Origin of the sequence: Streptococcus sp. FSL W7-1342 (assembly GCF_037966635.1) — a bacterium.
Classification (GTDB): domain Bacteria; phylum Bacillota; class Bacilli; order Lactobacillales; family Streptococcaceae; genus Streptococcus; species Streptococcus salivarius_D.
Map to the genome: position 1 here is coordinate 2,132,794 of NZ_CP150200.1, position 57,671 is coordinate 2,190,464.

A 57,671-nucleotide genomic window follows, 5' to 3' on the forward strand; every position below is an offset into this window, starting at 1 on the left:
CAACTACTGATGTCATATTATTTTGATAACGGACAGCTCCACCTTTACGAGGCTGTCCCCACCTTTCTTGAAAAACTTCACGGTGGGAATTTCACCCACAAGTTTCGCGTTACAGTTTATTATAGCAGAAAAAAGGCTATTTGTTCAACGTTGAAAGCGTTTCTTACAAAATATTCTGACAGTTATAGCTAAGATTGCAACTCATTATTTACAATCTCTTTTTTATCCTTACATCTTATATAGAACTACCAGCTATTTTATGACCAAATAATTCTACTAGCTATTTAACCTGCTTCATATAATGATTTAACTGCCTTTGATTCTTTAAAATAATTGTCTTGTCAGAATAATTTTTAACAACTGTATGATATTGCTCGACATATTTTTTGGAACGTCCGTCTAATAAAATCCATTTCACAAATGCAAAATCAAATTTTTCATTACAGTCTTCTGCCATGCTAGGACGTGTCTTTCCCCTATATGTTAAATAGCGCCTAAATGCCCGATAGAGACAATTAACTCTGTTAAAGTTGAAAAAGACAATACAGTCAGCTTCCCTCATCCGTTCTTCATAAAGACAGGCCGAGTAATTCCCTTCAATAATCCAATCACGTTGTAGCATAAATGTTGATATATCGTCAGTCATTTCATCAACTGTTCGCTCTTGCCAATTTGATGTAAAATGAATTTTATCTAAATGAAGAACCTCACAATTGTAGTGTTGACCTAAAAAGTTTGCCAAAGTAGACTTTCCAGAGCCGCTATAGCCAATGATTGCAATTTTCAACACAGGTCTCCTTTTTCAATTCTGTTTCCTGACTAATATCATAACACAAAGCATATATCTTAGAAGGAATTATCATTTGGAACAACTCTCGTTTGGACAAACAAGCACGTAAAGTTCTGTTTAAAGTGAGTTCTTTCTTAGAAAAATAAAAAAAAAGACCTACAATCAAGTCTCTTTTCGATATTAAACTGCCCCCTACAGGGCTCGAACCTGTGACCCATGGATTAAGAGTCCACTGCTCTACCAACTGAGCTAAGGAGGCTGGATGCTGTATTGGTACCGATGATCCACGGTTTGTATTGAACCCGCGACGTAAAAAAGCAGGTGGGCGACTCGCTACTAACTTCAGTTGCTTCTGGGTGAGCCAGCCTGCACACTGTTAATAGACCTCTGTCTCCCGATAATACAAAAATTAGTCGGTCAACACTTATATGTGGATTCGTATACCACAGCAATTTCTATGTTTTTATAATACCACTTTTGAAAATTATTGCAAGAGGAAAAAACAATTTTTTTGCAATCGTTTTCGTTGATTCCTCTCGTATTACCTAGATAACTTATCAATCCGTTCTTTATTAGCTCCAAGAGCTCTTTCATATTTCCCGGTTTCATTGGGTTGGAAATAATTTACACCTCTTAATTTATCTGGAAGGTATTGTTGCTTGACCCACTTTTCAGGATAAGCATGGGGATACTTGTAATCTTGTGCATTGCCCAGTTCCTTGCTTCCAGCATAGTGTCCATCTCTCAAATGACGAGGAATAGGTAAATTCCCTGATTTTCTAAGGTCTGCCAAGGCAGCATCCATAGCCATATAAGCCGAATTCGACTTAGGAGATAAAGCTAAGTCAACAACTACATTGGCAATCAAAATACGCGCCTCTGGGAAACCTACTTTCTGTGCAGCTTCCAAAGCTGTAACCGTGTGAACTTGCGCATCAGGATTAGCTAAACCAATATCCTCGTACGCAATCACAGTCAAGCGCCGTGCTAGACTAGGGAGATCTCCTGCTTCAACCAAACGTGCTGCATAGTGAAGACTGGCATTAACATCAGAGCCTCGAATAGATTTTTGCAAAGCAGAAAGCACATCATAGTGTCCATCACCGTCTTTATCCATGGTGATATAGCTACGTTGTAAACTATTTTCCACTGTATCTAAAGTAATATGGCGAAGCCCATCTTCTGAAGCTGGTGTCGACATGACAGCTAAATCTAAGGAATTATAAGCCGAACGTAAATCACCATTAGTAGCCGTAGCAATAAAATCTAGAGCATCCTCATCTAACTGGACATCAAAGTCAAAGCCACGCTCCTTGTCCTCTAGAACACCTAGGATAGCTTCCTTAATATCCTCGTTAGAGAGTGGTTCCAACTCAAATATTTGTACACGACTACGGATGGCTGGTGTGACAGAAAAAAACGGATTCTCCGTTGTAGCCCCAATCATGATAATATTGCCATTCTCTAAGAGTGGCAATAAAAAGTCTTGTTTAGCTTTATCCAAACGATGAATCTCGTCTAGAAGCATAACTAAGCCACCTGAAAATTTAGCCTCTTCCGCAATTTCCTGCAGGCGTTTCTTGCTATCAACAGTAGCATTAAAGGTTCTAAAAGCAAATTTTGTTGTTCCTGCAATAGCACTAGCTATTGAGGTCTTCCCGATTCCTGGTGGTCCGTAGAGAATCATTGACGACAGCATATTCGCTTCTACCATACGGCGAATAATTTTACCTTCACCAACCAAATGCTTCTGACCAATCACCTCTGAAATTGTACGTGGACGCATGCGTAGAGCAAGATTATCTGGCATCTTCTCTCCTTTTTCAACTGATTTTTTCTTATTATAATAAGCATATACTATTTTGTTATAAAAAGAAATTATAAATAGTTCTTGTCAAACCTAAATTCTTATGATAGAATGTTTTGGTATGTGGTGCTAGCACATCCGTAATAAATTCTACCTAGGAGGAAAACACGAAATGGCTAAAGTATGTTACTTTACAGGACGTAAAACTGTTTCTGGAAACAACCGTTCACACGCTATGAACAAAACTAAACGTGCCGTTAAACCTAACCTTCAAAAAGTTACTATCCTTGTTGATGGTAAACCTAAAAAAGTTTGGGCTTCAGCTCGTGCGCTTAAATCTGGTAAAGTTGAACGCGTTTAATCTTATTGGATATTAAGAGAGATGACTTCAGTCGTCTCTTTTTTTGTTCATCGTCTTTCCCTTTTGGCTATACTTATGTTATAATAAAGAACTAACAGATAATTCTTATAGAAAGAAGGTGTCAGTATGGGATTTACAGATGAAACTGTTCGTTTCAACCTAGACGACGGTAGCAAAGATGAAATCAGTAATACTTTGACAAATGTCTACCGTTCGTTGGCTGAGAAAGGTTATAATCCTATCAACCAAATTGTCGGTTATGTTCTGAGCGGTGACCCTGCTTATGTTCCGCGTTATAATGACGCCCGTAACCAGATTCGTAAATACGAACGTGATGAAATCGTTGAAGAACTCGTTCGCTATTATCTTAAAGGAAATGGAATTGACCTCTAATGCGAGTAATGGGACTTGATGTTGGCTCAAAAACAGTAGGTGTTGCGATTAGTGATCCCCTCGGTTTTACAGCCCAAGGCGTTGAAATTATCAAAATTGACGAGGAGGCTGAAGAGTTTGGTTTCGACCGACTAGGCGAGCTCGTTAAAGAATATAAGGTAGAAAAATTTGTTGTTGGTCTTCCTAAAAATATGAATAACACTGAAGGACCACGTGTTGAGGCAAGCAAAGCCTATGGTGACAAAATCAAGGAAATCTTTGGAATTCCTGTAGATTACCAAGACGAACGCTTGACAACTGTTCAAGCCGAGCGTATGTTGGTTGAACAAGCAGATGTCAGCCGTGGTAAACGTAAAAAAGTTATTGATAAATTAGCTGCCCAACTTATTCTACAAAACTACCTCGATCGAATGTTTTAAGAAAGTGTAATAGAGACCTAATAGTCAAGTGACAATCTAGTAAATTGCCAAGCAATATACTAGATTTCCTCACTATTCAGTGCTCTCTACAAAAAGGAGAACAATATGTCACACAATCACGACCACAACCATGATCATGAAGTCATCACTTTAGTAGACGAACAAGGAAATGAAACACTTTTTGAAATCTTGTTGACTATTGATGGACGCGAAGAATTTGGTAAAAACTATGTTCTTTTGGTACCAGCTGGTGCTGAAGAAGATGCTAATGGAGAAATTGAAATCCAAGCATACTCATTCACTGAAAATGAAGACGGTACTGAAGGCGACCTTCAACCAATCCCTGAAGATTCAGATGCTGAATGGGATATGATTGAAGAAGTTTTCAATAGCTTCATCGATGAAAACTAAAAAATAATCAATGCCATAGGCAAAGAAATGACTTGTTAAAAAGAGATTGGGATATTGTATCTCAGTCTCTTTTTTAGATATTTTTTTCTTAAATGTAAGAAATTAGAGGAAAATTGACTAAATGGTATTATCTGATATACTTTAAATAAGACAATTAGGGGATAAGACCCTTTTATTTATAACTATCCAAATGTCAACAAAGGAGTTTAATTGTGAGTCCATACAACGAAGACAATACTTTAGATTCAAGTGGCTACCAAGGTTATCATCGAAGCCACCATCAATCTCATATACAAGATAATCAATCCGAAAAGATTGAAGTGGCAATTCAGGGACATACAGAAGAATCCAATTCGTCTCAAATAGAGAAAAAAACTAAGATTTCACTTCCATGGAAGCATAAAGGCCATATCCTGATTCTCAGTTTGATTTTGAGTATTTTTAGTATATCAGTTCCCTGCTTTACAGACTTTGCCAATAATATACAGTCTCAAAACCTTTACATTGCAAAAATGTTTGCCAATGGTAGCTTACCCTACTCTGACTTTTTTGCGACAGGCGGCTTCTTTTATTACTTACTAGTTTCTCTGGCTTTCCGTTTAGGATCAACTCTTTGGCTGATTCCTATTCAATTCCTTAGCTACTATCTTTCTGGAAGTTACCTTTACAAGACTGTCATGCACATGACAAACAAGAAGGAAATTGCCACTCTAATTAGTATTATTTTCTATGTCACTAATGGAACACTTGGTTTTGGTGGGCTCTACCCTATCCAATTTGCTATGCCTTTTGTCCTAGGTGCTATCTTCTTCTTAACTCGTTACTTTGCGGGTCACAGTCGTGATGAAGCCTTTATTCTTTACGGCTTCGCTGGCACTGCGGGAGCTCTTTTTGAAGCTCGAACTCTTATTTTCTGGATATTGTCACTTGTGACAATCTTCGTTTACAACCTTGTCAACAAACACTTTGCTCGTGGTTTTTATCAAGTTCTTTGTATTATTTTTGGTAACATTCTAGTATTGTATCTATGTCTTTACTTTATCCTGAATTTACAAATTACATCGGACTATATTAACCAAGTTTTGGTTTACAACTTTACACAACTTGCTGTAGAAAAAAATGACTTTCTACTTACGTTAGCTTACCAAAGTTTTGCTGTCATCGGCTCTGGATTACTTATTGGTGCACTGACTACAAGCAACCACCTTCTTGGCGATGCTAAAGATAAGAGCATCAAGTGGGTACTACTCCTTAGTTTTATCTTTACAGTGGTTTACAGCTTGTTCTCTCAAAGTTTTGGGCTTTACAGTATTCTCAACATCGTACCTTATGGTCTAGTCTTGACAGCACTTTCTTTAGATGATGCTATTAAAAAGAGAGCAGAGCGAACTTCTCACCGACGTCGTAATGGTAACCAGATTCACACACTTAAAGTTTTTGGTATATTCCTTAGTCGTAATTACTTCTTACCTATTGCAGTCTTTGCATTTGCTTTCGCGATGCCAATCATTATGTTCCTATTTAATTTAGGAAATAATACTGAACGTAGTACTGTTGCAAATTACCTCGCTAAAAATACCAAAAAAGATGAAACTATCTACGTTTACGATTCATCAGCAAAAATTTATTTGGAAAGCAGTCGTAAAGCAGCCTCACAATTTGTTCTTCCAGAACTTAACACAGCTAAATCTAGTCATCAGAAAGCTCTATCAGATACTATTATCCAAGATTCAGCACAATATATCGTTGTCCAACAAGATACACAACTACCTTCTGATGTTAAATCTACACTTTCAAAAAACTATAAAAAAGCCCCTGTAAAAGGCGTTGAACGATACACTGTTTACGTCCTAAAATAGGTCGAAAAATCAATATATAGTGGTTAAGATAAAAATATACCACAATATATTGATTTTTTTTTGCCTAGTGCTATAATTAGTAACGAGGTGATTTTTAGATGATTACATTAGAAAAAGAAAAGGTTACAATCAACCCTGATATCAAAGTCATCAAACGTGATGGTCGTATGGTTGTCTTTGATTCAAGTAAAATATATGAGGCTATCCTAAAAGCAAGTGAGGCTATTACACCTATCACACCCTTGATTGAAGCAAAGTTGGAGGGAATTGCCAACCGTATTGTTGCTGAAATCAATGACCGCTTCACTCAAAATATCAAAATATATGAAATCCAAAGCATAGTAGAGCACGAGTTACTCGAAGCTAACGAATATGCTATCGCTCAAGAATATATCAACTATCGTACCAAGCGTGATTTTGAGCGCTCTCAAGCCACTGACATTAATTTCACCATTAATAAACTTGTCAATAAAGACCAGGCTGTTGTTCACGAAAATGCTAATAAGGACAGTGACCTTTACAATACACAACGTGATTTAACCGCAGGAATTGTCGGAAAATCTATTGGACTTAAAATGCTTCCTTCACATGTGGCGAATGCTCATCAAAAGGGGGATATCCACTTCCACGATTTAGACTACAGTCCTTACACACCTATGACTAACTGTTGCTTGATTGACTTCAAAGGCATGTTGGCAAATGGTTTTAAGATTGGTAATGCTGAAGTTGAAAGTCCTAAATCCATTCAAACTGCAACAGCACAAATTTCACAAATCATCGCAAATGTTGCCTCTAGTCAATACGGTGGCTGTACTGCAGACCGTATCGATGAGTTTTTAGCTCCTTACGCAGAACTTAACTACAAAAAACACTTAGCTGATGCTAAAGAGTGGGTAGCTGAAGAAAAACGTGAAGACTATGCACGCGCCAAAACGCGTAAAGATATCTACGATGCTATGCAATCTCTTGAATACGAGATTAATACGCTTTTCACTTCGAATGGACAAACTCCCTTTACCTCTCTCGGTTTCGGTTTAGGGACAAACTGGTTTGAGCGTGAAATCCAAAAGGCTATCCTACAAGTTCGTATTTTAGGACTTGGCTCCGAACACCGTACTGCCATTTTCCCTAAACTCATTTTTACCTTAAAACGTGGACTTAACTTAGAGCCTAGCTCACCTAACTACGATATTAAGCAACTAGCTCTTGAATGTGCAACAAAGCGTATGTATCCAGATGTCCTATCATATGACAAAATCGTTGAATTGACGGGTTCCTTTAAAGCTCCTATGGGATGTCGTTCCTTCCTACAAGGGTGGAAGGATGAAAATGGTGTCGAAGTTAATTCTGGACGAATGAATCTGGGTGTTGTAACCCTTAATCTTCCTCGAATTGCCCTAGAATCTAAGGGAGACCAAGATAAATTTTGGGAAATTTTTGAAGAAAGAATGGGAATTGCCAAAGATGCACTCGTCTACCGAGTTGAACGTGTCAAAGAAGCGACACCTGCTAATGCCCCCATCCTTTATCAGTATGGTGCCTTTGGTCAACGTCTAGGTAAATTCGACAATGTAGATCAACTATTCAAACATCGTCGTGCAACTGTATCACTTGGTTATATTGGGCTTTATGAAGTAGCATCCGTTTTTTATGGTAGTGACTGGGAGACTAATCCAGAAGCCAAAGCGTTCACGTTAGATATCGTTAAAGCTATGAAAAATGCTTGTGAAAGTTGGTCTGACGAATATGATTATCATTTCTCTGTTTATTCAACACCATCAGAGAGTTTGACGGATCGTTTCTGTCGTTTGGATACTGAAAAGTTCGGTGTCGTGACTGATATCACAGATAAAGAGTATTACACCAACTCTTTCCACTACGATGTTCGTAAAAATCCAACACCATTTGAAAAATTAGAATTCGAAAAAGCTTACCCAGAAGCTGGTGCAACTGGTGGATTCATCCATTACTGCGAATATCCAGTCCTCCAGCAAAATCCAAAGGCACTCGAAGCTGTCTGGGACTTTGCTTATGACCGTGTCGGTTACCTCGGAACGAATACTCCAATCGATAAATGCTACAAGTGTGACTTTGAAGGGGACTTCACCCCAACAGAACGTGGATTCATGTGCCCTAACTGTGGCAACACAGATCCTAAAACAGTTGATGTTGTTAAACGTACTTGCGGCTATCTAGGAAATCCACAGGCACGCCCAATGGTTAAAGGACGCCACAAAGAAATCTCTGCTCGAGTCAAACACATGAACGGTTCAACCATAAAATATGAAGGTAAACACCTTTAATAAGACCTAGAATACATTATAATAAACTAGAAGCAGCTGGATGATATCTTCCAACTGCTTTGCTTATTTCATTTTTAGAAAGGAATATAATGGGAAAATATCAATTAGATTATAAAGGTATGCAACAAGTGGAACGTTACCACGAAAAAAATGCAACCGTCAAAAACGATAAAAAAGCACGTGTCCAAGCCCTTTTGAAAAAAGCTGGAAAGAAGAAATAATATGATCTTACGCCGACCGAGCCAAACAGATAAAGAAGCTATCTTAGAGATGATGGCTGAATTTGAAAGGGAGCAATCTGCTCATGATGGTGGATTTTGGAATCCCGACAATTTTGTTTATGAAGAGTGGCTAGAAGAAAATCTTCAAGCGGAAGCGGGACTCAATATTCCTGAAAATTGGGTTCCTGCTATCCAGCTAGTTAGTTTTGACGAAGCAGGTCATGCTCTTGGCTTTCTCAACCTTCGTCTCCGATTAAATGACTACTTACTAGAAAAAGGGGGCCATATTGGCTACTCAATCCGTCCCTCTGAAAGGGGCAAAGGCTATGCAAAAGAAGCTCTTCATCAAGGTCTGCAAGTGGCTAAAGAAAAGAATATTCATCGTGCTCTGGTCACTTGTAGTATCAAGAATCCTGCTAGTCGAGCTGTTATATTAGCCAACGGTGGCCAGTTGGAGGACATTCGCCATGAAACTGAGCGCTATTGGATAGATTTGGAGTAGAATCATGACATGGAATACACCAAAACCACAGGAATGGAAGTCTGAAGAACTTAGCCAAGGACGTATTATTGACTACAAAGCTTTTAATTTCGTTGATGGTGAAGGCGTGCGTAACTCCCTTTACGTCTCTGGTTGCATGTTTCATTGCGAGGGATGCTATAACGCTGCCACCTGGTCCTTTAAGGCAGGAATTCCCTATACTAAAGAACTTGAAGAACAAATCATGAGGGATCTAGCTCAACCTTACGTACAAGGTCTCACGCTACTTGGTGGTGAACCCTTCCTAAACACAGGAATTCTCATTCCCCTAGTCAAACGCATTCGTAAGGAACTCCCGGAAAAAGATATCTGGTCTTGGACTGGTTATACTTGGGAGGAGTTGATGCTTGAAACTCCTGATAAACTAGAACTTCTTCAACTCGTTGACATTCTCGTTGACGGCCGCTTTGACATCACTAAAAAGAACCTTATGCTCCAGTTTCGAGGATCATCTAATCAACGTATTATTGATGTCAAAAAATCTCTTAATCAAGGAGAAGTCGTTATTTGGGACAAGCTAAATGACGGTCAAACCAACTATGAACAAGTCGATCGTAAAGATATGCTATAAAAAAAGTCTGAGCTTATAACTCAGACTTTTTTATGCAATTTTAACAAAAACTAGCTCATTATTAGAGGATAAATCCTCACGATAATTAAACTCATCAAAAGACAATTTTCGTAAATCATTAATCGTTTGACAATTCTCCTCCATAACAGCTGTCAAAAAAGCCCCTCTTGCCTTTTTGGAAATCGTAGAGTGAGTCTTAAGAACCCCATTGCGGTCTTCCATAAAACTAACCGTGAATAACTGCTTACGAAGAGTTGGACTAAAAACATCCTCGAATTCACTCGAAAGCAAAGAAACAACTGGAACTTGACTCTCCTCTAAAAATTGGTCATATTCGGCACGCCAATAGTTTTTTAAGGACTGACCATTAACCTTTATCTTCGTATGGAAGTCATGACGATGTTCTTGAATAGGGTAAAAAGCGGGAATGATTCCATAAAAAGAAGATGTGATAAACACTTGTTGACCTAAGAAATCTTTTTCACATGTGGATAAGTCACTACGTTTGATGTGACGATACATCAGACCATTAAAAAGCTCGACAGCCGGATAGCTCTTCGCTTCTCCCGACAAAATCGCAGCCCAGCGCTGCTTTTCTTTCTCAGCCTGCTCAGGCTTTATTTTATAAGCTGTGGATAATTCATCTGTGGACAATTTTGACATTTCAGTTAGGATAGCCGCACTCTTTTCGGATAATTTTTGAGACGAAACTTCCTTACTGGCCTTCATTTCTTTTGCGGTTGGAATTAAAAATCTAATCATACTGATATTGTAAAGTCAAGCAAGCATTTCGTCAAGAATTCTCTCCAACAAAAAAGAAGCTAACGTTCGTCAACTTCCTTTTTTGTTAGTCATCTAAATCAACAAAACGACCTAGAATATGTACATTTTCTGCGATGGAGACAAAGGCTTTAGGATCTGCCTTTCTCATATAATGCTTGAAGTCAGTATACTCTTCACGCGTAATAATCGCCAGTAATACTGCTTTCTTTTCGTGATTATAAGTCCCTTCCGCATCATTAATCATCGTTACTCCACGATGGAGTTTCTTCTGAATCATCCTTACAACTGGGTCGGGATTACTTGTGACAATCATAGCCTGCATTTTCTTTTGTTTTGTGAAAATCGCATCTGTTACTCGACTAGAAACAAAAATAGTCACCATTGAATAAAGAGCATATTTCCAACCAAAAAGAATGCCCGCAAAAACCATGATAATCCCATTGACAATCAAGGAGATATTACCAACATCACGGCCTGTTTTCTTACGAATAGTGAGGCTAACGATATCCGTCCCTCCACTAGAGATACGTGATTTTAAACCGAAACCAATCCCCGTTCCCATGACCAAACCACCAAAGATAGCATTGATCAAAGGATCCTCTGTCAAGATTACATGTGGCATCACCTGAATAAAAAGGGAGCTCATCGTTACTGTAATGAAGGTAAAGATAGTAAATTTATGGCCAATCTTATACCAAGCCAGAATCAAGAGAGGGATATTAATTGCATAGAAAGTCAATGATACTGGTATCTCAAAACCTAAAGTTCTAACACTCAATGCCGATAAAACCTGTGCCAAACCTGTTGCTCCACTGGAGTAAACATGTCCAGGTTGAAAAAAGAAATTAACGGCGATTGACGATAAGAGCCCATAAAGTAAAGAAGCTGAGACTTTTTCAGTATATTTTTCACGGGAAATACTACGTGCAGCCTGCAAAACGCCCATTTTCTTCGCAGACTTTTTCGCTACAAATTTAACATGTTTATGAAGAGGTGCTTTATTCATTTTCTAAATCTACATGAAGGGCAAGTTCTTCCAACTGTTTATCAGCCACAAGACTTGGAGCCTGAGTCATAGGATCTGATGCCTTATTATTTTTAGGGAAGGCAATCACTTCACGGATATTATCTTTACCTGCAAGAAGCATAACAAAACGGTCAAGACCGATAGCCAAACCACCATGTGGTGGGAAACCATAGTCCATAGCTTCAAGAAGGAATCCAAATTGCTCATAGGCTGATTCTTCAGAGAAACCAAGGGCTTTCAACATACGTTCCTGTAGGTCTTTATGATTAATACGTAGACTACCTCCACCAAGCTCATAACCATTCAAGACAATATCATAAGCTACAGCACGTACCTTGGAAAGATCTCCTTCAAGCTCTGCTGCAGAATCTTCTGTTGGCAAAGTAAATGGGTGGTGAGCAGACATATAGCGTCCTTCTTCTTCAGACCACTCAAACATTGGCCAATCGACAACCCAAAGGAAGTTGAACTTAGTGTTGTCAATCATGTCAAGTTCTTTAGCAATTTGATTACGCAAAGCACCAAGTGTGTTATTAGCGATTTCAAGTGTATCTGCTACAAAAAGAACTAGATCATTCTCTTCGAGGTGTAAAGCATTTGTCAACTTATCCTCAATACTTGTCAAGAATTTAGCAACTGGACCTGCTAGAGCTCCATCAGTCATCTTAACCCAAGCAAGACCTTTAGCACCAAATTGTTTGGCAAACTCTGTCAACTTATCAATACTTTTACGTGAGTATTTATCTGCATTTCCTTTGACAACAATTGCCTTAACAGCTGGCGCCTCAGCAAACACTTTGAAGTCTACACCCTTGACAACCTCTGTCAAGTCTTGTAAAAGCATGTCAAAGCGTGTATCTGGCTTGTCAGAACCATAGTTATTCATGGCATCATCATAAGACATGCGTGGGAATGGTAGTGTAACTTCAATTCCTTTAGTTTCTTTCATAACCTTAGCAATCAATCCTTCTGTAATATCTTGGATTTCTTGCTCATTAAGGAATGATGTTTCCAAGTCAACTTGTGTAAACTCAGGTTGACGGTCTCCACGCAAATCTTCATCACGGAAACACTTAACAATTTGATAGTAACGGTCAAAACCAGCATTCATCAATAATTGTTTAGTGATTTGAGGACTTTGCGGAAGAGCATAAAAGTGACCTTGGCTAACACGGCTTGGAACCAAGTAATCACGAGCACCTTCTGGTGTAGATTTTGTCAACATTGGTGTTTCAACATCGATAAATTCCAAGTCATCAAGATAATTTCGGATGGCGTGAGTTACCTTTGCACGGAGCTTAAAGTTTTCCAACATCTCTGGACGACGAAGATCCAAGTAGCGGTAACGCATACGTGTATCATCACTAGCCTCAACACCATCTTTAATTTCAAATGGCGTTGTTTTGGCAGTATTAAGGACTTTAAGATTTTCAACTTTAAGTTCGACAGCACCTGTAGGCAAGTTATCATTAGCTTGTTCACGCGCTTCAACAGTTCCTGTTACTTCAATAACAAATTCACTACGCAAGCTTTCAGCTGTTTCAACAACATTAGCATCCGCATTTTCAGGTTTAACCACCAACTGCATCAAACCTTCACGGTCACGAAGATCGATGAAAATCAAACCTCCGAGGTTACGACGGCGAGATACCCAACCTTTCAAAGTAATAGTAGTTCCGATGTGTTCACTACGAACACGTCCGGCATACATAGAACGTTCCATAAATACACTTCTTTCGTTAATTTTTTAGTCTTAACTATTATAGCAAAAAGCCCATCAAAACCCCACCCATTTCAGGTTAGAATTTTAATAGACTTTCTTTTTTATAAAACTATTTGCCAAATTGTTTCAACAAATCACTAGTATCCACGTAATCTTCAGCAAACTCTTCAAAATCTTCAAAACGATAATCAGCTGTTTCTAAGTCAAGTAAACTATCCCAACGGAATCCGTAAACATCTTCAATGATAACACTAAGTTCATCAGTTTCCTCGTCTACCTGCCATCCCAAATAACGTTCCTGTGTTTCAAAACTCAAGACCACATCTTGACAATCTTGACGCCAAACCTGACCAAGTAATTGCTGGCACATCGCATGATCACTTGCAGGCTCATCATTGAACCAAGTAATGTCATGTTTATCAAGAAAGGTAATCAACTGCCAAAACTGTTGTTGGAAACGAATGGGCATACTACGATCAAAAGCCAAACTGAACTTTTCACTCCGTTTGAGCATATCAACTATACTAACCATATGCCCCCTACTTTTCTAACTGTTTGAGGACTGCTGCAAAATTGTTAGTTAGCTCTTCGAAACTTACAGTAACTTCCTCACGAGTAGCGTTATTTTTGACATTGACCTGACCCGACTCCACTTCACTCTCACCTAAGGTGATAACCGTCTTGGCCTTGAAGGTATCTGCTGACTTAAATTGCGCCTTAATCTTACGTCCAAGGTAATCACGTTCAGCCTTAAATCCTTGATAGCGGATAGCTTGAACTAACTCAAGAGCTTTGCCATTAGCACCTGAACCAAGTACTGCAATGTAAACATCCAGATTTTCTTCCACCGGAAGCTCAATACCTTGTTTATCAAGAACCAAAAGCAAGCGTTCTAAACCAAGTCCAAAACCAAAACCAGCTGTTTCTGGACCACCGAAGTATTCAACCAAACTATCGTAACGACCACCCGCACAAATTGTCAATTCAGACTTATCAACAGTGGTAATAAATTCAAAAATCGTGTGATTATAGTAATCAAGACCACGTACCATATTAGTATCAATCACGTAAGGAATGTTAAGACTATCAAGCATGGTACGTACTTCGTCAAAGTGCGCTTGACTTTCTTCATCTAAATAATCAAGGATAGAGGGAGCATTTTCAACGGCAACCTTATCTTCTTTTTCTTTTGAATCGAGTACTCGCAAAGGATTTTCATCCAAACGACGTTGACTATCTTTTGACAAACTTTCACGCATTGGTGTCAAATAGTCAATCAAGGCCTGACGATAAGCCAGACGACTCTCAGTATTTCCAAGGCTATTCAAATGAAGGGTAACATCCTTAATGCCTAGCGTATTAAAGAGTTGGTAGGCCATAGCAATGGTTTCAACATCTGTTGCTGGATTTTTTGATCCAAAGCACTCTACACCTAGTTGGTGGAACTCACGCAAGCGTCCTGCTTGAGGACGTTCATAACGGAACATTGATCCAATATAATAAACTTTAACAGGTTTTTGGACCTCTGGCGCAAAGAGTTTGTTTTCTACATAAGAGCGTACAACCGGTGCTGTTCCTTCTGGACGAAGTGTAATATGACGGTCTCCCTTATCATGAAAATCATACATTTCCTTAGTAACGATGTCAGTTGTATCACCTACTGAACGTGAAATGACCTCGTAATGTTCAAACATAGGTGTACGAATTTCACCATAATTGTATTTCTTAAATGTTTCACGTGCAACATTTTCCACGTACTGCCATTTGGCGCTATCAACAGGTAAAATATCCTGCGTTCCCTTAGGTTTTTGAAGTTTCATAATGATGATACAGGCCTCAAATAGACCTGCCCTCCTTTTCCGTTATTACAGATATAATCACTCTATTCTATCATAATTTACATAGCTTTTGGGAAATGGTGGAGGATTTTTCAACGTAAGAAATAAACAGACCTCTCGGTCTGCCACAATCATTAATCTTCCTTATAAAGAATGAAGGTCACAATGAAAGATACCACAACAGAAATTACAAGACCTGCAATAGCTGTGTAAAAATATTTAAGTGTGTCTTCACCGATATACGCTGCAATCGTCAAGAGACCTGGGGAACCACCCGCAAAATTTCTCGCACCTAAAATACCAAGGAAGAAGCCACCTACTCCCCCTGCAACAATAGATCCTATAAGGGCTGCTTTATTTTGCAAAGTTACCCCATAAAGAGCCGGTTCCGTAATCCCACAAATCGCAGTAATTCCAGCCGATGAAGCCAGAGCTTTCTTATTGGTATCCTTAGTTTTTAAAGCAATAGCAAGAGCTGCTCCACCCTGAGCCACATTTGAAGCCAAAGCACCTGGCTGTGCAATCGTATCATACCCAATAGTCATACGGTTATTGATTCCAATGGATACTAAGCCATAGTGAGTTCCTGTTGTAACCATTAACGGGAAGGTTGCCCCTACAATTGTTGGAACAACCCATGGGCCAAAGTTTTCCAACCACTTAAAGAAATCCCCCAACCAGTTACCTATGACAGCACCAATTGGACCTAAAATCAAAAGTGTTACGATTGCAGTAATTAATGTCGTAATCATAGGAACCAAGAAAAACTTTACAGCCTTTGGTGAAATTTTAATCGCAAAGCGCTCCACGTAACTCATAAACCAAACTGCCAAAATAACAGGGATAACCGTTGATGAGTAAGAAGTTAATGTAAGAGGAATACTAAAGAAAGAGACGCCATGACCTGATTCCTTGGCAGTTGTCACAATCTGAGTAAAAGTTGGGTGTAATAAAATAGCACCAATCAACATCCCCAATTGAGCATTCGTCTTAAACTGTCGAGCTGCTGAGGCACCTAAAAATACAGGTAAGAAATAAAATCCAGCATCGCCAATAAAATTAAGAACTTGATAGTTAACATCATCTACAGCTACTACCTTAAAGACAACCAAAAGGGACAAAACGGCCTTGATCATCCCTGCTGCTGTAATTACTGGTAAGATTGGGGTGAAAATCCCAGAAATAAGAGCTAAAAAGCTTTGAAGAGGAGTTCTATCTTGTTTTTCCGATGATTCCTTAGATACTTCATCTAGATCCAATAAACCTTCTAAAGCGCGGTATACATTTGGTACATCACTCCCAACAACAACTTGATACTGGCCACCACTCTTAGCCAAACTCACCACACCATCGATAGCTTGAACAGCCTCATCATCAGCTTTAGAATCATCTGCTAAGGTAAAACGTAAACGTGTCGCACAATGGGTTAGATTCTGAACGTTCTCCTTTCCTCCTACAGCTTCTAAAATTTTCTGCCCTATTTCTTTATAATTCATAACACTTCCTTTCTATATTCATAAAAAGAGAGAACAAGCTGAGCCTGTTCTCTGTATTTTTTCTATTATGACCAAACTTTGTCAGTAATTGTTTTAATCAATTGCAATTTATTCCACTCGTCTTGCTCAGTCAAGATATTACCTTCTTCAGTTGAGGCAAAACCACATTGAGTTGAGATACCAAGGTTCTTAAGTGGTACAAGTTCAGCCGCTTCATGGATACGAGCAATGACAGCATCTACATCTTCCAAAGCTGGATCCTTAGAAGTAATCACACCAAGTACCAATTCAACATGATCACGGTTATTCCAAATCGTTGGAAGTGGTGCGAAGCTACCTGAACGCGCATCATCGTATTCCAAGAAGAAGATATCATAGTTCAATTGACCAAGATATTTAGCGACTGAATCATAGCCACCTTCAAAAAGATAAGTTGACTTAAAGTTCCCACGACAAATGTGAGTAGCCAAAGTCAAATCTTCTGGAAGACCTTCCAAAGCTTTATTGATAGTGTATACATCATCCTCAGCAATTTTTGCCAACTCAGCTGTTTTCTCAGGATTATTTTTTTCATTCTCAAACTGTTGAATCAAATAACCCCAAGTCGTATCATCCAATTGTACATAACGTGCACCCAAATCGTAGAAATGTTGGATGGTATCATGGTAAGCTTTAGCCAAATCATCAAGGAAATCTGTCCATGAATCATAGTAATCAGCATAAAGATCACTACGGTGGTCACGGTTAATGATGAGTGATGGACTTGGAATAGTTACTTTTGGAGTAATTCCTTCAGGAGTCACTGATTTAAGATATTCAAAGTCACGATAGAAAGGATGATTAGGATTTTCAGCAATTTTACCATTGATACGAACGTTAGTTGTACGTGTCTTAGCTCCATGGAATTTATATGAATCCTCTTGTTGGTAAGCTTCAAAACCAGTTAGGTTCCATAGGAAGTCAAGGTGCCACCAAGAACGACCAAATTCACCATCAGAAACGACTTGAAGACCATTTTCTACCTCATGATGAACCAATTCCTTAACCAATTCATCTTGTACTTTCAACAATTCATCTTGCGAAATCTCACCATTGGCAAATTTTTCACGTGCTTCTTTTAAAGCTTGTGGACGAAGGTAAGAACCAACATGATCAAAATGATAATGAACTTTACTCATAGTTATTTACTCCTTTTTATTCTTTCATTTAATGTAATAATAAGCCTATTCTAGCACTTGCTGTTATAGCTGTGAAATATGTATTTACTATCACATTATATAGTTTTTAAATATATATTTTCTTGAGAAGTTTTTTGTCAAGTAACTTTACTTTACAAAAAAGATATGTTATTCTGTTATAGTTGATTTAAAATCAAGAACATAAATATTAATTCGGAGGAAATAAAGAAATGGCAGTACCTGCACGTCACACTTCAAAAGCGAAGAAAAACAAACGTCGTACACACTACAAATTGACTGCTCCATCAGTACAATTTGACGAAACAACTGGAGATTACTCACGTTCACACCGTGTATCACTTAAAGGATACTACAAAGGACGTAAAATCGCTAAAGCTAACGCAGCTAAATAATAGAAGGGAGATACCATGCGCGTAAATATTACACTTGAACACAAAGAATCTGGTGAACGCTTGTACCTTACTTCAAAAAACAAACGTAACACTCCAGACCGTCTTCAATTGAAAAAATACTCACCAAAATTGCGTAAACACGTAATCTTTACTGAGGTAAAATAATAGAATTAAAAACCATGAAAATAAGATTTTCATGGTTTTTCTATTACTCAAAGAGGATTTCCTATGACAAAAATAGAAACATTTAGATGGCGTATGTGGCATGTTTATCTCCTTATTTTTATAACCATTCTACTTACAGGTACATTCGTTCGCTATGGTTATAGACTTCAAGCCGCTTATTCCTTAGACGATAGACTTTACGACTTTACTAACAAAAAAGTTACTGTAACATCCTTTCAAAACGTCAAAATTGGAAACTTTAACGTTTTAGGTGTTAAGTTTGGAAATGAAAAAGCACTGGAGAGAAGTCAATTAGCCGTCGGTCGCACCTATCTAGCCTTCCAAGAATCTAGGTATAAAGCATCTAAACACAAGAAGGACCCTAAAAATTATGATATTATCCACTATTATCAGCTTGGTAAAGATACTGGAAAAGGACACACTATTGATGTACTAGACCTTGCTAAAAAACTAGGATACGATGATCCCGGTTCCATGGATAATACCATGTACTCCGATGGTAGGGATGAGTTTGTGAAATTTTCATCCTATGACAACGAAAAAGTATTCTATGTCAATTTACGCACCCATAAGGCAACTAAAACCAAACCAGCAAAAGTCAGTCAATACTACGGATTTGATAAACCTTATCGCTATCTCCTTTCAAAGGATAATTTTTCTGTAGGTCATAAAGATGATCCCCTCACTATCAACTCCATGCCCCTTATCTGGACCAAAGAAAGAAATTTTGCTGATTACAAAGATCAAGACGATAACGAATACAGTGACCAATCGCTCAAAAAAAGATTTAGCCTAATTATCGTAACAACTGATTCACTTAATTTGGATGATGCCATTAAACTCCAAAAAGAGTTAACACCAGATAAGGAGGATATCTATTGGTATTTTACAAGTACTGATACAACGACTGGACACCTCGAGGAAGTTAAAAGTCAAAAAGATTACAACCTACTAGTTAAGGAGAGTCATAACTAATATGGTAAAAAATAGCTCCAAATACCTTAAAATTACTATGCCCTTGATTTTATTATTGACCATGATTGCTATCTTTTTCTATTACAATGCTCAAGAAAATATTAAAGGGTTTTATAAAACTCGTGGATTTCAAGGAAAGGTACAAATAACTGGTATCGGATGGGCAGATAAAATTACTTATCGTATGAATAAAGAAGATGAGGTTAAACATTACCTGATTTTCCATATTGATTATCAAGAGACCATTAATAACAAAAAAAGAACATGTAAAGACTCAACTTCCTCTCCATATTCAAGATTTACTCTATCCTTACATTGCCAGCCCAACAGAAAGCGACTCAGATTTTAATCGCCAAAATAGTGAATATAAGATTTTACCTGATGAAAGAGAATATGGGGACGACTTTGTTAAAAAGTCTATTAAAATCAACCCTAGAAATCAAAAATTTATCAATGATATCTCTAAAGCTTTAAGTACCGAGAAAGATTTAAAAAATATTATTGTTCAGATAGAACCTGTACCATACACCATACACGACGCTCTATACTTATGAGAGGGGACATTCTAAAGCGCTAGGTGGCTATTATGATTTTTCACTTAAAGATGCTCTACGAAACAATCAACTTACTGTTCAATTGAGTTTTCCTTCTGGTTCCACGACTAAAGAAATTGACTTACATTCTCAATTAGAACAGGTACTTAAAAACTCTGAACTACCAGATGGATGGTATATCTTAAATCAAAATAACGACTTTCCAAAAGAGGTACATATTGATGACAATCAAATTAGAATTAACTGAAGAAAGAACTCAGAGAGAATTATCTGAGGAAGAATGGGCTTTCCCTATTTGGAGATGGGCAGCTTTCTCACTATTTGACACCCTAATCCTAGTTAGTCCCTTGACAAGAGAATTTATTTATCCAGGGGGGAGTGATTCTCGTTTTTACCTAGGTAAATCATTGGGTAACTTGATGCTAGATGATACACAACGCTTCATCTTTATTATTATCATTCTAACTCTGTTGCTACCTGCTTTTGCCTTAATCATAGAAAGCCTATTATTTTCAAAAGGATATCCTCTACTTTCAATAATATGTAGCTGTCTAATTTTTGTTAGTGCAACAGTCCTATTTGTCTATAGTCTCAGTATTGTCCCAGATTTTTGGAGCTTTACAATTTATTGTTATATGCTTTACCTTCTCTTCAACATAGGTAACTCCCTCAGAAAAATCAATAGAATCATCAATCTTAGGCAGAATAACACCAAAGCATAACAGCCTCTATCTACATAATACTCCCCTTTTAGTATAGGAATGACACAAATGAAACAAAAAAATCTTGTCTACTCTAAAGTTGACCACCTAGCTAAAAGCTTAGATATTAATTTTAAAAATCATTTTAGGAATACTCTAGACTCCTGTCCCAGAAATAAATTTCACTCCTTTGGTAGCAAATAAACAATGTAATTCATAGTAAAAAAGATCAACAATAATATGTTGATCTTTTATTTTTACTCTAAATCTTTCAGAATGTCTGTAAACCTATGCGTAAACATAGCTGTCATTCCCCATATATTTTCTGTCAAGTTTCTGTAAAAAGGAATATGACGTTCACTATACCCAAAATTGTATTTTTCTCTGTTTTTTACCAGGAAAAATGGGAAATCTTTCGCATCACTCAAGGTAGAAGTCACTTTATAATAAATCGGATTCTCTGTCAACAACGTGTCAACATAAACTGTAAATAATCGTTTCACCTCTTCATTTGGATGAATATCCTCCCAATTTTCTATATTTATCTTTCCAACAAAGCAATGGATGGTTCTCCCCTGATGAATCAGATAATCAATCTCTCCCCAAATGTCAATTCGATCAGGAGTTAAGTTTAGTTCCTCACAAGTTTCTCGTATAGCAGCTTCTTGAAAAGTCTCACCGTCTTCAACACGACCACCAGGAAAAGAGACCTCACCTGGTTGAGAAATATGCTCACTTCGTACTTGGTAAAGGATTTGATACTTATCAGTTTTTACATCATATATCAAGGGTAAAAGCACTGCATAGCGTCCTTTCTCCCCTAGTGGCTTCGGCTCGTAATGAGCTAGTTTATCTTTAATAGTCATAAGAACTCCTTGACTTCATATTATCATAAAAAAGAAGTTATCCCTATTATATAAAATTTTTATATATAAAATATTGACATATCCTTCTAAAAGAGATACACTCAATGTGTAAAATAATTATATATAATTTTTATACATATCCTAAAAGCAAAGGAGCACACTATGTATTTTCCAACATCGTCAATCCTGATAGAGTTCCTAATACTAGCTATTATCGATAGAGAAGACTCTTATGGCTATGAAATTAGTCAAACCATTAAGCTTGTGGCTAATATCAAGGAGTCAACACTTTATCCTATTCTAAAAAAGCTTGAAAAAGCAGGTTATATGACCACCTATAGCCAAGCATATCAAGGGCGTAAACGTAAATATTACAGTATTACCCAAGAGGGAAAAAATCATCTTCAATTTCTTAATGAAGAATGGTTAACCTATAAAGAAACCCTCGATGGTATTGTAGAAGGGAGATTAAGACATGACAAGGACTGAATATATAGCCAAATTAACAAAATATCTACGAAAATTACCACAAAAGGACTATGAAGAGGCCCTCGAATATTTCATGGAATATTTTGAAGAGGCTGGACCTGAAAATGAAGCTCAGGTTATTGCAGAATTGGGTACACCTAAGGAAGCAGCACATGAAGTCATTAGTCGTCTTCTAGACGAAAAGATTATTGAGGATAAGAGTAGCTTACGTAATAAAACAACTATCCTCTGGATTGCGATTCTAGCTGTTTTAGCTAGCCCAGTCGCCTTACCAATTCTACTATTCTTTCTAGCTATGCTATTGACACTTCTTTTGATTATTTTTGCAGTTATAGTGACTGCCTTAGCTCTTACTTTTGCCTTACTCATTAGTGGTGTTTACACTTTCTTTACAAGCTTCTCTCTCTTAAATATTTCACTAGCTTCAACACTATTTGGAGGAGGCCTAGGTCTATTGATGTTTGGAGGAGCACTCTTACTGCTTTTGATTTCATTTGAAATCTGTAAACTTATTGTAAAGCTAATTACCCTATTGATTAAATGGCTCATCAAGAAAGGAAGAAAATCATGAAAACTTGGAAAAAGATTGTCCTCGGAGTGTCTCTTATCTCTCTATTTTTAGGAGGAGGATTAGTAGCTTGGGGTTATAGCCAAGGTGGCTTAACAGATTTACAAAATAAAACTATAAGTGAGCAAGATTATGTCAAGAAAGAAGTTGAGGACTTCAATAAAATTGATATTAAAAGTAGTAGCTACAATGTGCTTATAAAAAATGGTGACGTTGACAAAGCAACGCTTTCTTACTACCAAAAAACAAAAAATCCAATTGACACATCTGTAAAGGATGGTCAATTGACTATCAATGATAACAACTCTGAATTAGATTCAACTTCTAACAAACATATTAACTTTTTTGGATTAAAAGATTTAGTAAGGCTTTCTACTCTCAACGAGGAAGTCAGAAATAAAACCATTGTCATTACACTCCCTAAAAAACAAACGATTGATTTTTTAAAGGTTGATTTAGCAACTGGAAATCTAGATTTAAGTAATAGCACTATCAAACAAGCAGACATCAATCTAAATGTCGGGGACCTAACTTTTACTAAAATGATTGTCAGCAACCTAAAAGCTAATCTTGATGTTGGTAGTGTTGATAGTGATCATACACTTTTTACTAACTCAGATTTATCTATTGCAATGGGAGATTACTCTGGAGATAACCTGATTTTCAATGGTCACAATAAACTTGATGTTACATCCGGTGATATTGAAATAGCTCTTAAAGATTACACGCTCAATGTTCAAGCCGATAGTCATTCAGGAGAGGTGGACATCACAAATAACCTTAAGATCTCAAAGGATAACACACTAACCATTACCTCAGACCTCGGTGATATAACTGTTGAATAACATAAAAAGCCAGCTCACATTAGAGCTGGCCTTTAGTTTATTCATTTTCAGACTTTGGTCTATAAATAATAATACCTACAACTACAAAAATAAGTAAGAAAATGAATAACATACGTACTTGATTTGAGATTTGTCCTGTCATTGAAATAGTTTGACGAAGACCTGATACGGAGTAGGACATTGGTAAGAATGGTTGGACGACCTTAAAGAACTTAGGACTAAGTTCAATTGGATAAGTCCCTGCACTAGAACCTAGCTGCAAAAGGAGCATAATCATAGAAGCAAATGCACCATATCTATCATCCCAACCCACAAGGGCTGTAACGAGCGCCATTAAAGTCCATGCTGCAAGGAGAATCATACCAAATGTAGCTAATGGATGATTTGGTTCAACTCCCACAAATCGAATGGCAATATAAAGGGCAATTGCAGCCATAGTCGTAATGATACCATTGATAAAGAACTTATTCTTAGCCCAATCAAAACGGCTCGTAAAGTTTCTTCCTGTCAAGCTCTTAGCAAAGATAACATTAGTTGAAAGAGCGACAACCATAAGAGAAACAGAAATCATATATGGAGCCATCCCCACACCATTAGTGTCAACCTTATCCTTATCAGTTTTCTTCTCTTTAAGCGGAGCACTAACTATTTTGGCATTGTCTGAGTTTACAGAAACAAGAGATAATTGCTGATTAGCCTTGTTTAATGAATCAGATAATGTAGAAAGGTTGGTTGACAGACTTGTCAATCCACTTGTTAAGGTATTTCCGCCCGTTGCTAATTGTTGAGCTCCTGTATTGAGAGCACTTGTACCACTCTGAAGAGTAGCAAAACCAGTCATTAAACTACTACTGTTAGCATCTAGAGTTTGAGCACCACTGGCAATCGTTGACACTGCACCAGTATAAGTTGACAAACCAGTTGAAAGTGCACTTGCACCTGTTGCTAGAGTATTTTGAGCGGTTGATACACCTGAAGCCACTTGAGTTGCTCCTGGTGATAATTGATTGACAAGTACTGAATTGACATTAGCAATATTAGCTTGCATTGATGATACCGTTGATGAAGCTACAGGGAGAAGAGCATTCGCCGAACTTGCAATGCCTGAAATAGACGTTTGTAGAGAAGCCAAACTACTTGAATCTCCGCTACTAGTTGTTGTCGTACCTGTCAAGCTAGATAAAGCAGTTGACATACTTGACACATCAGATGCAATAGTTGAAGCATAACTACTAGCTGTAGAGCCTGCATTACTAATTGCCGATGTAATCTCTGCTTGTTGATCTGCGGTCAAGCTTTGATAAGCAGCTGTTCCTTGTACCGCAGCCAAATCATTTGCTTTATCAGTTGCACTAGCTGTAGCTATAGAGCTAGCTGCAGAAGAAATATTTGAAAGATAAGTCGCTATTGAACTTGTATCTACTGATGTTGTTGATGTTCCACTTGGTAATGATGTGTTACTTATCGCTGTATTAAGATTTTGAATTGCTGTATTTAAATCAGTTAAATTAGTTGATAGGGTTGACAACTGTGCTTGCTGTTCTTCAGATAAACTTGTTGCTGTAGCCATTTGACTGAGCGCTGTTGACAACGAATCTGCACCTGTAACTAAGGTATTCATGGCCTCTGCTCCTGATACAAATTGACCTGCAGCAGAATTAACAGCCTCAGAGTTCGCATTTAACTGTGACAAAGCGCCTGACAAAGTTGACACACCTGAAGTATAGGCAGACGCGCCTGAACTCAAGGTATCAACACCTGTAGCCAATGTTTGTGTAGATCCAGCAAGAGTTCCTAAGCCATTTGATAAGGTCTGACTCCCTGACTGAAGTGCGCCTGCACCTGCATATAATTGCCTAGCCCCATTCGCTGCAGTTCCCATACCACCCTGAAGTTGAGACATACTCCTAAAGACAGCTCCAACATAAGTTGATGTAATATTTTTAGAAACAGTATCCTTCAACTTAGACATGGCAGAATCGCTCATTTTTGAAGAAACGAAGCTATGTCCTGCTGTTGTTTGATAAGAAATTTCCAGTTTCTTAGGATCATTTGTCAAAAGACTTGCTGCATTACTTGAGAGGTTTTCTGGAAAAGTGATTACCATATAGTAATCACCATCCTCAATTCCTTTTTGGGCTTCATTTTCAGTCACAAAGTGATAGTCTAGATTTTTGTTTTTAGACATATTGTCTACCATATCATGACCAATATTCAGAATCTTATTCTGGAAACTAGCACTCTTATCTTTGTTCACTACTGCCACTGGTAAGTGTTTGACATTACCATAAGGATTCCACATAGAAGACAAAAAGATTAGATTATATAAAGCAGGTATCAATGAGACACCAATAATTGTTATCCAGAGCTTTGGACTTTTAAGAAGAGCCTTTAATTCTGCTAACATATTTCTCCTTTTTAGACATTGTGTTTATTTTTATGATATAATCAATTATAAACTCATTTACCTGAAAATCAATGTTAAACAATCGATTTTTGGACACATAGTCTAAAAGTGTATAAAAGGAGATTTGTATGTCAAAAGATCAAAGACGCGCGCAAACAAAAAAAGCTCTTTTAGATGCTTTAGTAATATGTCTTGAAGACCAAGATTTCAATGATATTACTACCATTCGTCTGGTTCAAACAGCTGGGATTAGCCGTTCGAGTTTTTATACCCACTACAAAGATAAGTATGAAATGATTGATAGTTATCAGAAAGAGCTTTTCCACAAGCTAGAGTATATCTTCGATAAATATGAAGGAAAGAAAGAGGGAGCCTTTCTCGAAATCTTTGAATTTCTCACTCGTGAAAAGCTCCTATCAGCTCTATTGTCTACCAATGGATCAAAAGAAATTCAAGATTTTCTGATACATAAACTTCAGCGTATGATAGCTGAGGACTTCATTGATCCCACTGCTGAAGAAAGAGCTCTTAAAGGATTCGAGAAAGACTATGCCAGTATTTATTTTGCACATGCTATTTTTGGTGCTTGTCAAGCCTGGATAAATAAAGGTAAAAAAGAATCACCTCAAGAAATGACAGACTTTCTTCTACGATTTATTCCACAATAAAATCACTTCAAAAGCATAAAAAAGCTGCAAACCATTTCAATAGTTAAAGCAGCTTTTTTCTTTTACAATAAAATCCTTAAAATAAGGAAATGATAAGTGAAAGCAAGGTCAAAATTGCGGGTCCGCCTTGCGTTAAAATAATTTTCTTATTGGCAGTTATAGCACCATAAATAGCAGCAAAGAAAACATTGAGTACAAAAACAGTTACAAGTAACTGACTATTTGTAAAAATCCCATATAAGAGGAATATAGCAATCAAACCATTGTAAATCCCTTGATTTTTAAATAAGTTTGTAATAGAATCACGTTGAAGTTCTTCTTTGCTCATATTGAAAACACGACTAGTCGTGTCTGAATGTGTCGCAAAAGTTTCCAAATACATGATATAGAGATGCTCCAAAGCAACAATCCCAGCTAAAATTAGTGTAATAATAGACATAGTAGCCTCCTTCTTAAATAACTTTGACAGTATATCAAAAGTGAACCTTTAAAACAACATGCATGCTTCATACAATTTGAAATATGGTAAAATAAAGAATGAAAGAGAGGTTCTTATGACAAAGACAGAAGTAATCCAACGTCTCCAAAAAGATCTGGGAATTCCTAGATTTCAGGCTTATATAGAGGATAAAGATTACTCCGAAGAGGAGTACGACCAACTAAAAAAAGATTTTGAAGCCTATTTCACCAACTACGTTTCAAATGTTTCAGCAGATTTTGAAGGCGGATTGGATAATAAATAATTTATACCTCAAAATCATCTATTATCATATTACGCCCCCTAGTCACTTGTATTAGACTAGGGACTTTTTTTATTAGAAAACAAACTTGTAACTAAACAAATAACTGAACAAACTCAAAAATCAATGATTTAAGATAAACAAAAAAGCCCATAACAACGGGCTTTTTGCAAAATGAATTTTAAAATTAAAGCATTTTGTTGTAGAATTCAACGACAAGTGCTTCGTTGATTTCTGGGTTGATTTCATCACGTTCTGGAAGACGTGTCAATGAACCTTCAAGTTTTTCAGCATCGAATGATACAAATGCTGGACGTCCGATAGTAGCTTCTACTGCTTCAAGGATAGCAGGAACTTTAGCTGATTTTTCACGAACTGAGATTACTTGACCAACTTCAACGCGGTATGATGGGATATCAACACGTTTACCGTCAACAAGGATGTGACCGTGGTTTACGAATTGACGTGCTTGACGACGAGTAGTTGCAAGACCGAGACGGTAAACAACGTTGTCAAGACGACGTTCCAAAAGAACCATAAAGTTGAAACCAAGTGTTCCACCTTTAACTTTAGTAGCTTGTACGAACAAGTTACGGAATTGTTTTTCACCCAAACCGTATGAGAAACGAAGTTTTTGTTTCTCAGCCAATTGCAAACCGTACTCTGAAAGTTTTGAACGGTTGTTTGGACCGTGTTGACCTGGTACGTAGTTACGACGTGCCAATTCTTTACCTGTGCCTGTAAGTGAGAAACCAAGGCGACGTGATTGTTTCCATGATGGACCTGTATAACGTGACATTAATAATGTCCTCCTATAAAAAATATTTTTAGGAAATAACGTTTTAGATAAACCTGATTCGTTCAGAAAGACTTCGCCCAAACAGCAAAGGTTACTTTTCTAGCCGACTTCCTGTTGACGAGCTTCATTTTATCCTGCTATTATTTCACATACTTTAACATTTTACCACGAAAAAAAGCCCAAGTAAAGGCTTTTTCTTATTTATTTTCGATTTCAGCTTGTTCCTCAGGACTCAAATAACGAATGAGAGTCTTCTCAGTCAAAATATCTGAATAAGTGTAAGATTCAACATAACTATTATTAATAGCTCCTGCTTGAGAACTGAAGTCTTGATATTCAACAATAAACAATGATGGATAAACTTCTGTCAATCGACCAATTTTATTCTTTTCACGTTTACGTCCATTCTCTAGGGTTAATTCTACTAGCTGACCTTCATGTGACTTAATAGCTTCCTTGATGTTTTTCATCTTCGCAACATCTGCAAATGCATCACTCATATGTATATATATCTCCTTAAATCTGAAAATTATGATTCCTCAAACTGAGCAATCGATGAAAATTTATTGTATTCTTTTTGGAATAGTAACTTGACTGTTCCACGCGCACCAGCACGGTTTTTTTCTAGGATAACTTCGATTGTATTATCTTCAATCGCATTCTCTGGTTCTTCACCTTCTTTTCGGTAGTAATCATCACGATATAAGAAGGCTACAATATCGGCATCCTGCTCGATAGATCCTGACTCACGAATATCAGACAAGACTGGACGTTTATCCTGACGTTGTTCAACCCCACGAGATAACTGACTCAAGGCAATTACAGGAACTTTAAGCTCCTTGGCCAGAATTTTTAACTGTCTTGAAATATCTGAAACCTCTTGTTGGCGATTTTCTGGTCGCGTCCCTGTAATCAACTGCAAATAGTCGATCACAATAAGACCGAGACCACCCTCTACTTCTTGTGACAATTTACGAGACCGTGCACGAATCTCAGTAATCTTTATACCAGGGGTATCATCTATATAAATAGGTGCCTCAGCCAATGCCCCTTGAGCAATCATCACATTATTCCAATCTTGCTCTGTCAATTGACCTGTACGTAAAGCATGGGAATCAATCATCCCTTCAGCTGCCAACATACGATCAACCAAGCTTTCTGCACCCATCTCTAGAGAAAAGACTGCAACAGCTTTATTTTGCTTGGTACCAACATTCTGAGCAATATTCAGTACAAAGGCTGTTTTACCAACTGCGGGACGAGCTGCTAAAATAATTAATTGATCAGGGTGTAAACCTGTTGTAATCTTGTCAAGGTCACGGAAACCTGTCGGCAACCCAGTAACATCTGATGTTTGCTGTGAACGCATCTCCAAAGTATTAAAATTGACATCAAGAACTTCAGATATTTTGCGGAAACCACTACGATTGCTATGCTCTGAAACATCAACTAGGGCCTTCTCAGCATTCGCAATAATTTCATCAGATTCAGTAGCGCCCTCATATGCTTGGTTGACAGTCTCTGTCAATCTATTTATAATACGGCGAAGCATGGCTTTCTCAGCCACAATCTTAGCATAATACTCAGCATTTGCGGATGTTGGGACACTATTGACCAAATCTACAAGATAAGAAATACCCCCTATATTTTGGAGGTCATCTTGGTCATCTAGAATGGTGCGTACTGTCGTGGCATCAATGGCATCATTTCGATCCGACAGCGTTACCATTGCTTTAAAAATGACACGATGGGAATACTTGTAAAAGTCGTCTGCTTCGATAAATTCTCGAACTGTAATCAACTTTTCCGGGTTAATGAAAATAGCCCCTAGAACAGACTGTTCCGCTACTAAATCATGAGGTTGCACTCGTAATTCTTGAGCTTCTGCCACAATTATTCCCTCCTTTACAAGATTTACTTATAGTGTCAACGAATTACTCAGCACTATTTTTGATGTTAAGTTTAATTTGTGCACTCACTTCTTTATGAAGCTTTACAGGAACCTCAATTAGACCAATCGCACGAATAGGATGTTCAAGTTCAATATGGCGTTTATCAACTTTGATACCAAATTGTTTTTGAAGTCCTTCTGCAATCTTTTTGGCTGTAATTGAACCAAAAGTACGTCCGTCTGGTCCGACCTTCTCAGTAAATTGAAGACGATTTTCTTCTTTTTCAAGTTGCTCTTTAACTTGCTTCGCTTCAGCCAACAACTCTGCTGCATGTTTTTCTTCAGATTTTTGCTTACCTTTCAACTCACCGATAGCTTGGTTTGTCGCTTCCTTGGCAAGATTCTTTTTAATCAAGAAGTTTTGAGCGTAACCTGATGGTACTTCTTTAATTTCGCCTTTTTTACCTTTACCTTTAACGTCTTGTAAGAAAATAACTTTCATTTTAGTCCTCCTTGGGAGCCAATTCTCCCATAATAGTTTCAATCAATTTATTTTTTGCTTGAGCAACACTACAGTCTCGCAATTGGCAGGCCGCTAAGTTGAAATGGCCTCCACCACCCATTTTCTCCATAATACGTTGTACATTAATCGTTTTATGGCTTCGAGCAGATATATTCACAGTAGAATCACTGGTCCTAGCGACAACAAAAGTTGCTTCGATACCTGCCATGGCAAGCATCGTATCTGCTGCCTTAGAAATCACAACATTATTATAACATTTAGGATTATCACCTGAGGCAACAATGATATCATCTGTAATACGTTCACCTGCTAGAATTAGCTCATTGATACGTCGATACTCTTCAAAATCAGTAGCAGAGATCGTTTGGATTTCTCCACTATCACTTCCTAAACTACGCAGATAAGAGGCGACATCAAAGGTTCGACTAGTCACACGAGTTGAGAAATTTTTAGTATCCAACATGATACCTGCCATAAGGATAGAGGCTTGGATTTTACTCAAACGTTCTGGGGCACCTTGGAATTGCAACAACTCCGTAACCAATTCACAGGCTGAGCTCGCCCCACTTTCAATAAAGGTCAAAACAGCATTTTCAGGAAAATCATCATCTCGACGGTGATGGTCTACAACAATAACTTCATTAAATCGATCATAAAAATCCTTAGATAAGGTTAAATTGATTTTAGAATGGTCAACCATAATTAACAACGAATGTTGGTTGACTAACTCTTCGGCCTCTGAAAGTGTAATAAGAGGTGACTGACCATCTTCTTTTAGCCGTTCGACTGCACGCTCAATATCTGCATTCATAGCCGTATCATCGTAAACAGCATAGCTTTTTCGAACAATTTGACTGGCAAAATGAGCCATACCGACAGTTGCCCCTAGAGCATCCATATCGAGATTCTTATGTCCGACAACAAACACTTTTTCGACTGTTTTCAACTTATCAGAGATTGCAGTCATCATGGCCCTTGTTCTTGTACGAGAACGTTTTACTGTTGAAACAGAACCTCCTCCAAAATAAAGAAGTTCCTTGTGATCATCGTTTTCCTTGACAACAGCTTGATCTCCACCGCGAACTAGTGCGATATTTAAATTCTGCAAGGCAACCTGACCGATTTGATCATGCTTAAGCGTACCAAATGAAATTCCCATGCTCAAAGTCAGTGGTAAACCACGCTCCTGAGCCTGCTGACGGAAGTCATCCAAGACAGAAAACTTTTGATCCATGAATTCTGTCAAAACACTGTAGTTGGTGAAGAAGTAAAAACGATCACCTTCAATACGTCGATAATGAATATGCTTGGCCTTAGCAAACTCAGAAATAAACCCTGCCACAAATGTGTTGATTTTTGAAACATCGGCATCAGGTAAACTTCCTGTCACATCGTCGTAGTTATCAACTGAAATAATCCCGATAACAGGACGAGTCATATTTGGATCAGCATTTTCATCTTGATCATAAACATTGTCAATAAAATATGTCAACTTATTGTCAAAATCCACAAAAGCGGCATATTTATTATCACCAACGGTTATCACATTCGAAGGTGACCCCTTTCGTTTCTGGGAAATAAAATCCGCAATCAACTGCTTATTGAAATTTCCATTTTCATCCGAAAGTACTAGCTTCGCATAGGGGTTGAACCATTCAATATGATCGTTCTCATCAAAAGTAATAACCCCAACAGGCATCTTTCCGAGAAGGGTCTTCAAAGAATCTTCAACATCCTGATTCAGTTCATCTAATTGCTCTATTTCTAAGGACTCATATGTTGTCTTTTGGTAATGCAATAAGGCAACAACTACTACCATAATAATAAAAAGCGCAAAAATGAGTGCAGACTCCGATTTTAGTACGCGAACAAAAATAGTAGCAATTCCAAAAAGAATTAGCCCAATCATTACAAGATGAATCGTTGCAAAGTGAAATCTTTTCATATAAAACCTCTTAATCTAACAATTATAACATAAAAAAGCCTTAATTAAAAGGCTTTTAAACGTGTTAGCACCGTTAGTCTACTTTCCTGCGGGCCTTATTATTACCTTCAAGATAAACCATCAAAATTGAGATATCTGCTGGGTTGACCCCTGAAATACGACTCGCTTGACCAATGGTCTCAGGATTGATTTTCTTAAATTTTTGACGAGCTTCGGTAGCAATGGAATCAATAGCATCCCAATCAATATTTTTTGGAATCCTCTTTTCTTCCATACGTTTCATCTTAGCTACTTGATCCAAAGCTTTATTAATATAACCTTCATACTTGATTTCGGTCTCAAGCAACTCTACTATCTTCGCGTCCAAATCTTCTGCAGCTGGACCTACAAACTGAGTAGCTGTGGCGTAATCAATCTCTGGTCTACGCATAAACTCTTTAGCTGTCATGGCATCTGTCAATGGCTTAAAGCCTAGAGCTTGAATTTTTTCATTCGTCTCTTTAATAGGTTTTAATTTTTCTTTTGACAGACGTGTCAACTCGCTGTCAAACTGATTTTTCTTAATTTCAAAGATACGCCAACGTTCATCGTCAACCAAACCAACTTCTCGACCAATAGGTGTCAAGCGCATGTCAGCATTATCATGACGTAATATGAGACGATACTCTGCGCGTGATGTCAATAAACGATATGGCTCCAAGGTTCCTTTTGTGACAAGATCGTCAATCATTACACCAATATAGGCATCACTACGTTTGAGAATAAGTTCTGGTTTACCTTGAACTTTAAGAGCCGCATTGATACCAGCAACTAGACCTTGACCTGCTGCCTCCTCGTATCCAGAAGTTCCGTTGGTCTGTCCTGCTGTAAAGAGACCTGAAATCAACTTCGTTTCAAGTGTTGCACGTAGTTGATGAGGGAGCACGATATCATATTCAATCGCATAACCAGTTCGCATCATCTCTGCCTTTTCGAGACCTTTAATTGAGTGAATCAACTCTTTTTGAACATCTTCTGGCAGACTAGTTGACAGGCCTTGCACATAGACTTCCTCAGTCTCTCTTCCTTCAGGTTCAAGGAAAAGTTGATGGCGATTCTTATCGGCAAATCGGACAATTTTATCTTCGATTGATGGACAATAACGAGGTCCTACACCCTTGACAATACCTGAAAACATTGGGGCACGGTGTAAATTGTTATTGATAATATCGTGGCTCTCTTGATTCGTATAAGTTAGCCAACAAGGAATTTGATCCTGAAGATAATCTTCATCCTTCGACAAGAATGAAAAATGATTCGGCTTTTCGTCACCTGGTTGAATTTCAGTTTCTTCATAATTAATTGATGATGCCTTGACACGAGGAGGGGTACCTGTTTTAAATCTTCCTATTTCAAGGCCAAGATCCCTCAAGTTATCTGCCAATGTAACAGATGCAAGACTGTTATTAGGACCTGAAGAATATTTGAGCTCACCTAGGATAATTTCACCACGCAAAGCTGTTCCTGTTGTGACAACAACCGCTTTAGCTCCATATTTTTGATTTGTGGCTGTTCTTACACCAACTACCTTACCATCTTCAACAAGAATTTCATCAACCATGGACTGACGGAGAGTCAGGTTTTCCTGACGCTCAACTGTATGCTTCATTGTCATAGCATACAAGGCTTTATCGGCTTGTGCACGTAAAGCTCTGACAGCAGGTCCCTTACCGGTATTCAACATTTTCATCTGAATATAAGTTTTATCAATATTTTTACCCATCTCTCCACCAAGGGCATCAATCTCACGGACAACAATCCCCTTGGCAGATCCCCCAATAGAAGGATTACATGGCATAAAAGCCAACATCTCTAGGTTAATAGTCGCTAATAAAACCTTACATCCCATGCGGGCTGCAGCTAAGCTAGCTTCCACACCAGCGTGACCAGCACCGATTACAATGATATCGTATTCTTCTATAAAGTTATAATTCATTCTATTTCTCCTATTTCTCAAGATGGATGTGTCGTAATTTTCCGTCCCAGTCTGGTAGGGCTGATTTTAAAAAGGCCGGTTTCAGGTCAACAGTATGTAAATCATCTAAAGCAATCCAACGACAAGGTAATTGCTTTGTATCTTCCTGCATGACCAAAGGTGCCTCCTCAAGTAAGTCTACTAAGTAGTGGAACTCGATGTTGTGATAGTGAACACCAGTTTGTTCGAAACGATTTTCAACCACGAAAGCTAGCGGACCTGCTTTAGATGTAACACCAAGTTCCTCTTTGACTTCCCGAACTACAGCATCTCCTGTAGTTTCATTGACCTGAATAGCACCTCCGATTGTGTAACAGCCGTCCTCATCTTCAATGACAAACAAGCGATTATCTTTTACAATCAAAGCAGTCGCTCTCACACCAAAAACAGTAGAATCTATTTTCGTCCGAAAATCCTTTTGCCTCATTTTACTTCCTTTCGAAACCACACAAAAATAGTCAAAACTCTGAGAAGTGCAGAACAAAAAGCCTGCAACATCCATGAGCTTTGACCATCATGACTATTGTTAAAGTTATTTTATCAAATCAAATCGTTTTGTCAATGCAAATCACTGTTTGAGCAAGGTCTGCACACTGACAATAATCATCTGTATACCTATGGAGAATAGTAAAAGTCCCATCATTTTCGTTATAATTTTCATCAAATTTTCTCCCAAGAAGCCTGCAATTTGTTTTGCACTTCTTAACAGGAGATAAGTGATGACACATAGTAGAGCAAAAGCAACTACGGTTATCAGTTGATTCTGCAAACCTCCATTAGCCAGACTTAAAGCAGTTGTAATTGTACCTGGTCCCGCAAAAAGTGGCATTGCAAGAGGAGAAATAGCAATAGACATTGGATCTGAATTTACTGCTTGCTGCTCCATTCCTTTATAGCTGGGTGAATGATTACCATTAATCATATGATAACCGATAACAGCCACTAATATTCCGCCAGCAATTCTGAAAGAAATAATTGTAATTCCAAATACTTTAAAAATGAAATCTCCTGAAAAGATAAAAACAGTTACAATAACAAAGGCAATCAAAAGACTCCTAAAAGCAATTTTTCGTGAAATTTTTTGACTATCATCTGCTACTAAAGCCATGTAAGCAGGAAGATTTGAAATTGGGTTCATTATAGCGAAAAATGCCATAAATGCATAAAAAAATTGAGAACTCATCGTTTTTACTTAACTCCAGTTAGATATACTGACAAACTTTTCCGTCTTTATACGCTTGGTCAATAATACCGCCGCCCAAGCATTCCTGACCATCATAGAAAACAACGGCTTGACCTGGTGTAATAGCACGCTGAGGTTCAGCAAAAACAACCTCTGCTTTATCACCCTTAACCTTTACAGTAACTTTACTATCAGGTTGACGATAACGGAATTTTGCTGTGCATTCCATTTCAAATTCTTCTGGCATATCTCGAGTAAAGTGAATCATTGAAGCGTCAAGAGAAGTTGACATCAAGGACTCATGGTGGAAACCTTGACCCACGTAAAGAATATTTTTAGAAAGATCTTTTCCTACTACAAACCAAGGAGCATTATCGCCACCTTTTTGGCCACCAATACCCATACCACCACGTTGACCAATAGTGTAATACATGAGTCCGTTGTGTTCACCCATATCACGACCATCGACAGTCATCATACGACCTTTTTGAGCTGGCAAGTATTGACTAAGAAACTCTTTAAAGTTTTTCTCACCAATAAAACATATTCCTGTTGAATCTTTTTTCTTGGCTGTTGCAAGACCTGCACGTTCAGCAATCTCACGAACATCTGGCTTTTGTAGATGTCCTAAAGGAAACATCGTTTTCTGCAACTGCTCTTGCGAAAGTTGACTAAGGAAGTAGGTTTGATCTTTATTGTTATCTGCACCACGCAACATATGGACAATGCCGTCTTCATCGCGAACAACTTGAGCGTAATGTCCTGTAGCCACATAATCCGCTCCCAATGTCATCGCATAATCTAAGAAAGCCTTAAACTTGATTTCCTTATTACACATAACGTCTGGATTAGGGGTACGGCCTGCACGGTACTCTGCTAAGAAATACTCAAATACACGATCCCAGTACTCTTTTTCAAAGTTGACAGAGTAATAGGGGATACCAATCTGATCAGCTACTGCTGCTACATCTTTATAATCTTCGGTTGCGGTACACACACCAAATTCATCTGTGTCATCCCAGTTTTTCATGAAAACACCGATTACATCATAACCTTGCTCTTTTAAAAGTAAGGCTGTTACTGATGAATCAACGCCACCACTCATACCGACAACAACACGTGTTTTTGAATTATCAGTCATAGATAACTCCTCCCATCAAATAAAAATTAACATAGACTTGAAGGGTCTAGTTATTCAAATATCGATTTGAAGGTCGATTTTGAAGCGTAAAAGCACGCAAGCTTAATTATATCATGATTAAAGAATAATGCAAAAAGGTTACCACTAGGCAACCTTTTTGATACTTGTTTTCGTGTAAAGCCACTGTAAACCTATTACTCCTAAGACTATTATTGGAATCAATAACGCTACAAATAGCCATCCTGGCTCCTTATAACTTAACACAAGTTTATTCTGTCCTTCTTGTGATGAAACGGTCGGTGTACCAATCGTTGACAAGTTATAGGCATCCTTGTCTAATTCTTTACCATTTAGTGTCAAGATGGAATCTTTATAGACAACTATCGGTAGATTCAGTTCCTCCCCTTCAGCAGCTTGCCAAGTTAATACAAGATTACCATCTTCTAGTAGCTTTTCTGCCTTCTGATTCGTAACGATATTTTCGTAATAAAGATCATAAGTGTTCTGCTTACCTATTGTCCCATAAATAGGTACGTAATCTGGTGTGGGTTTGACAACTAAATTTAAAAACTGTGACAAGTCACTGTCATTCATGGTAAGACTTATCGTCTGGTAATCTCCTTCAACGTAAGTATGTTTAACAATGGAAATAAGTTCACCATCTTGTGCCGCAGTTTTTACACGATCGGTAGTATCCATCATATTCTGAATGAGACCAACACCCGCAAAGGCAAAGAGTAAAACAGCAATACTTTTTCGCCAGTTTACAAATCGCGTGACCGTTAACCCCGTAATTGCTAAAAGTAAAATGGTGGCAGGAACAAAGAATCTAAATGGAAATTGAATCAGTTCAGCAAATGTGTTTCCATTTTCTACTAGATGCTGCCACGGAAAAAGACCTGTCGACAAGAAGAAAAAGACAAAATAAATAAAATGCAGTATTTTTTTCCATCTAGCAAATTTCTTCCAATTCAAAACAGCGTAAAGAAACTGTAAAATGAGTAACACCATTAAGGAAATTGGGGTATATAGCCAATATCTTGCTGTCCCATCTATCCCATTCTTACCTATTTCTCTATTTATAAATGGATCTAAGAGATGATTAGTCCCTCTCAAATATAGGAGTACTAACCAGACATTGACAGTCAGTAAGAGGAATAGAATGACTGCTATAAGGACTTGAACGAAGGTTTCCTTTTTCTTAGCGATAGGAGACTTTACAAAAGTGTAAAGATAAAAAGGAAGATACATCATCACTAATATCAAAGCACTGAGTACGTGAACCTGAAAAATCAATGCCATAGACAAGGCAAGTCTAATTGGTTCTACTTTTTGATAAAAGACATAGTGAATTGCTGGAATAAAACAAAAAGGTAGTAAAGCTGCTCCCCAACTAGAGAAACCCTGACGCATCGTCCAGTATTGGATAGAGAATGTTGTCGCATAGAGTAAACCTAGTGACAAGGCAATGTTTGTCTTAACTTTACACTGCTTGAGCAAGGCATACATTGAGGACTCTGCTAGTATATGTAGTAATACCCTTGACACAATCTGATAACGAAACCAAGTGCCACTTATTAAAATAAGCCCTCCTTGTAAATAGGCAAAAAAAGGACCGTAAAGAGCATTGACAATGCGGCCTGACTGTTGGAATCCATATAAAGATAAAAAGTAAGAAAGGTTACCATTTTTTAGTTGCATAGCAGCTTCATAGAACCTGTTATAGTGAAAGATGGAATCTGAACCTAAAATGACTTTTCTTGTAAGTAGTTGTGGTGTAACCAATAACACAGCAAAAGCTATAATAATAAGAGAAACCCACAACTTTTCTCTTGATTTAAAAATTTGTTTCATTGCTATACCTTTCATTCCTATTATAACAAAAAGGCCATACCCTACCTAGTAATAACAAGTAGCTCTATAAAACAGATTACCTACATCCAAATTAAAAAGCTGAGAGCATGCTCCCAACTTCTATTAATATTAGTAATTCCAAGCTGACAAACCTTGTGCGTTATAGGCATTCAAGGCTGATTGAATTTGATCCTCAACTGTTGCAGTAGAGCCCCATCCAGGCATTGTTTGAAAAAGACCTGATGCACCTGAACCATTTGCTGCAGTATGATCACCATTTGACTCACGCGCAATAATTGACTCCCAAGTTGACTGAGGAACACCAGTAGCTGCTGCCATCTGTGCCGCCGCATAAGAACCAACTTCTCCTGCAGTGTTCCCATTTGAGAGAACAACTGACCCACTACCAGTTGCAGCAACCGAAGGAGCTGTTCCAAGTATTTGAGTCGACGTAGTATCAGTATTCGTTGAAGCAGCGCTTATAGTGGCAGTATCTGACTGAGACTTTTCAGCTGATTCTACCGATTCTCCTGTTGTTTCTGACTGAGGCTTACTTTCTTCAACCTTTTCTTTGTTAGCTTTATTCTCTTTGCTTGAGCTAATTTCTGTTGATTTAACTAAATCTGCTGTCGATTCTGACGTTGTTGATGCTGTTGAAGGTGCTGGGGTAACAGAATCTGAAAATGCATTAACCAACCCTTTATTAATTAGTGTAGACAGTGATACTGCCAAAATGACAATAAAACTTGTTACAATTGCCACTAGTACCGCCAATGATTTCTTCGCTGCTAATTTGATACGGCGTCCCTTATAACTTTTTTTAAACATAAATCCCTCCTAGTTAATTCTAGTTACATTCATCATAACTTAGTAATATTACTGCCGATTATTTGTATTATGTCTAATGTTACAATGATTTATCATTTTAATAAAAAAATGCCAAGATTCTGGCATTTTCCCCTTATTTGTATGAGGTTTTACAAGTTTTCCTCATAAGTCAGTAATAATGATTTAGTACCAACCATTAGCATTCCAGAAAGCAAGAGCTGCTGTCCATGAACCATAACGGCTTGCTACATAATTATCTGCTACCTTCTCTTGATTTTCAGGAGACAAGTCTCCGTTCAAATATGATGATGCTAATTGGTAACGTCCATAATATTGCCCATTTTGAGCTGTATAGCTACCGCTTGACTCACGTTGAGCGATTTCTTCTTTGGCAGCTACCTCTGAAGAAGAAAGATTTGTATTGGTCGCTTGAGTATCTTCACTTTGTGTAGACTCTGTTGATTGTGTTGATTCAACAGCTGCTTCCGCTGTAGCTGTTGTAGCTGAAGGTTCTGTAGTCTCTTCAGTTGTTTCATTAATTGTTAAGCTTTGACCAATAGAAATCTTATTGGCATCTTGAATACCGTTTTTTGAAACGATTTCATCTACGGTCGTACCATTTTTCTTAGCAATAGCTGAAAGTGTATCACCTTTTTGAACTGTGTAAGTTTCTGCATTAGCTAAAGCTGTTGCCCCAAGTGTTGCTACTGTAACAAGTCCAAAAAGACCTAATTTTTTAGTGTTAGATGTATTCTTTTTTTGCATGATGATGCTCCTTTATCTATTTATAGTCCAATCCATATTAGTCAAAGATTTTAAGTTATTTTATTGTTTATGACTAATGGGTAAATCAACTTGCTTTCTCTATATAGGGATTTCTCAATCCAGATTAAGCTGAAGAACTATAACCATGTATCTATGATACCTTGGAAATATAACATCCCCTTGTTAGGGATATTAAAAATATTACAAGTAGGTTGGGATTAGACGAAAAAAGAACGCCTACGTGGGCGTCCATCTAAAACTTCTAGGTCTTAAGATCTAGTTTTTATTTATCTCAACGAATTAACTCTTAAGATAAAAAAGCATTAATCCTAAAGCTAAAATAGCAATAATTGATAAGGTATCTCGACCATTCCATGAAAGTCGACGATATTTTATTCGTCCTTCACCACCTTGATAGCCTCGTGCTTCCATAGCAATCGCCAAAGCATCTGCTCGTTTAAAGCTTGATGCAAACAAAGGAATTAAAATAGGTATTATTGACCGTACCTTTTGAATAATATTTCCTTCACCAAAGTCAACACCACGCGCCTTTTGAGCATTCATAATACGAGTCGTATCATCCATCAAAGTTGGTACAAAACGTAGACTCAAAGATAGCATTAAACCAATTTCATGTGCTGGCACTTTGAAAACAGTAAGAGGTTTTAAAAGTGATTCAACTGCATCAGATAAACTTAAAGGTGTTGTCGTTAGAGTAAGTAGGGTGGAAAAACTAATAATGAGGATAAATCTAAGGAATATCATCCAACCTTGATTTAAACCGACTTCCGTAATCTTTAAAAAGCCGATAGACCAAAGCACACTCCCTTTTGTATTGAAGAAAACTTGAAATAGGGTAGAAAATAAAATAATCCAAATCATTGGTTTGATTCCACCTAAAAAGAAACCAAGTTTTATTTTAGACAAGAAAACCAAGAAAAGTGTAAATAAAGTTATTACAGCATAAGTTAAGGGATTATTAGCCCAAAAGATAATAACAATATAAATCAGCATGGCTAATAATTTACTTCTAGGGTCTAATCGGTGTATAAAAGAGTCCCCAACAATATAACGTCCAATAATTAACTTATCCATGCGACACCACCTCTACGAATTCCTCGATTGTAATAGGGAGACTTTCAAATTGATAACCTTTTTCTTGTAGCTGTAGCGCAAACTCTGTGATTTTAGGAACACCTAACTGCTTTTCTTTAAGAAAAGTAACCTTTTGAAAAACATCTTTAGGAGCTCCCGACAACACTAGTTGCCCTTTTTCCATAACATTCACAGCTGTCGCATAATCGGCAACATCATCCATCAAGTGAGTAACTAAAACAATCGTCATTCCAGAAAGATGTAACTCCTTAAAGAGAGACATCAATTCCTTCCGGCCCTGTGGATCTAGACCGGCAGTCGGTTCATCCAGCACTAGAATATCTGGTTGCATAGCTAGAATCCCTGCGATGGCAACACGTCGCATTTGTCCCCCTGATAAATCAAAAGGATTCTGTCCATGAAACTCTTCCGGGAGTCCAACTAATTTTAGACTTTCAATAGCACGTTGTTCTGCTTCTTCCTTAGAAACTCCGAAATTTTGAGGTCCAAAGGCAACATCTTCTAAAACAGTTTCTGCAAATAACTGACTTTCTGGAAATTGAAAAACTAAACCTACCTTCTTACGAATTGGTTTTATGTCCTTATTCTTTGATTGACTGGTTATGATCGTATCATCAACGTGAACCTGACCACTAGTGGGTAAATTAAGGCCATTCAAGAGCTGCATAATAGTAGATTTACCACTTCCTGTATGTCCAATAAAGGCCGTATATGAACCATCTTTTATCGTCGTCGTCATATCAAAAAGGGCACGCCCCTCAAAAGGAGTACCCGCTTGATAGATATAACTTACATTTTTGAGAGAGATTCCCATAGTTGTTCTACCAATTCCTTTTCTGTCAGATAGTCTTCACAATCTATCAGACCTTTATTTCTTAGCTTTTGAGTTAATAATGCACTAAAAGGGATATCTAAACCTAAGTCAACTAACTCTGAGCCTCTACTAAATAGTTCACGAGGACTTGAAACAGACTCCACTTTACCTTTTTTCAAAACCAAAACACGGTCACTCAAAGCGACCTCATCGAGATCATGAGTAATTGATAAAACAGTCATTCCGTATTCTTTACGAATAGCTTTAATAGATTGAATCAATTCCTGGCGACCTTCTGGGTCAAGCATGCTAGTTGCCTCATCCAAAATCAAAATAGATGGTCTCATAGCTACAATACCTGCGATAGCCACACGTTGTTTTTGGCCTCCAGATAATCTAGCTGGCTCTCTATCCTTAAATTCTGACATTCCTACAAATTCCAGAGCCTCTTGAACTCTTGAAGCCATTTCTTCATAGGGAACACCTTTATTTTCAAGACCAAAAGCAACATCATCTTCAACAGTTGCCCCAACAAATTGATTATCTGGATTTTGAAAGACCATACCAATCTTATCACGGATATCCCAGACATTGTCTTCTGTTAATTCTTGACCATCAACAATAATCTGCCCAGACTCTGCCACTAATAGTCCGTCAATAAGACGTGCTGTCGTGGATTTTCCAGAACCATTATGCCCTACAATGGATAACCATTCCCCACGTTTCACGTGAAACGATACATCATCAAGAATATAGGATGGTTGATCTTGATGATATTTAAACTTTAAATTTTTTATTTCAATCATTGATTTATCGTACTATTTGAAAGTATCCTTAAATAAGAAACCTGCACCTTTGAAATAATCATAGCCTGAGTAAATTGTAAAGAACAAAGCAATATAAAGCATAATTGTTCCTACAAAATGCAGATGACACAATAATAGAATAATAGATAACATCTGAGTCACTGTCTTAATCTTACCAGGCATAGCTGCAGCGAGAACTGTACCACCATTCTCCACTAATAAAAGACGAAGACCTGTGACTGCAAGCTCACGACAGATAATAACTGAAACCACCCAGGCTGGTGCTTGATTAATACCGACTAACATAATAAATGCTGACATCACTAGCATCTTATCTGCCAATGGGTCTGCAAATTTCCCGAAATTAGTAACAACATGCCATTTTCGTGCCAAATAGCCATCTAAATAATCTGTAATACTGGCAATAGCGAAGACAACCGCCGCAGCAATATGCATGACATTACTTGACGCAAGTGATGTCATCAGTAAAAAGATAGGAATCAAAACAATTCTAGCAAGTGTCAATAAATTAGGTAAATTTTCTTTTTTAAACATTTCTTCTCGATTCTATTGGATTCTTAATGTGAGGTAGCTAGGTGTATTTTTATCTAATTGAGATAAATCAAGTGACTCCCCATTTACCTTTAGAGTTACTTTTGAAGATTGAGCAATAATAATTTGAGTTGGTTTAGTTTTACCAGAAAAATCTAAAGAGTATTTTGAATTTTTCGTTTTTGAAAGGAGGTAACTCTCTGAAGTATCTGAGTTATCTACTGAAAACCATGTGTCATCACTATCTTTTGATAACTCCACATCTAAAACTACTGAAGAATTTACATTGGAGAAATCAACCATTAGTTGATTACCTTGAGTTGTCGTTGTAACATTTGCCCCCGAAACGGTAACCTCAGAAATGCTTCGTGACGATTTAGCCTTACTAGCCGTCGACAGATGATTAACTGTAGAGATAGTATTTGGTTTTATCACTTGAGGTTGATTAGAAAGATGTCTAACAATAATATAACCTACTGAGCAGATGATAAGTAACGAAACCGCACTAAGCACTAGTAAAGGTAGATAGTTAGACTTTCTTTTTTCTTCACGTTTATGCTTTAAAAAGCGTGACATGGGAGCTTTAGCAGCTAAGGTATCTTCCTTACGTTCAACTGGTTTCTTCTCTTTTTTTAGTTTTTGCTCATTCTGTCTCTGCTCCTCAAACAGACGTTTTCCATCTAAACCAACCGAAGTGGCATACTTTTCAAGCGCCTCTTGCTGAATGTCCTCTGGCAAAGCCTTAAGTTGATCCATTTCCATAGCCAGAAGAAACTGGGCTTCGACTCCAGAAAATTTTTCTACATCATACAAACTTAACTCTTTCTTTATACGCGCTGCACGTAATTGCTCACCTAGAGAGTGTAACTTCATTTTTCCCCTTTCTAATATTCTTCTTTGTTTTCGTGTCTCTATTATAGCAAATAATCACTTATTTAGGGAAGACAACAAAATCGGTAATCTCCATATTTGAGAGATAGTGATTCAAAAAATCCTTCAACTCCTTGGAAGTAATGCTCATCAGTTCCTGACCAAAATCAAAGTATGTTTTATCATTCTCAAAATACGCTAAATATTGGCTCCCTAAATTCTGGATATTGTCTAGACTACGTAAAAATTCACCATACAAGGCTTTCTTTTGTAAATCCAATGCTTCTTCCGTCAACAATCGTTTTTTATCTGCCGATGTCATCACTTGACGAATTAAACTTGACATACGGATAGGCTCTGCAGTGTCCATAGTCATAACGACAAATGAATATCGATTAGATACCTCGTATTCAATTGACACAGACTCGTCTATTTTTCCTTCAGCATACCAATTTTGATAATAAGGAGACGTCCAGCCAAACAGTAAATTGAACAATAACTGTACCAGTATATTTTCTCTCATACGATTATCAGTAAAAGGAACACTCTTAAAACCAATGGCTAGTTTTGAGATGAATATCTCCATTTGAAGACTATCTAATTTTTGGATATCTGACTCAATAGGGTGCTTTTCTTTCTCGACTATTCTCTCAGGTGGTGTAAACTTACTTTGTTTTTCATTGACAAGAGTGTAAATGTTTCCAACATCAAAATCGCCCACTAAGACGAGATGACAGTTTGCTGGCCTGTAAAAGCAATCAAAATTATCTTTTAAGTCCTTTACAGTAATTTCTTCAATGCTATCAACACTTCCAGCAATATCTTGTCCTAATATAGTATTAGGATACAAACTTTGTAAACAACCTAGATAAACTCTGTAGTCAGGATCATCCTGATACATATTTATCTCTTGTTCAATAATTCTTTTTTCATGATTGACAGCATCTTCAGAACTTGTAAAGCTCGATGTAAACTTTAATAAAAGCTCTAAAGACTCCTCAAAGTGGTCAAGGGTAGAAAAATAATATGTTGTCTTCTCCAATGTTGTAAAAGCATTGACATCAGCTCCAAGCTTGACAAAATCCAATGTCACATCCCTTCCCTGCTCATCCTCAAATAGCTTGTGTTCAAGAAAATGAGCAATACCTGCAGGGTAAGATTGTGACTCACCATCAATATAAAAGTGATTATCTAGCGCCCCAAAATTTGTTGACAAAAAGGCGACTTTTTCTACAAATCCTTTTTTCTTAATGATTGATAAAGACATACCATTATCTAAAATTGCTGAATAAACTTCTTCATCAATTTTTTGATAATAACGTTTCTTCAAAGCAGCCATTTTAAGACACTCCTTCTAAAAAGAACAAACTCTGTAGCTTAACTTGACGTGCTACACGGCAAACATCTTTTTTAGTAACCTTCTCAATCTCATCTAACCAATTCTCCAATGAAAGACTTTTATCGCCAAAAATCACCTTATTAAAACGTTGTTCCACTAATGTTAAGGCATGATCTTCAGAGAGTAGAGCATTCATTCGTATGATTTTTTTGGTTTGATTCAGGAGAGAGCTTGAAAAACGTCCTAATTTAATGTAATTCAATTCTCTACTAATTCCTCGCATAGCCTGATCTCTATTAGATTTTTCAATTCCAGCGTAAACTTCTAGTAAACCTGTAAAGATATCAAATTGGCTACTAATTGAATAAGCCAACCCTTCCTTTTCTCGAAGTGTTGTAAACAAGGCTGAATGGGCAAATTCACCGAACATTGCATTGAATACAATTAAAGCAAAGTAATCTTTATCTCCATATTGACACGGAAATTGGTACCCTAGCTGTAAAATAGATTGACTACTCTGTCTAGGTTCTATCTTTTCTTTCACAACATTGACATAAGGTTGACTATAGCTAAACTGTAAATCAACTTGACGTCCTTCCAAAGGAAAACGATGTAAAGCTTGGAGTACTTGATAATCATCAAATTCTCCAACCATAAAGATATCAATACGATCTCTTGTCAACATACTTTGAAATTCTTGATAAGCTGTAAACGAGGTCTCTGCTTCAACAAGTTCTGCTTGACCATATTTTGGAACTTTCAAGCCCTCATTTACAAAATAAAGCTCTCTTCCTTTAACTTCACTGTAATAGTAATTATTCTCCGTGTCAACATCCAGGTATGTCATTAAATTTTGTTTTTCTATGTCAAATACTTTATTTTGGTATTGGGCTACTCTTGACAGTGGCTTGTAAAGACACTCTTTCAAAAATCCTAGCACTTCCCAAAACAATCCATCATTCGTAGGGATAAAGGTATCTTTCAGATATGTCAACTCGATGTCAACGCTATGTGTCAATCCTTTAGTTGACACTCTAGTTGACAACTGTGTTCCATAAAGAAAAGCTAGTCTCTCTTTAAAAGACTGTACTGTTGGATACGTCTGATTGGCTGTAGCTAACATTTGTGAAACTAGGGCTCGTTTAGCAATTGTTTGTTTATTCAAAGATCCTGTCATTCGAAAAACAATACGATTAGTTTTATATTTTTGTGTTGGAATGAAGTGTACATAGACACCATCAGCAATTTTCATTGATAACCTCTAAAAAGTTTATGCTTCCAATTATACCATTTTTATGCTATCTTATCTCAAGAGAAAGTTGAGGTACTATGGAATATAAATTATTTGGTGAATACATCACACTGCAGGCACTTTTAAAAGAATTAAGTATCATTCATAGTGGAGGAGCTATAAAAGGTTTCTTGGCTAATAATACCGTTTTATTCAACGGTGAGGATGAAAAACGTCGTGGAAAAAAACTTCGTTATGGAGATGTTATTACCATTCCGTCTGAGGAACTTGAAATAACGATTGTAGCTCCTACGACAAATGAAATTGAAGAACATCAAAAAGCAGTCGCTGAAAAAGCACGTGTTGCTGCCATTGTTAAAAAAATGAATCAGGATAATAAAAAGAAACAAAAAGCACATCCGTCAAAAGAAAGCAATAAAACTAAACGAAAACCCGTTCGTTTCCCAGGAACCTAACTATGTGGCTCGAAAAAATTGATATTCAACACTTTAGAAATTATACTGAAGCCTCTGTGAGCTTCTCACCTCATCTCAATATTTTTCTTGGTCGCAATGCCCAAGGAAAAACAAATATTCTTGAGGCCATCTATTTTCTAGCATTGACACGTAGTCATCGGACCCGTTCAGATAAAGAACTGATTCAATTTCAACAAAATACTCTCAAACTTAACGGCATCGTGCATCGTCATAGTGGGAAGCTACCTCTGGAAATCAGTTTATCTAATAAAGGACGCATAACAAAGGTTAACCACCTCAAACAAGCTAAATTATCCGATTATATCGGTCACATGACTGTGGTGCTATTTGCTCCTGAGGATTTACAACTTGTAAAAGGATCTCCAAGCCTGAGACGTAAATTTATAGATATTGATTTAGGACAGATTAAGCCTGTTTATCTCTCAGACTTATCAAGTTATAATCATGTACTCAAACAACGTAATGCTTATCTCAAATCTACTGACAATGTAGACATTAATTTCCTCTCAGTGTTAGATGAACAGCTTTCCGATTTTGGAACACGAGTTATCGAACATAGACTAGAATTTATCAAGCAATTAGAGGAGGAGGCAGATAGACATCATAGTAACCTCTCAAATCAGATAGAGCGCCTTAAAATCTCCTACGAATCTAATATCCCACTGGAAAATAACAAAGTTATTCGCGAATCATTTTTAACCACGTTAAAGCAAAATCACAAAAGAGATATCTTCAAAAAGAACACTGGTGTTGGTCCGCATAGGGATGATTTAACATTTTACATTAATGACATGAACGCATCTTTCGGTAGTCAGGGGCAGCAACGTAGTCTCATACTTTCTTTAAAAATGGCTGAGATTGCTCTGATAAAAAAAGTAACAGGTGAATTTCCTATTCTTCTCCTCGATGATGTCATGAGTGAGCTTGACAATCACCGTCAACTTAAACTGTTAGAAAGTATTGACGAAGAGGTTCAAACCTTCATGACGACAACTTCACTTGATCATCTGAGTAACCTACCACCTGATTTAAAGACCTTCTTAGTTAAGAATGGTGATATTTATGAAAAACAAGTCGATTAAATGACTTGTTTTTCTATTTTTCGTGATTGACACATGTGACAAGCGTTACCCAATAAGCTGTAAATCATTTTCGCCTAAACCCTTTTATCAACAACCATAATCACGTAAATACGTTGTAAACTTATTGTAAATATCTCTGTAAACAAAAAGTACTTATCTGAGATAAGTACTTTTATGTTTATTAATGAGCTGAGTAGTTAGGCGCCTCGTTGGTAATTTGAACATCGTGAGGGTGACTTTCAATAAGTCCTGCACCTGACATTTCAACAAACTGAGCTTTGTCATGTAAAGCCTGAATATCTTCTGCACCTGTATAACCCATACCTGCACGGATACCGCCAATCAATTGGAATACAATATCAGCAGCAGAACCTTTATAAGCTACACGGCCTTCAATTCCTTCTGGAACAAGTTTATTCGCTTCATTAACTGCACCTTGGAAGTAACGATCGCTTGATCCCTTCTTCATCGCTGCAATTGATCCCATACCACGGTATGATTTATATTTACGACCTTGGAAAATCTCAGTTTCACCTGGTGCTTCATCAGTACCAGCAAACATAGAACCAAGCATTACAGCATTACCACCTGCTGCAAGAGCTTTTACAATATCACCTGAGTATTTGATACCACCATCAGCAATAATTGTTTTTCCGTATTCACGCGCAACACTTGCAGCATCGTAAATAGCAGTGACTTGAGGAACACCTACACCCGCAACCACACGTGTTGTACAAATAGAACCTGGTCCGATACCTACTTTAACGACATCGACACCTGCTTCATAAAGTGCACGCGCACCTTCAGCTGTTGCAATATTTCCTGCAATCAAAGTACGATCTGGGAAGTGGGCACGAATTTCAGCAATTTTACGAAGAACACCTGCTGAATGACCATGTGCAGTATCAATGACAATAGCATCTGCGCCTGCTTCAAAGAGAGCTTCTGCACGTTCAAAGGTATCAGAAGTAACCCCTACAGCACCTGCGACCAAAAGACGACCGAATTCATCCTTAGCTGCATTAGGAAACTCGATAACTTTTTCGATGTCCTTAATAGTAATGAGTCCTGACAAACGACCTTCTTCATCAACTAGAGGTAGCTTTTCAATACGATGCTCATGAAGAATACTTTCAGCTGTTTCAAGATCTGTTCCAACTGGAGCAGTGACCAATTTTTCAGAAGTCATGTGTTCTGAAATTGGAGTATCGTAATTAGAGATAAAACGCATATCACGGTTTGTGATAATACCAACCAATTTACGATTTTCAAGTGTCTCAACAATTGGAACCCCTGAAATACGGTAACGTTGCATCAACTCTTCAGCTTCAGCAACTTTATTTTCAGGCGTTAAGAAGAATGGATCAATGATGACACCATTTTCAGAGCGCTTTACTTTTCGAACTTCTTCAGCTTGTTCCGCAATAGACATGTTTTTGTGAATGACACCCAAACCACCTGCACGAGCAATTGAGATAGCCATCTTACTATCTGTGACCGTATCCATGGCTGCAGTGATAATTGGGATATTTAATGTCAAATTTTTAGCCAATTTCGTCTTCAAGTTGACGTTGTTTGGTAGAACATGACTTTCCGCAGGAATAAGCAATACGTCATCAAAAGTGTAACCTTTTTTCAAGAATTTAGTGTCCCAATTTGACATTATAATCGTCCTCTTTTCTCAAAGTTTTGAGGTACAGAAACCCCAGTCTATTTTTTAATTGATAATATCATATCATGCTAAAATGATTTGTCAACAGATTTCGCATAAGATTCTAAGAAAACCTTTTTCCAAATAAAAATAGGGCTCTAGATTATCTTGAGTCCCTACTTTTTATTTCTTAGAAATAATTAATTCCCATTGCTTCTTTTACTTCTGCCAATGTTTGTCCAGCAACTTCACGCGCTGCTTGACTACCTTTTTCAAGCATACGGAAAACTTCTCCCATATCCTTGGCATATTCTAAACGGCGTTCACGAATTGGAGCTAACTCACGTTCTAAGATTTCTAGAAGATAACGTTTTGTCTTCACATCTCCTAAACCACCTCGTTGATAATGTTCTTTCATTTCAGCAATTGTAGTAGCATCCTCTTCGCGACCAAAGATATCAAGATAATGGAAAACCATGTTACCTTCAATTTGACCTGGATCTTCCACACGAATATGATTTGGATCCGTATACATGCTCATGACTTTTTTACGAACAGTATCTTCATCATCTGAAAGGAAGATTCCATTCCCCAAGGATTTAGACATTTTAGCATTACCATCTAGACCTGGAAGGCGCCCTGCAGCTTCATTTTCAGGGTAGATTCCCTCTGGCTCAACCAAAATATCACAATTATAAGTATGATTGAAGCTACGTGCAATTTCACGTGTCTGCTCAATCATTGGCTTTTGGTCATTACCTACAGGAACATAATTTGCTTTAAAGGCCGTGATATCAGCTGCCTGAGAAATTGGATAAACTAGAAATCCTGTTGGAATAGATCCTCCGAAGCCTTTTTGAGCAATTTCCGTCTTAACCGTTGGGTTACGCTCTAAACGTGCCAATGAAACTAGGTTCATGTAATACATAGTCAACTCAGCCAACTCAGGAATCTGACTTTGAATGAAAATAGTTGACTTAGCTGGATCCAAACCTACAGAGAGATAATCTAAAGCAACATTCCCAATCGATTCTTTGATGATTTCTGACTCTTTTGCGTGATCCGTAAGAGCTTGCTGATCAGCCAAGAAGACAAACATGTTATATTTATCTTCGTCTTGTAAAAGGACACGATTTTTTAAACTACCAACATAGTGTCCTAGATGAAGTTTCCCTGTTGGACGGTCTCCCGTCAAAATAATAGGTTTCGTCATATAATTACCTCTCTAATACAAAAAAATCCCCACGCAAAAACATGCGTGAGGGCGTTAATCACTTTTGATACGCGGTACCACCTCAGTTGATAACTCTTTCTGCAGCTATCATCTCAAACCTTCTCAACAAAGAAGTTGCACGATAAGGGGTGCCAAACCTAACGTTTATGTGTTCACGTTAATCGTCAATTCTCTTCAGCCCATTCATTCCACCTTCATACTGATTTTCAGCAACCACCAGCTCTCTATAAAAAAGGATAGAATTACTCTTCTGATGACTATTATTCTACATTGTTTTATCTATTTTTGTCAAGATTATGTTTCTAGTTTCACGTGAAACACAACCTCAGATACAACCAAAATAGTCATTACTTGACGGAAACTTAAAAAGACTTGATAATAAGAATATCATTTCTAGGAGATATTATATGAAACGTCGAATAATAGACATACTTTTAGTTACACTCGGTTCTTTTATTGCTGCGGTTGGCTATAACTCACTTTTAGTTAAGAATAATATTGCTTCAGGTGGTGTCGGAGGGCTAGCCATTAGTTTAAACGCCCTTTTTGGTTGGAATAATGCTAACTTCGTCTTAGCAACAACCATCCCTTTGTTAATTTTATGTTGGTGCTTTCTTGGCCGCGAAGTTCTCCTAAAAACCTTCTATGGGTCTCTTGTCTTCCCAACTTTTATTAAATTAACTGAGGGATTACCTACACTCACCAAACAACCTTTGTTGGCTGCTATTTTTGGGGGAATTGTATTAGGGTTAGGACTAGGAATAGTTTTTTATGGAAATTCCTCAACTGGAGGAACTGGAATTATCACACAAATTCTCAACAAATATACGCCACTCCCACTAGGAATGGTACTACTTATTGTCGATGGAATCATTGTCGCAATCAGTGCTATTGCCTTTCCTCCTGATACTGTTATGTATTCCATTCTCTCACTTGGAGTTGTTTCTCTTACAATTGATAAAATGATGGTCGGACTCAATTCATCACGAAATCTTCTAATCATTTCGCAAAATAGTGAACAAATCCTAAACTACATCACTAGAGTGGCTGATCGAGGAGCAACAAAAATCCCAGTTCTTGGTGGACATACCGGACATGCACAAAATATGATTATGACTACCTTGTCAACTCATGAGGTTCCAAAAGTCCAAGAAGAAATCCAAAAAATAGATGAAACTGCCTTTATCGTCATTGTTCCTGCTTCTACAGTTATGGGACGTGGATTTAGCCTCCAAAAAGATTACCAAAGAGTTCCAAATGACTTTATTAATCCCTTGTAAAATCGATTGAAATAAAGTCTAATTTCTCGTAAAATAGTAGTTAAGAATAAAAATAAAGGATATTATATGCTTACTGTATCAGATGTATCGCTTCGTTTTAGCGATCGTAAACTTTTTGATGATGTTAACATTGCCTTCACGCCAGGTAATACTTATGGTCTTATCGGTGCTAATGGTGCTGGTAAATCTACTTTTTTGAAAATTTTAGCTGGTGATATCGAACCAACAACAGGACACATCTCTCTTGGTCCTGATGAACGTCTTTCTGTCCTTCGTCAGAACCACTTTGACTATGAAGAAGAACGCGTTATCGATGTTGTTATCATGGGTAATGAACGTCTCTACGATATCATGAAAGAAAAAGATGCCATCTACATGAAAGAAGATTTTTCAGATGAAGATGGTGTCCGTGCTGCTGAACTAGAAGGACTCTTTGCTGAATTAGGTGGTTGGGAAGCTGAAAGCGAAGCCTCACAATTGCTTCAGAATCTAAATATCTCAGAAGACCTTCACTATCAAAACATGAGTGAATTGGCTAATGGTGACAAGGTCAAGGTTCTCCTTGCAAAAGCACTCTTTGGTAAACCTGATGTACTTCTTCTTGACGAACCTACCAATGGTCTTGATATCCAGTCAATCTCTTGGCTTGAAGATTTCTTGATTGATTTTGAAAATACGGTCATTGTCGTATCCCATGACCGTCACTTCTTGAATAAGGTGTGTACGCATATGGCCGACCTTGACTTTGGTAAAATCAAACTCTATGTCGGTAACTATGACTTCTGGAAACAATCTTCAGAATTGGCTGCACGCTTGCAGGCTGACCGTAATGCCAAAGCAGAAGAAAAAATTAAGGAACTTCAAGAATTCGTTGCTCGTTTCTCTGCCAACGCTTCAAAATCTAAACAAGCGACTTCTCGTAAGAAAATGCTTGATAAAATTGAGCTAGAAGAAATCGTCCCATCAAGTCGTAAATACCCATTCATCAATTTCAAAGCAGAGCGTGAAATCGGTAATGACCTTCTAACAGTTGAAAATCTCACTGTTAAGATGGATGGTGAGACTATTCTTGACAATATTAGTTTCATCTTACGACCAGGAGATAAGACTGCCATCATCGGTCAAAACGATATTCAAACAACTGCATTGATTCGTGCTCTTGCCGGTGATATTGACTACGAAGGTACAATCAAATGGGGTGTTACTACTAGCCGTTCTTACCTTCCAAAAGACAATTCTAAAGACTTTGCATCCGGTGAATCAATTCTCGAATGGCTCCGTCAATTTGCCGAAAAAGGTGAAGATGACGATACCTTCTTGCGTGGATTCCTTGGGCGTATGCTCTTCTCAGGGGATGAGGTTAATAAATCTGTTAGTGTTCTCTCAGGGGGAGAAAAGGTACGTGTCATGCTTTCTAAACTCATGCTTTTGAAATCTAACGTCCTTCTTCTAGATGATCCTACTAATCACTTGGATTTGGAATCAATCTCAAGTCTGAATGATGGCGTCCGTGACTTCAAAGAGTCTGTTATCTTTGCCAGTCATGACCATGAATTTATCCAAACAATAGCGAACCACATCGTAGTTGTTTCTAAAAATGGGGTTATTGACCGTATTGATGAAACTTATGATGAGTTCCTTGAAAATGAAGAAGTGCAAGCTAAAGTCAAAGCACTATGGGCTGATTAAACTATAAAAAGATGCAGGTTGGGATATCCCAACCTGTCTTAGTATCATTATGACAAATAAAAAATACCATACGACTTTATTATTTTATCTGGCTGCTTTTTTCTTGCCAGTACTAATCATGATAGGGGTGCTGTATAGCCAAAAAATCTATCCTGGTAGTGAGCGGACTATTTTAACAAGTGATGGATTTCATCAGTATGTGATTTTTGCAACTGGACTTCGGAATATACTTCATGGAGATGGGAGCCTCTTTTACACCTTTACAAGTGGTCTAGGGCTTAATTTCTATGCTTTAACAAGCTATTACCTAGGTTCCTTCTTGTCTCCACTTTACTATTTCTTTACTGTCAACCAAATGGCCGATGCTTTTTATTATATAACACTACTTAAATTCGGGCTTATTGGGTTATCAGGAGCTTTTAGTTTTAAGCGGCTCTTTACAAAAGTGTCAAGAAGTTTCATCCTATGTCTTTCTACAGGATTTGCTTTGATGAGCTTCGCTACCAGTCAGTTAGAAATTAATACCTGGCTAGATGCCTTTATTCTAGCACCTCTAATCATATTAGGTTTACATCTCTTACTAAGATTCAATAAACGGGGCTTATACTTTTTTAGCCTAACCTGTCTTTTTATCCAAAATTACTATTTTGGTTATATGATGGCTATTTTCCTAACCCTTTACACCATAGTACAATTGGTAACTATCAAGGGATGGAAGAGTAAGATTCTTCATTTCATAGACTTTGGAATTGTCTCTATACTCGCTGGTTTAAGTAGTGCTGTCATGTTACTACCTACACTACTTGACTTGACCACACATGGTGAAAAGTTTACAGGTGCGTCAAGTTTGTTGACAGAGTCCACCTATTATTTTGACTTCTTTGCGAAAAATCTCGTTGGAGTTTACGATACTACTAAATTTGGATCAATCCCTATGATCTATGTTGGAATCTTACCTTTGATTCTTTTTCTACTTTTCTTTATTAGTAGGGAAGTCAAGCTATCATTACGTATAGGTTATCTCCTATTAGTAGCTTTCTTTATCGCTAGCTTCTACTTACAGCCTCTTGATTTGTTTTGGCAAGGCATGCATGCACCCAACATGTTTCTCCATCGCTATTCTTGGCTCCTATCTCTCCTAATTGTTCTTTTGGCAGGAGAAACACTCAACCGAATTAAAAACTTTTCTTTTAAAAGACTCCTCCTATCTTTCTTAGGATTGAGTACCGCTTACTTACTAACTTGGATTTTCCAATCTCACTATAGCTTTATTGAATCTGTCTCCTGGCTATTAAGCTTAGCATTTCTTCTAGCCTATGCCATTCTATTTATTAGCTATTTTAGACAGCAAATTCCTGGGAGTGTTTTTCGCTGTTTCACCTTCTTATTCTGCATTTTTGAGCTTGCATTAAGTACTTACTATGTTGTTGGAGCTCTGGGAAATGAGTGGGTATTCCCAACTCGTGAAGGCTATCTACGAAATATGTCTGCCATTACAAAACTAGTTTCAGATACTAAGCAAGCGAATAAGACTTTTTACCGTACTGAAAGGTTAGAGGCTCAAACCGGTAACGACAGTATGAAATTCAACTATAATGGTATCTCTCAGTTTTCATCCATTCGAAATACTGCTTCAAGCTCAACACTCGATAGGTTAGGCTTCAAATCTGAAGGGACTAATTTAAACCTACGTTACCAAAATAACACCATTATCGCTGATAGTCTCTTCGGAATAAAATATAATTTATCGAACTTTGACCTTAATAAGTATGGTTTTAATCACGTAACTTCTGAAAAAACAATAGGGCTTTATCAAAATAATAATGCAAGCCAGCTTGCTATCTTAACTGATGGTATTTACAAGAATATTGACTTCACTGTCAATACGCTTGACAATCAAACTAGCTTGCTAAATGCTCTATCTGGACTTAACTTAACATATTTTAAACGAGCTCCATCTCAACTATTTGATCAAGATGCTAAGTCTTTGAATCAGCGCGTGGCTAAAAACGTTAGCAACTCGAATAAAGATTTTGTAACAATCACCTATCGAGTTATCGCTCCACCACATAGTCAACTCTATGTTAGTATTCCTAACATTTCTTGGTCCGATGACAATAACCACTCTCTGTCAATTACTGTAAATGGTGTGACAAGGAATCAAGTTACTGACAATACCTTTGATTTCTTCGATCTTGGCTACTTTGAAACAGAATCAATGGTTACCATCAAACTTAGTTTTCCTGGCAATAAAGCAATATCCTTTGATAATCCTAGTTTTTATGCCCTTGATACTCAAAACTATCAGATAGCTATGGATACTATTAATGAACGTGATAGCAAGGTTACGACGTCAAATAATAAAGTGTTCGTTGATTATAGTAGTAAAACGAATGCCTCACTATTCTTCACCATTCCATACGATAAGGGGTGGACAGCGACCATAAATCATAAAAAAGTTAAGATTCATAGAGCTCAAAAGGGGTTCATGAAAGTCGATGTCCCTAGTGGGAAAGGTAAAGTTGTTCTAACCTTCATTCCCTATGGTCTTAAGACAGGTTTATTGATTAGTCTATTGGCAAGTATCATATTTTGTTGCTACGCTTATTTCATCAGAAAAATAACCGTTATTCAAAACAGCTGATTATCTTAAATAAAATTAAATAGGTTTGGAACAATTGTTCCAGACCTATTTATCTTTGGGTACAAAAAAACTCAAGCTATACAACTTGAGGTGTCTTATCACTCCGCCAGTAGGACTCGAACCTACGACATCATGATTAACAGTCATGCGCTACTACCAACTGAGCTATGGCGGATAAAACTGCTAAGTAGCAAAAATAGTCCGTACGGGATTCGAACCCGTGTTACCGCCGTGAAAAGGCGGTGTCTTAACCCCTTGACCAACGGACCAAGTTCTGAGATTTTTATCTCGTTAACACTCTTATTATTATATCAGAGTATTCGATTTTGTCTATACTTTTTTTCAAAAAAAATATTAAATTTTGCTAAATTTATTCGAATCCCTAATTGTCAAGTCAAGTGCAACAAAGATGTTCCTCTGATTAAGTGAGTATCTTTCAAGCTGTTTGAGTTAGCTCAAACAGCTTTTTTGCGGACTGATAGCCATGAATTCGTCTAGGTCTTTCATTGATAGCCTTTGTATAGTCCTCTAAAAGATTCTGATTTAGTTCTTTTAACGAACACCCCTTCGGAATGAACTCTCTTAGTAGTCCATTGAAATTCTCATTTGTACCTCGTTCATAAGATGAATAGGCATGTGCAAAATAAACATCTAATCCCTCTATCTTACTCAATGATGAAAATTCGTTTCCATTATCTGCAGTTATGGACTTAATGGGATAAAGTTTCATACACTCTAAGACTGCTTGATTGACATACTCTGCTTTCTTTTCCACGAGTTTCTTTGTGAC

At 37.5% G+C, this 57,671-nt stretch carries 59 protein-coding genes, 3 tRNA genes, 1 other RNA gene and 1 other annotated feature (2 of these 64 only partly in view); of the genes, 24 read left to right on the forward strand and 39 right to left on the reverse strand.

What is annotated here, in order from left to right; all coding sequences use genetic code 11:
- From NSQ79_RS10020 to NSQ79_RS10040, 5 genes are all read right to left on the reverse strand, one after another.
- Positions 1 to 16: the 5' end (the start) of an adenylosuccinate synthase gene (locus NSQ79_RS10020; protein ID WP_049528625.1), read on the reverse strand. The gene continues 1,277 nt to the left of window position 1, outside the view; only the first 16 of its 1,293 coding nucleotides appear in the window; it begins with the start codon at positions 14 to 16; the stop codon falls past the left edge of the window.
- Between the two features lie 264 nt (positions 17 to 280).
- On the reverse strand, positions 281 to 787 hold the full coding sequence (locus tag NSQ79_RS10025) for a DNA topology modulation protein (RefSeq protein WP_045769360.1): 507 nt from the start codon (positions 785 to 787) through the stop codon (positions 281 to 283).
- 189 nt (positions 788 to 976) lie between these two features.
- Positions 977 to 1,049 (reverse strand) — tRNA-Lys (locus NSQ79_RS10030).
- Positions 1,050 to 1,245, reverse strand: a non-coding RNA gene (gene ssrS / locus NSQ79_RS10035) — 6S RNA.
- A gap of 86 nt (positions 1,246 to 1,331) precedes the next feature.
- A complete protein-coding gene (locus tag NSQ79_RS10040) occupies positions 1,332 to 2,600 on the reverse strand; it encodes a replication-associated recombination protein A (RefSeq protein ID WP_048790915.1) in 1,269 nt (422 codons plus the stop codon).
- Between the two features lie 169 nt (positions 2,601 to 2,769).
- Between NSQ79_RS10040 and rpmB the strand changes: the two genes are divergently transcribed.
- From rpmB to nrdG, 9 genes are all read left to right on the forward strand, one after another.
- Positions 2,770 to 2,958, forward strand: a complete 189-nt coding sequence (gene rpmB, locus NSQ79_RS10045) for a 50S ribosomal protein L28 (protein ID WP_002885786.1) — start codon at positions 2,770 to 2,772, stop codon at positions 2,956 to 2,958.
- Positions 2,959 to 3,084: 126 nt separating this feature from the next.
- Complete coding sequence (locus NSQ79_RS10050) at positions 3,085 to 3,351, forward strand: IreB family regulatory phosphoprotein (protein ID WP_002885737.1); 267 nt, start codon at positions 3,085 to 3,087, stop codon at positions 3,349 to 3,351.
- Positions 3,351 to 3,770, forward strand: a complete 420-nt coding sequence (gene ruvX / locus NSQ79_RS10055; protein WP_002887078.1) for a Holliday junction resolvase RuvX — start codon at positions 3,351 to 3,353, stop codon at positions 3,768 to 3,770. The genes NSQ79_RS10050 and ruvX overlap by 1 nt, the downstream gene beginning before the upstream one ends.
- A 105-nt stretch (positions 3,771 to 3,875) precedes the next feature.
- A complete protein-coding gene (locus NSQ79_RS10060) occupies positions 3,876 to 4,181 on the forward strand; it encodes a DUF1292 domain-containing protein (protein WP_002887079.1) in 306 nt (101 codons plus the stop codon).
- Between the two features lie 212 nt (positions 4,182 to 4,393).
- The gene (locus NSQ79_RS10065) at positions 4,394 to 6,040 is read left to right on the forward strand and encodes a hypothetical protein (RefSeq protein ID WP_164332303.1); all 1,647 of its coding nucleotides are present in this window, start codon (positions 4,394 to 4,396) and stop codon (positions 6,038 to 6,040) included.
- A gap of 98 nt (positions 6,041 to 6,138) precedes the next feature.
- On the forward strand, positions 6,139 to 8,343 hold the full coding sequence (nrdD, locus tag NSQ79_RS10070; RefSeq protein ID WP_013991297.1) for an anaerobic ribonucleoside-triphosphate reductase: 2,205 nt from the start codon (positions 6,139 to 6,141) through the stop codon (positions 8,341 to 8,343).
- A gap of 89 nt (positions 8,344 to 8,432) precedes the next feature.
- A complete protein-coding gene (locus NSQ79_RS10075; protein ID WP_002885877.1) occupies positions 8,433 to 8,564 on the forward strand; it encodes a hypothetical protein in 132 nt (43 codons plus the stop codon).
- A 1-nt stretch (position 8,565) separates the two neighbouring features.
- The gene (locus NSQ79_RS10080; RefSeq protein ID WP_013991298.1) at positions 8,566 to 9,066 is read left to right on the forward strand and encodes a GNAT family N-acetyltransferase; all 501 of its coding nucleotides are present in this window, start codon (positions 8,566 to 8,568) and stop codon (positions 9,064 to 9,066) included.
- Positions 9,067 to 9,070: 4 nt separating this feature from the next.
- Positions 9,071 to 9,676: an anaerobic ribonucleoside-triphosphate reductase activating protein gene (nrdG, locus tag NSQ79_RS10085; protein ID WP_013991299.1), complete on the forward strand. Its 606-nt coding sequence runs from the start codon at positions 9,071 to 9,073 to the stop codon at positions 9,674 to 9,676.
- 30 nt (positions 9,677 to 9,706) lie between these two features.
- On the opposite strand, the gene yaaA (NSQ79_RS10090) is transcribed toward nrdG, so the two are convergent.
- The 7 genes from yaaA (NSQ79_RS10090) to NSQ79_RS10120 all read right to left on the reverse strand — a co-directional run bounded on the left by yaaA (NSQ79_RS10090) (position 9,707) and on the right by NSQ79_RS10120 (position 17,721).
- Entirely contained in the window at positions 9,707 to 10,438 is a 732-nt protein-coding gene (yaaA, locus tag NSQ79_RS10090) for a peroxide stress protein YaaA (RefSeq protein ID WP_045001330.1), read from the reverse strand.
- An 85-nt stretch (positions 10,439 to 10,523) separates the two neighbouring features.
- Positions 10,524 to 11,465, reverse strand: a complete 942-nt coding sequence (locus tag NSQ79_RS10095; RefSeq protein ID WP_014632510.1) for a YitT family protein — start codon at positions 11,463 to 11,465, stop codon at positions 10,524 to 10,526.
- Complete coding sequence (gene aspS / locus NSQ79_RS10100) at positions 11,458 to 13,209, reverse strand: aspartate--tRNA ligase (RefSeq protein ID WP_164332301.1); 1,752 nt, start codon at positions 13,207 to 13,209, stop codon at positions 11,458 to 11,460. The genes NSQ79_RS10095 and aspS overlap by 8 nt, the downstream gene beginning before the upstream one ends.
- Before the next feature lie 109 nt (positions 13,210 to 13,318).
- Complete coding sequence (locus tag NSQ79_RS10105) at positions 13,319 to 13,741, reverse strand: hypothetical protein (protein WP_045001328.1); 423 nt, start codon at positions 13,739 to 13,741, stop codon at positions 13,319 to 13,321.
- A 7-nt stretch (positions 13,742 to 13,748) separates the two neighbouring features.
- Entirely contained in the window at positions 13,749 to 15,029 is a 1,281-nt protein-coding gene (hisS, locus tag NSQ79_RS10110; RefSeq protein WP_014632507.1) for a histidine--tRNA ligase, read from the reverse strand.
- Positions 15,030 to 15,181: 152 nt separating this feature from the next.
- Complete coding sequence (locus tag NSQ79_RS10115; protein ID WP_049529088.1) at positions 15,182 to 16,543, reverse strand: PTS transporter subunit EIIC; 1,362 nt, start codon at positions 16,541 to 16,543, stop codon at positions 15,182 to 15,184.
- A 65-nt stretch (positions 16,544 to 16,608) separates the two neighbouring features.
- Positions 16,609 to 17,721, reverse strand: a complete 1,113-nt coding sequence (locus tag NSQ79_RS10120) for a vitamin B12 independent methionine synthase (RefSeq protein WP_049529086.1) — start codon at positions 17,719 to 17,721, stop codon at positions 16,609 to 16,611.
- Positions 17,722 to 17,951: 230 nt separating this feature from the next.
- Here NSQ79_RS10120 and rpmF point away from each other — a divergent pair, with 230 nt between their 5' ends.
- From rpmF to NSQ79_RS10145, 5 genes are all read left to right on the forward strand, one after another.
- Complete coding sequence (gene rpmF / locus NSQ79_RS10125; RefSeq protein WP_002885630.1) at positions 17,952 to 18,134, forward strand: 50S ribosomal protein L32; 183 nt, start codon at positions 17,952 to 17,954, stop codon at positions 18,132 to 18,134.
- Positions 18,135 to 18,149: 15 nt separating this feature from the next.
- The gene (gene rpmG / locus NSQ79_RS10130) at positions 18,150 to 18,299 is read left to right on the forward strand and encodes a 50S ribosomal protein L33 (protein ID WP_002262412.1); all 150 of its coding nucleotides are present in this window, start codon (positions 18,150 to 18,152) and stop codon (positions 18,297 to 18,299) included.
- Positions 18,300 to 18,362: 63 nt separating this feature from the next.
- Positions 18,363 to 19,295, forward strand: a complete 933-nt coding sequence (locus NSQ79_RS10135) for a hypothetical protein (RefSeq protein WP_084871081.1) — start codon at positions 18,363 to 18,365, stop codon at positions 19,293 to 19,295.
- A 1-nt stretch (position 19,296) separates the two neighbouring features.
- Complete coding sequence (locus NSQ79_RS10140; protein WP_013991322.1) at positions 19,297 to 19,644, forward strand: hypothetical protein; 348 nt, start codon at positions 19,297 to 19,299, stop codon at positions 19,642 to 19,644.
- A 426-nt stretch (positions 19,645 to 20,070) separates the two neighbouring features.
- Positions 20,071 to 20,571: a hypothetical protein gene (locus tag NSQ79_RS10145; protein ID WP_045769320.1), complete on the forward strand. Its 501-nt coding sequence runs from the start codon at positions 20,071 to 20,073 to the stop codon at positions 20,569 to 20,571.
- 236 nt (positions 20,572 to 20,807) lie between these two features.
- On the opposite strand, the gene NSQ79_RS10150 is transcribed toward NSQ79_RS10145, so the two are convergent.
- Positions 20,808 to 21,416 (reverse strand): CoA pyrophosphatase, encoded by a 609-nt coding sequence (locus tag NSQ79_RS10150; protein ID WP_014632495.1) that lies wholly within the window; start codon positions 21,414 to 21,416, stop codon positions 20,808 to 20,810.
- A 162-nt stretch (positions 21,417 to 21,578) separates the two neighbouring features.
- On the opposite strand from NSQ79_RS10150, the gene NSQ79_RS10155 reads away from it, so the two are divergent.
- Genes NSQ79_RS10155 through NSQ79_RS10165 form a run of 3 tightly spaced genes read left to right on the forward strand, consistent with a single transcriptional unit; the run spans position 21,579 to position 23,318 of the window.
- Entirely contained in the window at positions 21,579 to 21,905 is a 327-nt protein-coding gene (locus NSQ79_RS10155; RefSeq protein WP_014632494.1) for a PadR family transcriptional regulator, read from the forward strand.
- A complete protein-coding gene (locus NSQ79_RS10160) occupies positions 21,892 to 22,476 on the forward strand; it encodes a DUF1700 domain-containing protein (RefSeq protein ID WP_045001322.1) in 585 nt (194 codons plus the stop codon). The genes NSQ79_RS10155 and NSQ79_RS10160 overlap by 14 nt, the downstream gene beginning before the upstream one ends.
- Positions 22,473 to 23,318: a DUF4097 family beta strand repeat-containing protein gene (locus NSQ79_RS10165; protein ID WP_079119911.1), complete on the forward strand. Its 846-nt coding sequence runs from the start codon at positions 22,473 to 22,475 to the stop codon at positions 23,316 to 23,318. Before NSQ79_RS10160 ends, NSQ79_RS10165 begins: the two co-directional genes overlap by 4 nt.
- 37 nt (positions 23,319 to 23,355) lie before the next feature.
- Here NSQ79_RS10165 and NSQ79_RS10170 read toward each other — a convergent pair whose 3' ends face one another.
- On the reverse strand, positions 23,356 to 25,725 hold the full coding sequence (locus tag NSQ79_RS10170; protein WP_045001319.1) for a YhgE/Pip domain-containing protein: 2,370 nt from the start codon (positions 25,723 to 25,725) through the stop codon (positions 23,356 to 23,358).
- A gap of 128 nt (positions 25,726 to 25,853) precedes the next feature.
- Between NSQ79_RS10170 and NSQ79_RS10175 the strand changes: the two genes are divergently transcribed.
- Positions 25,854 to 26,393 (forward strand): TetR/AcrR family transcriptional regulator, encoded by a 540-nt coding sequence (locus NSQ79_RS10175; protein ID WP_002885702.1) that lies wholly within the window; start codon positions 25,854 to 25,856, stop codon positions 26,391 to 26,393.
- A gap of 76 nt (positions 26,394 to 26,469) precedes the next feature.
- Here NSQ79_RS10175 and NSQ79_RS10180 read toward each other — a convergent pair whose 3' ends face one another.
- Positions 26,470 to 26,832: a DUF1304 domain-containing protein gene (locus NSQ79_RS10180; RefSeq protein ID WP_013991329.1), complete on the reverse strand. Its 363-nt coding sequence runs from the start codon at positions 26,830 to 26,832 to the stop codon at positions 26,470 to 26,472.
- Between the two features lie 115 nt (positions 26,833 to 26,947).
- On the opposite strand from NSQ79_RS10180, the gene NSQ79_RS10185 reads away from it, so the two are divergent.
- Entirely contained in the window at positions 26,948 to 27,136 is a 189-nt protein-coding gene (locus NSQ79_RS10185; RefSeq protein WP_002885644.1) for a hypothetical protein, read from the forward strand.
- Between the two features lie 184 nt (positions 27,137 to 27,320).
- On the opposite strand, the gene rpsD is transcribed toward NSQ79_RS10185, so the two are convergent.
- The 19 genes from rpsD to NSQ79_RS10280 form a co-directional block, all read right to left on the reverse strand.
- On the reverse strand, positions 27,321 to 27,932 hold the full coding sequence (gene rpsD, locus NSQ79_RS10190) for a 30S ribosomal protein S4 (protein WP_002885833.1): 612 nt from the start codon (positions 27,930 to 27,932) through the stop codon (positions 27,321 to 27,323).
- A gap of 197 nt (positions 27,933 to 28,129) precedes the next feature.
- The gene (locus NSQ79_RS10195; protein WP_002885699.1) at positions 28,130 to 28,432 is read right to left on the reverse strand and encodes a Veg family protein; all 303 of its coding nucleotides are present in this window, start codon (positions 28,430 to 28,432) and stop codon (positions 28,130 to 28,132) included.
- Positions 28,433 to 28,461: 29 nt separating this feature from the next.
- Complete coding sequence (gene dnaB, locus NSQ79_RS10200; protein ID WP_002885809.1) at positions 28,462 to 29,823, reverse strand: replicative DNA helicase; 1,362 nt, start codon at positions 29,821 to 29,823, stop codon at positions 28,462 to 28,464.
- Positions 29,824 to 29,866: 43 nt separating this feature from the next.
- Positions 29,867 to 30,325 carry a 50S ribosomal protein L9 gene (rplI, locus tag NSQ79_RS10205; RefSeq protein ID WP_002885729.1) on the reverse strand — a complete coding sequence of 153 codons (459 nt, stop codon included), beginning with the start codon at positions 30,323 to 30,325 and terminating at the stop codon, positions 29,867 to 29,869.
- 1 nt (position 30,326) lies between these two features.
- Positions 30,327 to 32,291, reverse strand: a complete 1,965-nt coding sequence (locus NSQ79_RS10210; RefSeq protein WP_013991330.1) for a DHH family phosphoesterase — start codon at positions 32,289 to 32,291, stop codon at positions 30,327 to 30,329.
- 73 nt (positions 32,292 to 32,364) lie between these two features.
- Positions 32,365 to 34,266 carry a tRNA uridine-5-carboxymethylaminomethyl(34) synthesis enzyme MnmG gene (gene mnmG, locus NSQ79_RS10215; RefSeq protein ID WP_049528204.1) on the reverse strand — a complete coding sequence of 634 codons (1,902 nt, stop codon included), beginning with the start codon at positions 34,264 to 34,266 and terminating at the stop codon, positions 32,365 to 32,367.
- A 10-nt stretch (positions 34,267 to 34,276) separates the two neighbouring features.
- Positions 34,277 to 34,732, reverse strand: a complete 456-nt coding sequence (locus NSQ79_RS10220) for an NUDIX hydrolase (protein ID WP_049528201.1) — start codon at positions 34,730 to 34,732, stop codon at positions 34,277 to 34,279.
- Between the two features lie 141 nt (positions 34,733 to 34,873).
- Positions 34,874 to 35,488 (reverse strand): MarC family protein, encoded by a 615-nt coding sequence (locus NSQ79_RS10225; RefSeq protein WP_045001316.1) that lies wholly within the window; start codon positions 35,486 to 35,488, stop codon positions 34,874 to 34,876.
- A 19-nt stretch (positions 35,489 to 35,507) separates the two neighbouring features.
- The gene (gene mnmA / locus NSQ79_RS10230) at positions 35,508 to 36,629 is read right to left on the reverse strand and encodes a tRNA 2-thiouridine(34) synthase MnmA (RefSeq protein WP_014632486.1); all 1,122 of its coding nucleotides are present in this window, start codon (positions 36,627 to 36,629) and stop codon (positions 35,508 to 35,510) included.
- A gap of 144 nt (positions 36,630 to 36,773) precedes the next feature.
- Positions 36,774 to 38,483: a hypothetical protein gene (locus NSQ79_RS10235; RefSeq protein ID WP_014632485.1), complete on the reverse strand. Its 1,710-nt coding sequence runs from the start codon at positions 38,481 to 38,483 to the stop codon at positions 36,774 to 36,776.
- Positions 38,484 to 38,612: 129 nt separating this feature from the next.
- Positions 38,613 to 39,311 carry a transglycosylase SLT domain-containing protein gene (locus NSQ79_RS10240; protein WP_014632484.1) on the reverse strand — a complete coding sequence of 233 codons (699 nt, stop codon included), beginning with the start codon at positions 39,309 to 39,311 and terminating at the stop codon, positions 38,613 to 38,615.
- 183 nt (positions 39,312 to 39,494) lie between these two features.
- Entirely contained in the window at positions 39,495 to 40,076 is a 582-nt protein-coding gene (locus NSQ79_RS10245) for a LysM peptidoglycan-binding domain-containing protein (protein ID WP_014632483.1), read from the reverse strand.
- A 300-nt stretch (positions 40,077 to 40,376) separates the two neighbouring features.
- Positions 40,377 to 41,171 (reverse strand): energy-coupling factor transporter transmembrane protein EcfT, encoded by a 795-nt coding sequence (locus tag NSQ79_RS10250; RefSeq protein WP_045001313.1) that lies wholly within the window; start codon positions 41,169 to 41,171, stop codon positions 40,377 to 40,379.
- Positions 41,164 to 42,006 (reverse strand): energy-coupling factor transporter ATPase, encoded by an 843-nt coding sequence (locus NSQ79_RS10255; RefSeq protein ID WP_045772057.1) that lies wholly within the window; start codon positions 42,004 to 42,006, stop codon positions 41,164 to 41,166. Before NSQ79_RS10255 ends, NSQ79_RS10250 begins: the two co-directional genes overlap by 8 nt.
- The gene (locus tag NSQ79_RS10260; RefSeq protein ID WP_002885731.1) at positions 41,982 to 42,812 is read right to left on the reverse strand and encodes an energy-coupling factor ABC transporter ATP-binding protein; all 831 of its coding nucleotides are present in this window, start codon (positions 42,810 to 42,812) and stop codon (positions 41,982 to 41,984) included. Before NSQ79_RS10260 ends, NSQ79_RS10255 begins: the two co-directional genes overlap by 25 nt.
- 12 nt (positions 42,813 to 42,824) lie before the next feature.
- A complete protein-coding gene (gene pgsA / locus NSQ79_RS10265; RefSeq protein ID WP_002885640.1) occupies positions 42,825 to 43,367 on the reverse strand; it encodes a CDP-diacylglycerol--glycerol-3-phosphate 3-phosphatidyltransferase in 543 nt (180 codons plus the stop codon).
- Positions 43,368 to 43,379: 12 nt separating this feature from the next.
- Entirely contained in the window at positions 43,380 to 44,237 is an 858-nt protein-coding gene (locus NSQ79_RS10270; protein WP_013991336.1) for a helix-turn-helix domain-containing protein, read from the reverse strand.
- Positions 44,238 to 44,295: 58 nt separating this feature from the next.
- A complete protein-coding gene (locus NSQ79_RS10275; RefSeq protein WP_014632479.1) occupies positions 44,296 to 45,573 on the reverse strand; it encodes a pitrilysin family protein in 1,278 nt (425 codons plus the stop codon).
- A gap of 1 nt (position 45,574) precedes the next feature.
- The gene (locus tag NSQ79_RS10280; protein ID WP_013991338.1) at positions 45,575 to 46,825 is read right to left on the reverse strand and encodes a pitrilysin family protein; all 1,251 of its coding nucleotides are present in this window, start codon (positions 46,823 to 46,825) and stop codon (positions 45,575 to 45,577) included.
- 77 nt (positions 46,826 to 46,902) lie between these two features.
- On the opposite strand from NSQ79_RS10280, the gene yaaA (NSQ79_RS10285) reads away from it, so the two are divergent.
- Together yaaA (NSQ79_RS10285) and recF are read left to right on the forward strand one after the other, a co-directional pair.
- On the forward strand, positions 46,903 to 47,280 hold the full coding sequence (yaaA, locus tag NSQ79_RS10285; protein ID WP_049528182.1) for a S4 domain-containing protein YaaA: 378 nt from the start codon (positions 46,903 to 46,905) through the stop codon (positions 47,278 to 47,280).
- 2 nt (positions 47,281 to 47,282) lie between these two features.
- On the forward strand, positions 47,283 to 48,383 hold the full coding sequence (gene recF / locus NSQ79_RS10290) for a DNA replication/repair protein RecF (RefSeq protein WP_013991340.1): 1,101 nt from the start codon (positions 47,283 to 47,285) through the stop codon (positions 48,381 to 48,383).
- Positions 48,384 to 48,564: 181 nt separating this feature from the next.
- Here recF and guaB read toward each other — a convergent pair whose 3' ends face one another.
- Both guaB and trpS read right to left on the reverse strand, forming a co-directional pair.
- Complete coding sequence (gene guaB, locus NSQ79_RS10295) at positions 48,565 to 50,046, reverse strand: IMP dehydrogenase (protein WP_013991341.1); 1,482 nt, start codon at positions 50,044 to 50,046, stop codon at positions 48,565 to 48,567.
- Positions 50,047 to 50,224: 178 nt separating this feature from the next.
- Positions 50,225 to 51,247 (reverse strand): tryptophan--tRNA ligase, encoded by a 1,023-nt coding sequence (trpS, locus tag NSQ79_RS10300; RefSeq protein WP_014632478.1) that lies wholly within the window; start codon positions 51,245 to 51,247, stop codon positions 50,225 to 50,227.
- A gap of 44 nt (positions 51,248 to 51,291) precedes the next feature.
- Positions 51,292 to 51,531, reverse strand: a binding site (T-box leader).
- A 144-nt stretch (positions 51,532 to 51,675) separates the two neighbouring features.
- On the opposite strand from trpS, the gene NSQ79_RS10305 reads away from it, so the two are divergent.
- The 3 genes from NSQ79_RS10305 (at position 51,676) to NSQ79_RS10315 (ending at position 56,881) form a co-directional block, all read left to right on the forward strand.
- Complete coding sequence (locus tag NSQ79_RS10305; protein ID WP_014632477.1) at positions 51,676 to 52,548, forward strand: YitT family protein; 873 nt, start codon at positions 51,676 to 51,678, stop codon at positions 52,546 to 52,548.
- 66 nt (positions 52,549 to 52,614) lie between these two features.
- The gene (locus NSQ79_RS10310; protein ID WP_014632476.1) at positions 52,615 to 54,237 is read left to right on the forward strand and encodes an ATP-binding cassette domain-containing protein; all 1,623 of its coding nucleotides are present in this window, start codon (positions 52,615 to 52,617) and stop codon (positions 54,235 to 54,237) included.
- A 49-nt stretch (positions 54,238 to 54,286) separates the two neighbouring features.
- On the forward strand, positions 54,287 to 56,881 hold the full coding sequence (locus NSQ79_RS10315; RefSeq protein ID WP_049528176.1) for a YfhO family protein: 2,595 nt from the start codon (positions 54,287 to 54,289) through the stop codon (positions 56,879 to 56,881).
- A gap of 101 nt (positions 56,882 to 56,982) precedes the next feature.
- Here the strand turns inward: NSQ79_RS10315 and NSQ79_RS10320 are convergent.
- The 3 genes from NSQ79_RS10320 to NSQ79_RS10330 all read right to left on the reverse strand — a co-directional run.
- Positions 56,983 to 57,056: transfer RNA gene (locus tag NSQ79_RS10320), tRNA-Asn, on the reverse strand.
- Between the two features lie 22 nt (positions 57,057 to 57,078).
- Positions 57,079 to 57,150, reverse strand: a tRNA-Glu gene (locus NSQ79_RS10325).
- Positions 57,151 to 57,317: 167 nt separating this feature from the next.
- On the reverse strand, positions 57,318 to 57,671 hold the final stretch of the coding sequence (locus NSQ79_RS10330; protein WP_171021848.1) for an IS30-like element IS1139 family transposase. Its footprint extends 666 nt past the window's final position; 354 of the gene's 1,020 nt are visible here — the last part of the coding sequence; its start codon lies beyond the right edge, outside the window — the gene reads right to left on this strand; the stop codon is at positions 57,318 to 57,320.

Coding starts and splice junctions, on each gene's coding strand:
- NSQ79_RS10040 (WP_048790915.1), bottom strand. CDS start 2,600: ATGCCAGATAATCTTGCTCTACGCATGCGTCCACGTACAATTTCAGAG.
- rpmB (WP_002885786.1), top strand. CDS start 2,770: ATGGCTAAAGTATGTTACTTTACAGGACGTAAAACTGTTTCTGGAAAC.
- NSQ79_RS10050 (WP_002885737.1), top strand. CDS start 3,085: ATGGGATTTACAGATGAAACTGTTCGTTTCAACCTAGACGACGGTAGC.
- ruvX (WP_002887078.1), top strand. CDS start 3,351: ATGCGAGTAATGGGACTTGATGTTGGCTCAAAAACAGTAGGTGTTGCG.
- NSQ79_RS10060 (WP_002887079.1), top strand. CDS start 3,876: ATGTCACACAATCACGACCACAACCATGATCATGAAGTCATCACTTTA.
- nrdD (WP_013991297.1), top strand. CDS start 6,139: ATGATTACATTAGAAAAAGAAAAGGTTACAATCAACCCTGATATCAAA.
- NSQ79_RS10075 (WP_002885877.1), top strand. CDS start 8,433: ATGGGAAAATATCAATTAGATTATAAAGGTATGCAACAAGTGGAACGT.
- NSQ79_RS10080 (WP_013991298.1), top strand. CDS start 8,566: ATGATCTTACGCCGACCGAGCCAAACAGATAAAGAAGCTATCTTAGAG.
- nrdG (WP_013991299.1), top strand. CDS start 9,071: ATGACATGGAATACACCAAAACCACAGGAATGGAAGTCTGAAGAACTT.
- yaaA (WP_045001330.1), bottom strand. CDS start 10,438: ATGATTAGATTTTTAATTCCAACCGCAAAAGAAATGAAGGCCAGTAAG.
- NSQ79_RS10095 (WP_014632510.1), bottom strand. CDS start 11,465: ATGAATAAAGCACCTCTTCATAAACATGTTAAATTTGTAGCGAAAAAG.
- aspS (WP_164332301.1), bottom strand. CDS start 13,209: ATGGAACGTTCTATGTATGCCGGACGTGTTCGTAGTGAACACATCGGA.
- NSQ79_RS10105 (WP_045001328.1), bottom strand. CDS start 13,741: ATGGTTAGTATAGTTGATATGCTCAAACGGAGTGAAAAGTTCAGTTTG.
- hisS (WP_014632507.1), bottom strand. CDS start 15,029: ATGAAACTTCAAAAACCTAAGGGAACGCAGGATATTTTACCTGTTGAT.
- NSQ79_RS10115 (WP_049529088.1), bottom strand. CDS start 16,543: ATGAATTATAAAGAAATAGGGCAGAAAATTTTAGAAGCTGTAGGAGGA.
- NSQ79_RS10120 (WP_049529086.1), bottom strand. CDS start 17,721: ATGAGTAAAGTTCATTATCATTTTGATCATGTTGGTTCTTACCTTCGT.
- rpmF (WP_002885630.1), top strand. CDS start 17,952: ATGGCAGTACCTGCACGTCACACTTCAAAAGCGAAGAAAAACAAACGT.
- rpmG (WP_002262412.1), top strand. CDS start 18,150: ATGCGCGTAAATATTACACTTGAACACAAAGAATCTGGTGAACGCTTG.
- NSQ79_RS10135 (WP_084871081.1), top strand. CDS start 18,363: ATGACAAAAATAGAAACATTTAGATGGCGTATGTGGCATGTTTATCTC.
- NSQ79_RS10140 (WP_013991322.1), top strand. CDS start 19,297: ATGGTAAAAAATAGCTCCAAATACCTTAAAATTACTATGCCCTTGATT.
- NSQ79_RS10145 (WP_045769320.1), top strand. CDS start 20,071: ATGACAATCAAATTAGAATTAACTGAAGAAAGAACTCAGAGAGAATTA.
- NSQ79_RS10150 (WP_014632495.1), bottom strand. CDS start 21,416: ATGACTATTAAAGATAAACTAGCTCATTACGAGCCGAAGCCACTAGGG.
- NSQ79_RS10155 (WP_014632494.1), top strand. CDS start 21,579: ATGTATTTTCCAACATCGTCAATCCTGATAGAGTTCCTAATACTAGCT.
- NSQ79_RS10160 (WP_045001322.1), top strand. CDS start 21,892: ATGACAAGGACTGAATATATAGCCAAATTAACAAAATATCTACGAAAA.
- NSQ79_RS10165 (WP_079119911.1), top strand. CDS start 22,473: ATGAAAACTTGGAAAAAGATTGTCCTCGGAGTGTCTCTTATCTCTCTA.
- NSQ79_RS10170 (WP_045001319.1), bottom strand. CDS start 25,725: ATGTTAGCAGAATTAAAGGCTCTTCTTAAAAGTCCAAAGCTCTGGATA.
- NSQ79_RS10175 (WP_002885702.1), top strand. CDS start 25,854: ATGTCAAAAGATCAAAGACGCGCGCAAACAAAAAAAGCTCTTTTAGAT.
- NSQ79_RS10180 (WP_013991329.1), bottom strand. CDS start 26,832: ATGTCTATTATTACACTAATTTTAGCTGGGATTGTTGCTTTGGAGCAT.
- NSQ79_RS10185 (WP_002885644.1), top strand. CDS start 26,948: ATGACAAAGACAGAAGTAATCCAACGTCTCCAAAAAGATCTGGGAATT.
- rpsD (WP_002885833.1), bottom strand. CDS start 27,932: ATGTCACGTTATACAGGTCCATCATGGAAACAATCACGTCGCCTTGGT.
- NSQ79_RS10195 (WP_002885699.1), bottom strand. CDS start 28,432: ATGAGTGATGCATTTGCAGATGTTGCGAAGATGAAAAACATCAAGGAA.
- rplI (WP_002885729.1), bottom strand. CDS start 30,325: ATGAAAGTTATTTTCTTACAAGACGTTAAAGGTAAAGGTAAAAAAGGC.
- NSQ79_RS10210 (WP_013991330.1), bottom strand. CDS start 32,291: ATGAAAAGATTTCACTTTGCAACGATTCATCTTGTAATGATTGGGCTA.
- mnmG (WP_049528204.1), bottom strand. CDS start 34,266: ATGAATTATAACTTTATAGAAGAATACGATATCATTGTAATCGGTGCT.
- NSQ79_RS10220 (WP_049528201.1), bottom strand. CDS start 34,732: ATGAGGCAAAAGGATTTTCGGACGAAAATAGATTCTACTGTTTTTGGT.
- NSQ79_RS10225 (WP_045001316.1), bottom strand. CDS start 35,488: ATGAGTTCTCAATTTTTTTATGCATTTATGGCATTTTTCGCTATAATG.
- mnmA (WP_014632486.1), bottom strand. CDS start 36,629: ATGACTGATAATTCAAAAACACGTGTTGTTGTCGGTATGAGTGGTGGC.
- NSQ79_RS10235 (WP_014632485.1), bottom strand. CDS start 38,483: ATGAAACAAATTTTTAAATCAAGAGAAAAGTTGTGGGTTTCTCTTATT.
- NSQ79_RS10240 (WP_014632484.1), bottom strand. CDS start 39,311: ATGTTTAAAAAAAGTTATAAGGGACGCCGTATCAAATTAGCAGCGAAG.
- NSQ79_RS10245 (WP_014632483.1), bottom strand. CDS start 40,076: ATGCAAAAAAAGAATACATCTAACACTAAAAAATTAGGTCTTTTTGGA.
- NSQ79_RS10250 (WP_045001313.1), bottom strand. CDS start 41,171: ATGGATAAGTTAATTATTGGACGTTATATTGTTGGGGACTCTTTTATA.
- NSQ79_RS10255 (WP_045772057.1), bottom strand. CDS start 42,006: ATGGGAATCTCTCTCAAAAATGTAAGTTATATCTATCAAGCGGGTACT.
- NSQ79_RS10260 (WP_002885731.1), bottom strand. CDS start 42,812: ATGATTGAAATAAAAAATTTAAAGTTTAAATATCATCAAGATCAACCA.
- pgsA (WP_002885640.1), bottom strand. CDS start 43,367: ATGTTTAAAAAAGAAAATTTACCTAATTTATTGACACTTGCTAGAATT.
- NSQ79_RS10270 (WP_013991336.1), bottom strand. CDS start 44,237: ATGAAGTTACACTCTCTAGGTGAGCAATTACGTGCAGCGCGTATAAAG.
- NSQ79_RS10275 (WP_014632479.1), bottom strand. CDS start 45,573: ATGGCTGCTTTGAAGAAACGTTATTATCAAAAAATTGATGAAGAAGTT.
- NSQ79_RS10280 (WP_013991338.1), bottom strand. CDS start 46,825: ATGAAAATTGCTGATGGTGTCTATGTACACTTCATTCCAACACAAAAA.
- yaaA (WP_049528182.1), top strand. CDS start 46,903: ATGGAATATAAATTATTTGGTGAATACATCACACTGCAGGCACTTTTA.
- recF (WP_013991340.1), top strand. CDS start 47,283: ATGTGGCTCGAAAAAATTGATATTCAACACTTTAGAAATTATACTGAA.
- guaB (WP_013991341.1), bottom strand. CDS start 50,046: ATGTCAAATTGGGACACTAAATTCTTGAAAAAAGGTTACACTTTTGAT.
- trpS (WP_014632478.1), bottom strand. CDS start 51,247: ATGACGAAACCTATTATTTTGACGGGAGACCGTCCAACAGGGAAACTT.
- NSQ79_RS10305 (WP_014632477.1), top strand. CDS start 51,676: ATGAAACGTCGAATAATAGACATACTTTTAGTTACACTCGGTTCTTTT.
- NSQ79_RS10310 (WP_014632476.1), top strand. CDS start 52,615: ATGCTTACTGTATCAGATGTATCGCTTCGTTTTAGCGATCGTAAACTT.
- NSQ79_RS10315 (WP_049528176.1), top strand. CDS start 54,287: ATGACAAATAAAAAATACCATACGACTTTATTATTTTATCTGGCTGCT.